49 protein-coding genes (1 of these 49 only partly in view) are annotated in these 57,671 nt (G+C 42.7%); 25 read left to right on the forward strand and 24 right to left on the reverse strand.

The annotated features are described in order from the left end of the window. The first annotated feature begins 64 nt into the window (after positions 1-64). On the forward strand, positions 65-265 hold the full coding sequence (locus FRX45_RS19955; RefSeq protein ID WP_152270247.1) for a hypothetical protein: 201 nt from the start codon (positions 65-67) through the stop codon (positions 263-265). Between the two features lie 349 nt (positions 266-614). Here FRX45_RS19955 and FRX45_RS19960 read toward each other — a convergent pair whose 3' ends face one another. From FRX45_RS19960 to FRX45_RS20005, 10 genes are all read right to left on the reverse strand, one after another. Further along, positions 615-1,616 carry a polysaccharide deacetylase family protein gene (locus FRX45_RS19960; protein ID WP_226805478.1) on the reverse strand — a complete coding sequence of 334 codons (1,002 nt, stop codon included), beginning with the start codon at positions 1,614-1,616 and terminating at the stop codon, positions 615-617. A 135-nt stretch (positions 1,617-1,751) separates the two neighbouring features. Next, the gene (locus FRX45_RS19965) at positions 1,752-2,408 is read right to left on the reverse strand and encodes a YdeI/OmpD-associated family protein (RefSeq protein WP_226805479.1); all 657 of its coding nucleotides are present in this window, start codon (positions 2,406-2,408) and stop codon (positions 1,752-1,754) included. A gap of 82 nt (positions 2,409-2,490) precedes the next feature. Further along, the gene (locus tag FRX45_RS19970) at positions 2,491-3,252 is read right to left on the reverse strand and encodes a slipin family protein (RefSeq protein WP_152270248.1); all 762 of its coding nucleotides are present in this window, start codon (positions 3,250-3,252) and stop codon (positions 2,491-2,493) included. Positions 3,253-3,270: 18 nt separating this feature from the next. Beyond that, positions 3,271-4,551, reverse strand: a complete 1,281-nt coding sequence (locus tag FRX45_RS19975) for an NfeD family protein (protein ID WP_152270249.1) — start codon at positions 4,549-4,551, stop codon at positions 3,271-3,273. Between the two features lie 524 nt (positions 4,552-5,075). After that, complete coding sequence (locus tag FRX45_RS19980) at positions 5,076-7,007, reverse strand: M1 family metallopeptidase (protein ID WP_152270250.1); 1,932 nt, start codon at positions 7,005-7,007, stop codon at positions 5,076-5,078. Between the two features lie 154 nt (positions 7,008-7,161). Next, the gene (locus FRX45_RS19985; protein WP_152270251.1) at positions 7,162-7,611 is read right to left on the reverse strand and encodes a PepSY-like domain-containing protein; all 450 of its coding nucleotides are present in this window, start codon (positions 7,609-7,611) and stop codon (positions 7,162-7,164) included. A gap of 225 nt (positions 7,612-7,836) precedes the next feature. After that, on the reverse strand, positions 7,837-8,502 hold the full coding sequence (rsmI, locus tag FRX45_RS19990; protein WP_152270252.1) for a 16S rRNA (cytidine(1402)-2'-O)-methyltransferase: 666 nt from the start codon (positions 8,500-8,502) through the stop codon (positions 7,837-7,839). Positions 8,503-8,512: 10 nt separating this feature from the next. Then, complete coding sequence (purS, locus tag FRX45_RS19995; RefSeq protein WP_152270253.1) at positions 8,513-8,767, reverse strand: phosphoribosylformylglycinamidine synthase subunit PurS; 255 nt, start codon at positions 8,765-8,767, stop codon at positions 8,513-8,515. Then, the gene (locus FRX45_RS20000) at positions 8,764-9,531 is read right to left on the reverse strand and encodes a CDP-alcohol phosphatidyltransferase family protein (RefSeq protein WP_152270254.1); all 768 of its coding nucleotides are present in this window, start codon (positions 9,529-9,531) and stop codon (positions 8,764-8,766) included. The genes purS and FRX45_RS20000 overlap by 4 nt, the downstream gene beginning before the upstream one ends. A gap of 46 nt (positions 9,532-9,577) precedes the next feature. Beyond that, the gene (locus FRX45_RS20005) at positions 9,578-10,867 is read right to left on the reverse strand and encodes an aminopeptidase P N-terminal domain-containing protein (protein WP_152270255.1); all 1,290 of its coding nucleotides are present in this window, start codon (positions 10,865-10,867) and stop codon (positions 9,578-9,580) included. Between the two features lie 343 nt (positions 10,868-11,210). On the opposite strand from FRX45_RS20005, the gene pckA reads away from it, so the two are divergent. The 3 genes from pckA (at position 11,211) to FRX45_RS20020 (ending at position 14,703) form a co-directional block, all read left to right on the forward strand. Further along, complete coding sequence (gene pckA, locus FRX45_RS20010; RefSeq protein WP_152270256.1) at positions 11,211-12,818, forward strand: phosphoenolpyruvate carboxykinase (ATP); 1,608 nt, start codon at positions 11,211-11,213, stop codon at positions 12,816-12,818. 592 nt (positions 12,819-13,410) lie between these two features. Next, entirely contained in the window at positions 13,411-13,785 is a 375-nt protein-coding gene (locus tag FRX45_RS20015) for a CoA-binding protein (protein WP_152270257.1), read from the forward strand. 444 nt (positions 13,786-14,229) lie between these two features. Continuing rightward, a complete protein-coding gene (locus tag FRX45_RS20020; protein WP_152270258.1) occupies positions 14,230-14,703 on the forward strand; it encodes a ribonuclease H-like YkuK family protein in 474 nt (157 codons plus the stop codon). A gap of 257 nt (positions 14,704-14,960) precedes the next feature. Here FRX45_RS20020 and yihA read toward each other — a convergent pair whose 3' ends face one another. Beyond that, on the reverse strand, positions 14,961-15,596 hold the full coding sequence (yihA, locus tag FRX45_RS20025; protein WP_152270259.1) for a ribosome biogenesis GTP-binding protein YihA/YsxC: 636 nt from the start codon (positions 15,594-15,596) through the stop codon (positions 14,961-14,963). A gap of 275 nt (positions 15,597-15,871) precedes the next feature. On the opposite strand from yihA, the gene FRX45_RS20030 reads away from it, so the two are divergent. The 3 genes from FRX45_RS20030 to glk all read left to right on the forward strand — a co-directional run bounded on the left by FRX45_RS20030 (position 15,872) and on the right by glk (position 19,781). Beyond that, positions 15,872-17,104, forward strand: a complete 1,233-nt coding sequence (locus FRX45_RS20030; protein ID WP_152270260.1) for an isocitrate dehydrogenase (NADP(+)) — start codon at positions 15,872-15,874, stop codon at positions 17,102-17,104. A 340-nt stretch (positions 17,105-17,444) separates the two neighbouring features. Beyond that, the gene (locus FRX45_RS20035; protein ID WP_152270261.1) at positions 17,445-18,701 is read left to right on the forward strand and encodes an aminotransferase class I/II-fold pyridoxal phosphate-dependent enzyme; all 1,257 of its coding nucleotides are present in this window, start codon (positions 17,445-17,447) and stop codon (positions 18,699-18,701) included. Positions 18,702-18,770: 69 nt separating this feature from the next. Continuing rightward, the gene (gene glk / locus FRX45_RS20040) at positions 18,771-19,781 is read left to right on the forward strand and encodes a glucokinase (RefSeq protein WP_152270262.1); all 1,011 of its coding nucleotides are present in this window, start codon (positions 18,771-18,773) and stop codon (positions 19,779-19,781) included. Positions 19,782-19,825: 44 nt separating this feature from the next. Here glk and FRX45_RS20045 read toward each other — a convergent pair whose 3' ends face one another. From FRX45_RS20045 to FRX45_RS20065, 5 genes are all read right to left on the reverse strand, one after another. Continuing rightward, positions 19,826-20,683, reverse strand: coding sequence for a universal stress protein (locus FRX45_RS20045; protein ID WP_152270263.1), 858 nt, complete (start codon positions 20,681-20,683; stop codon positions 19,826-19,828). A 122-nt stretch (positions 20,684-20,805) separates the two neighbouring features. Then, positions 20,806-21,309, reverse strand: coding sequence for a hypothetical protein (locus tag FRX45_RS20050; RefSeq protein WP_152270264.1), 504 nt, complete (start codon positions 21,307-21,309; stop codon positions 20,806-20,808). Between the two features lie 386 nt (positions 21,310-21,695). Next, the gene (locus tag FRX45_RS20055; protein WP_152270265.1) at positions 21,696-22,700 is read right to left on the reverse strand and encodes an MlaD family protein; all 1,005 of its coding nucleotides are present in this window, start codon (positions 22,698-22,700) and stop codon (positions 21,696-21,698) included. Positions 22,701-22,705: 5 nt separating this feature from the next. After that, positions 22,706-23,482: an ABC transporter ATP-binding protein gene (locus tag FRX45_RS20060; RefSeq protein WP_152270266.1), complete on the reverse strand. Its 777-nt coding sequence runs from the start codon at positions 23,480-23,482 to the stop codon at positions 22,706-22,708. Between the two features lie 5 nt (positions 23,483-23,487). Then, positions 23,488-24,258 (reverse strand): MlaE family ABC transporter permease, encoded by a 771-nt coding sequence (locus FRX45_RS20065; protein ID WP_152270267.1) that lies wholly within the window; start codon positions 24,256-24,258, stop codon positions 23,488-23,490. Between the two features lie 153 nt (positions 24,259-24,411). Here FRX45_RS20065 and FRX45_RS20070 point away from each other — a divergent pair, with 153 nt between their 5' ends. Beyond that, positions 24,412-25,641: a phospholipase D-like domain-containing protein gene (locus FRX45_RS20070; protein WP_226805480.1), complete on the forward strand. Its 1,230-nt coding sequence runs from the start codon at positions 24,412-24,414 to the stop codon at positions 25,639-25,641. Between the two features lie 127 nt (positions 25,642-25,768). Here FRX45_RS20070 and FRX45_RS20075 read toward each other — a convergent pair whose 3' ends face one another. From FRX45_RS20075 to FRX45_RS20095, 5 genes are all read right to left on the reverse strand, one after another. Beyond that, on the reverse strand, positions 25,769-26,779 hold the full coding sequence (locus FRX45_RS20075; protein WP_152270268.1) for a metal-dependent hydrolase: 1,011 nt from the start codon (positions 26,777-26,779) through the stop codon (positions 25,769-25,771). Positions 26,780-26,844: 65 nt separating this feature from the next. Beyond that, positions 26,845-27,096, reverse strand: a complete 252-nt coding sequence (locus FRX45_RS23900; RefSeq protein ID WP_394350042.1) for a YgaP family membrane protein — start codon at positions 27,094-27,096, stop codon at positions 26,845-26,847. Between the two features lie 74 nt (positions 27,097-27,170). After that, the gene (locus FRX45_RS20085; protein ID WP_152270269.1) at positions 27,171-28,010 is read right to left on the reverse strand and encodes a universal stress protein; all 840 of its coding nucleotides are present in this window, start codon (positions 28,008-28,010) and stop codon (positions 27,171-27,173) included. A gap of 92 nt (positions 28,011-28,102) precedes the next feature. After that, a complete protein-coding gene (locus FRX45_RS20090; protein ID WP_152270270.1) occupies positions 28,103-29,182 on the reverse strand; it encodes a baeRF3 domain-containing protein in 1,080 nt (359 codons plus the stop codon). A gap of 77 nt (positions 29,183-29,259) precedes the next feature. Then, the gene (locus tag FRX45_RS20095; protein WP_152270271.1) at positions 29,260-29,967 is read right to left on the reverse strand and encodes a FadR/GntR family transcriptional regulator; all 708 of its coding nucleotides are present in this window, start codon (positions 29,965-29,967) and stop codon (positions 29,260-29,262) included. Positions 29,968-30,225: 258 nt separating this feature from the next. Here FRX45_RS20095 and FRX45_RS20100 point away from each other — a divergent pair, with 258 nt between their 5' ends. The 15 genes from FRX45_RS20100 (at position 30,226) to FRX45_RS20170 (ending at position 54,139) form a co-directional block, all read left to right on the forward strand. Continuing rightward, positions 30,226-33,624: a SusC/RagA family TonB-linked outer membrane protein gene (locus FRX45_RS20100; RefSeq protein WP_152270272.1), complete on the forward strand. Its 3,399-nt coding sequence runs from the start codon at positions 30,226-30,228 to the stop codon at positions 33,622-33,624. A 23-nt stretch (positions 33,625-33,647) separates the two neighbouring features. Further along, positions 33,648-35,213, forward strand: coding sequence for a RagB/SusD family nutrient uptake outer membrane protein (locus FRX45_RS20105; RefSeq protein ID WP_152270273.1), 1,566 nt, complete (start codon positions 33,648-33,650; stop codon positions 35,211-35,213). Positions 35,214-35,350: 137 nt separating this feature from the next. Beyond that, complete coding sequence (locus tag FRX45_RS20110) at positions 35,351-36,298, forward strand: dihydrodipicolinate synthase family protein (protein WP_152270274.1); 948 nt, start codon at positions 35,351-35,353, stop codon at positions 36,296-36,298. 41 nt (positions 36,299-36,339) lie between these two features. Beyond that, on the forward strand, positions 36,340-37,494 hold the full coding sequence (locus tag FRX45_RS20115; RefSeq protein ID WP_152270275.1) for a kelch repeat-containing protein: 1,155 nt from the start codon (positions 36,340-36,342) through the stop codon (positions 37,492-37,494). 268 nt (positions 37,495-37,762) lie between these two features. Next, positions 37,763-39,013, forward strand: a complete 1,251-nt coding sequence (locus FRX45_RS20120) for an MFS transporter (RefSeq protein WP_152270276.1) — start codon at positions 37,763-37,765, stop codon at positions 39,011-39,013. Between the two features lie 109 nt (positions 39,014-39,122). Continuing rightward, on the forward strand, positions 39,123-40,367 hold the full coding sequence (locus FRX45_RS20125; protein WP_152270277.1) for an AGE family epimerase/isomerase: 1,245 nt from the start codon (positions 39,123-39,125) through the stop codon (positions 40,365-40,367). A 49-nt stretch (positions 40,368-40,416) separates the two neighbouring features. Continuing rightward, on the forward strand, positions 40,417-41,583 hold the full coding sequence (locus FRX45_RS20130) for a sialidase family protein (RefSeq protein WP_152270278.1): 1,167 nt from the start codon (positions 40,417-40,419) through the stop codon (positions 41,581-41,583). Between the two features lie 55 nt (positions 41,584-41,638). Beyond that, on the forward strand, positions 41,639-42,928 hold the full coding sequence (locus FRX45_RS20135; protein ID WP_152270279.1) for a DUF3472 domain-containing protein: 1,290 nt from the start codon (positions 41,639-41,641) through the stop codon (positions 42,926-42,928). Between the two features lie 301 nt (positions 42,929-43,229). Beyond that, complete coding sequence (locus FRX45_RS20140) at positions 43,230-43,673, forward strand: sulfatase-like hydrolase/transferase (protein WP_226805481.1); 444 nt, start codon at positions 43,230-43,232, stop codon at positions 43,671-43,673. 46 nt (positions 43,674-43,719) lie between these two features. Then, a complete protein-coding gene (locus FRX45_RS20145) occupies positions 43,720-45,081 on the forward strand; it encodes a Gfo/Idh/MocA family protein (RefSeq protein ID WP_152270280.1) in 1,362 nt (453 codons plus the stop codon). Between the two features lie 415 nt (positions 45,082-45,496). Beyond that, the gene (locus tag FRX45_RS20150) at positions 45,497-46,012 is read left to right on the forward strand and encodes an RNA polymerase sigma factor (protein ID WP_193311788.1); all 516 of its coding nucleotides are present in this window, start codon (positions 45,497-45,499) and stop codon (positions 46,010-46,012) included. 60 nt (positions 46,013-46,072) lie between these two features. Then, positions 46,073-47,155: a FecR family protein gene (locus tag FRX45_RS20155; protein WP_152270282.1), complete on the forward strand. Its 1,083-nt coding sequence runs from the start codon at positions 46,073-46,075 to the stop codon at positions 47,153-47,155. Positions 47,156-47,262: 107 nt separating this feature from the next. Continuing rightward, complete coding sequence (locus FRX45_RS20160) at positions 47,263-50,583, forward strand: TonB-dependent receptor (protein WP_152270283.1); 3,321 nt, start codon at positions 47,263-47,265, stop codon at positions 50,581-50,583. A gap of 24 nt (positions 50,584-50,607) precedes the next feature. Then, positions 50,608-52,107 (forward strand): RagB/SusD family nutrient uptake outer membrane protein, encoded by a 1,500-nt coding sequence (locus FRX45_RS20165; RefSeq protein ID WP_152270284.1) that lies wholly within the window; start codon positions 50,608-50,610, stop codon positions 52,105-52,107. Between the two features lie 169 nt (positions 52,108-52,276). Beyond that, a complete protein-coding gene (locus FRX45_RS20170) occupies positions 52,277-54,139 on the forward strand; it encodes a right-handed parallel beta-helix repeat-containing protein (RefSeq protein ID WP_152270285.1) in 1,863 nt (620 codons plus the stop codon). A 36-nt stretch (positions 54,140-54,175) separates the two neighbouring features. Here FRX45_RS20170 and FRX45_RS20175 read toward each other — a convergent pair whose 3' ends face one another. Continuing rightward, entirely contained in the window at positions 54,176-54,397 is a 222-nt protein-coding gene (locus FRX45_RS20175) for a hypervirulence associated TUDOR domain-containing protein (RefSeq protein ID WP_152270286.1), read from the reverse strand. Between the two features lie 275 nt (positions 54,398-54,672). Between FRX45_RS20175 and FRX45_RS20180 the strand changes: the two genes are divergently transcribed. After that, positions 54,673-55,923: an NAD(P)/FAD-dependent oxidoreductase gene (locus FRX45_RS20180; RefSeq protein WP_152270287.1), complete on the forward strand. Its 1,251-nt coding sequence runs from the start codon at positions 54,673-54,675 to the stop codon at positions 55,921-55,923. Positions 55,924-55,925: 2 nt separating this feature from the next. Here FRX45_RS20180 and FRX45_RS20185 read toward each other — a convergent pair whose 3' ends face one another. After that, positions 55,926-56,846 (reverse strand): PIG-L deacetylase family protein, encoded by a 921-nt coding sequence (locus FRX45_RS20185; RefSeq protein WP_152270288.1) that lies wholly within the window; start codon positions 56,844-56,846, stop codon positions 55,926-55,928. A gap of 143 nt (positions 56,847-56,989) precedes the next feature. On the opposite strand from FRX45_RS20185, the gene FRX45_RS20190 reads away from it, so the two are divergent. Beyond that, the gene (locus tag FRX45_RS20190; RefSeq protein ID WP_152270289.1) at positions 56,990-57,439 is read left to right on the forward strand and encodes a hypothetical protein; all 450 of its coding nucleotides are present in this window, start codon (positions 56,990-56,992) and stop codon (positions 57,437-57,439) included. 41 nt (positions 57,440-57,480) lie between these two features. Here the strand turns inward: FRX45_RS20190 and FRX45_RS20195 are convergent, their stop codons facing one another. Beyond that, positions 57,481-57,671: the 3' end of a cytochrome d ubiquinol oxidase subunit II gene (locus tag FRX45_RS20195; RefSeq protein WP_152270290.1), read on the reverse strand. Its footprint extends 847 nt past the window's final position; only the last 191 of its 1,038 coding nucleotides appear in the window; the start codon falls outside the window, past its right edge — the gene reads right to left on this strand; its stop codon occupies positions 57,481-57,483.

Consider the following 57,671-nt stretch of genomic DNA (forward strand, 5'->3'; position numbering starts at 1 on the left):
AAAAAATTGGAGCGAATCCTTCTTACCGATATTTTCGCTACCGGTTTACCCCCTACCCCACCCCATGAGATTTGTATTATACAGATATAAAGAAACTTCTAAAGGAAGAGCAGTGCAATATGTAAAGGAAGTAAAAAGCAGAAAACTCTTCTTTTCAACACTGGTTTATGATGCAAAACGGTTCCCGTTTATTAAAGCAATCGCACTTTCTTTACGATACAGGGTATCATGGATACATGAAAAACACCTTCGTGGCAATCTGTAGAGGTATCAGCAGTCAGGCATCAGCTATCAGGTGAATAGCTACTAACGATAGAACTCTTCTTTGACCTCTCCCTTTTCACTTCTATTTTTAGTTTGTAGTTTATGGTTGCATTTCGCCTGGGGTTTGAAATTTATCCGCCACGGCGGACAGGCTTGCCTGCCGCAGGCAGGTTTGATTTTTGTGATTTGGTCTTGATGCTTTGCAATCAGAGCCGTCAGGTATCAGGTGAGTTACTACTGACACTAGAATAAATCCTCCTTCTTTTTCACCTCTCACTTCTCACCTTTCTCTTCTCCCTCGGATTTGATTCTTTGTATTTTTTGGGTTCTTGCTTTTTGGTTCTTGCATTTTATTTCACATTGTTTCTCCGCTCAATCATTTCCCTCCAGGTAGTAAGAATAATGCCTTCTTTTTCAATAAATTTTTTCAATGCCGGATCCATCATGGCTAAGTAATCACCCCTGCGGGTTGGTCCCGAATCGGATATATGCTGAAATGTTTCAGAAGTATTGGTGCAATGCATAATGATCATGGTAATGCCCGGTTGAAGTGATTTCAGCACTTCAGTATATTTTTGTGTTTTATAAGACTGTAATTTTTTATCATCCGCATATATATCGGGTGAGGGTTTCCAGCTATAGCTGTCGTTGTAAAGGTCATCCAATACAGGTAACCCCGCATTCCATAAAGTTTTACCCGTTTCGCGGGCCATTTTCATATCGGCTGAAGTATTTTTTAATTCCTGTGCAATTAAAGTATTGTGCCCGCCCGGAAACATTACCGGAATTTTATACTCTATACCTACTTTAATATAGCGTTCAATAAAAGCCGGCGTGGCAAACAAAGTTCCCATATGCGAATCAAGATGAGTAGGTTCAAAACCCATTGTTCGCGCTCTTTCAACCTGCGCTCTTATTTCAGTTTCCACTTCATCTGCACTGGCATGCTTCACCACATCGGCCACACCACGCCACATGGCTCCTTCAGTGTCTACCAGCCCCGGTGTTTTTGGCTTTCCGCTCAAAGGTCCCCAGCGGTAATCCTTCCATTCGGAAGTTAAGGTAAGATGCAGGCCCGCATCTAACCCCGGATGTTCTTTCATATAATGCACAAAGCCGGGTACCCAGGGACAGGGCATCATAACACTGCAGGAGTTAGCAACGCCTTTTGTCATGGCCTCAATGCCGCCGATGTTTGAATCGTACGACATACCCATATCATCAATATGCAGGATGATGATTTTAGCGCCTTTCGGGTATCCTAATTTTTCGGCATAAGTAGCTTCAGTCTGTGCCGTTAACATCTGCACCTGAAATGCCAGCATCAAAAGAGAGACTATAAATTTCATCATTATTTTTTTTGTTATGAAAGATACGCAACTGAGAGATAAGAAATAATCAGGTATACTCATGGGCCGTATTCCAATTTCCGTTGGCTTATACAATGAGCACCTCATATCTGAAACCTGAGACCTGCAACCTGAACCTTACTTCCTCAAATACTTCCAGTTCCTTATTTTACCTTCTTCCACCCATTCCAGCATATCGGATATCCGTTTGTTTCGTGTGGGTTCGGTTTTGGCTCCGGTTATCCATTCAATATATTCCTTTTTCCGGCCGGGACTGAATGCTTCGAAATTACTCCATGCCTTTTTATTTTTCTTAAGGGCCTTTATCATATAGTCGGGGGCCTCAATGGCTTTTACCGCTGCAGCAGGCTTTGTCCTTGAAGGCAGTTTCACCCCTTCCTTATTAAGTTTTGCTGCTTCTTTAATATAAGACATCAATATTTTATCCGAAGGCAGATCACTTATACTTTCAATCCGTCCCAAATGCCCCATTGCTGTGCGTTCCTGTAATGCAAATAATTTGTGGGGGTCTTTCATTACCGATGCTTTCCAAAAACCAAAAGCGCAATGTTTTTTAAAAGACGCCATGCTGCATAGTATTGAACCATTGTATTCAAAATGCGGAAAACTCCATTTCACCGTTTCCTGCACACCGGGGCACGCAATATGTACAAGTTCACGCAAATGATTTAAAATGGGTTGTGCAAACCTTTCAGCGTTCATTATATATGCATCAATTCGTTTGTCGGTAAGCGGCATATTCAATGATTTAAAATTGACAATATTTTTCCGCATACATAGGTAGCTGGTTAATAGCGCAGCTATTGATTTGTTGCATCACTAAAGAAAAAACTAAACCAGCAAGAGCGTTGAAGGTCTATTTCTTATCCAAAAAAGGTTTCAGTATATCAATGGGTATTGGAAAAATAGTGGTTGAATTGTTTTCTGTGGCAATTTCACGCAGGGTTTGAAGATAGCGCAGTGTTAAAGCGCTTGGCTCATTTGACAATATTTTTGCGGCATCGGCCAGCCGTTGTGAAGCCTGGAACTCACCTTCAGCAGCAATTACCTTACTTCTCCGTTCTCTCTCAGCCTCCGCCTGTTTGGCCATAGCCCTTTGCATTTCCTGGGGAAGGTCTATTTGTTTTACTTCCACATTCGATACTTTAACGCCCCAGGGCTCCGTATGCATATCAATGATCTGCTGGAGTTTTATATTTATTTTTTCGCGCTGCGAAAGCAGATCATCCAGTTCCGACTGTCCCAGAACACTCCGCAGTGTAGTTTGCGAAAACTGCGAGGTAGCCATCAGGTAATTTTCAACAGCCACTATAGCCTTTTGCGGCTCTACCACCCGGCAATACACTACCGCGCTTACTTTAACCGAAACATTATCCTGTGTAATAATATCCTGTGTAGGCACATCCATCACCACCACACGGAGACTCACCTTTACCATTTTATCTATAATAGGAATGAGTATAATCAATCCCGGACCCTTTACACCATCGCCGCCAATTAAACGGCCAAGCCTGAAAATAACACCTCTTTCATATTCGCGTAATATACGGATGGAATTGGCGAGAATGATGATCGCGAAAAACACAATCACAATAAGTGCCACGGGAATCTGTTGCATAGACTTTATTTTTAAGGATTAAGTATTCATCTTTTCAACATATAATTTCAGATCCTTCATTTCTTTCACTCTAACTTTTTCATCTTTTTGAATGTCTCCGCCAACAGATACGGCATTCCAGATTTCACCCTCCACCATTACAAGACCAAGCGGATTGAGCAAACCCATTGCTACACCGGTAATACCCGGTAATCCTTCCCGGCCGGTAACTACTTTCCGCCGCTGTGCCTTTAATCCAACGCCAATAACAAACAGGAAAAATAAAGCTGTAACAACAGTAGCCGAAAAAATAACAACACGGGAAATTTTTGCCAGCTCAAGTCCCGAACTGGTCCGGATCAGCATCATTGACCCCAGTAACAGGGATACAATACCGCCGATGGCCAATATGCCATGACTGACTATTTTTATCTCCAGGATAAATAGAACAATTCCGAAAACAATAAGGGCCAATCCTGCGTAGTTAACCGGCAAAGAATGCATAGAATAAAAAGCAAGTATAAGACTGATCACCCCCACTATGCCCGGCAGCATAGCACCCGGGTTATACAGTTCAAACATTATTCCATACATACCCAGCAGCAGCAAAATGTAAGCGATGCTCGGATCGCTGATGATATTCAGTATCTTTTCCCAAACGCTCATGCTGTATGTTTGTACTACAGCATTTTTAGTTTGCAATACATGCACTCCGAATGGAAGCTGGACTACTTTTCCATCTATCTGGCTGAGTAAATCCTTTTCAGTAAGAGCAACAATATCAATAACATTTTTCTGCAGGGCTTCTGTTTCGGTTATAGAAACACTGTTTCTTACCGCATCTTCAGCCCAGTCGAGATTCCGGTTGCGCTTACCGGCAATGCTGCGTATAAAAGCTGCTGCATCATTGGTTGCTTTACTGTTCATTGTACTATCCATTCCACCCTGCATGGCTACAGGATGCGCCGCACCAATATTGGTAGCAGGCGCCATTGCGGCAATATTCGCGGCCATGGTTATAAAAACACCCGCCGAACCAGCATGGGCGCCACCGGGAGACACATACACGATTACTGCCACCGGCGATACCAGCAAATCGCTAACAATACTCCTCGTTGACATTAATAACCCACCTGGGGTATTGAGGTGAATGATCAGGCATTCGGCATTTTCTTTACCCGCCTTTTCAATAGCATTGTGAATAAAATCCGCAGATGCGGGATTAATGGTGCCGTCAATTTGTATGGATACAACTTTTTGTGCATGAAGCAGACCGGGAAAAAGAAGAAAAAAGAAATAATATGGCAATAACCGCTTCATATAAGAAAGCTTACATGTTCGAAAGAGGCTGAATAAAGTAGCTGATGTAATTTACTGAATTCCTACGAGAAAGCAGTAACAGAGTGCATAGGCATTGAAGATGCGATCTGACCTTCCTTGCATCGGGTGCCGACCGCATCAAAAACAAAGACTGGTAGTCAGCAATCGGCTTAGAGCCGTACATGTCTTAAATCAGGAGGAAAACATCAAACCCAATAAAACCTGTCCGATGTGGCGGATTCACATAGTAAATCCGAAGACTGATCCCGCACGTGCGTGACGAAATTTGAAGGAATACAGCCGGAAAGAACCAAAATACAAATGACAAAAAACAAAACTAAAGGGCAGGCAGGCCTGTCCGCCGGGGCGGATAAAAATCAAAATTCAAATCCGAATCGAGATGCAATCCCAAACCCGCCTGCCGGACGGGCAGGTCTTAAATTTCAAATTTCAAATTCCCTTTTCTTTAAACCTATGAGGCTTTCCTATCCTGCAATTCCCATCCCGCAAACCTCATGGGTCATCTACCACTTCAATTCCAGCTTGTTGTTGCTCCGGTTAATATCTGCCATGCGCCAGCTAGGGTCAATTTCAACAGCCTGTACATTCATCAGTGATTGCTCCACTTCAAACACATAAGTAGGATGTGTCCATTTCCAGGGTTCATCCACAATCCTGGGAATATTGTCTTCTGCAGGTTTTTCTCCAAACATACTGAACTGCGGAATATATATGGTTGCTTTAGTGCCGTTTTTATACTGCAGTAACACATCTATCGGCATAGGCATCTGCCCCACCATCCGCAGACGTATTTTTGTTTTGCCACCCTGCTCCCACAAACTGTCAATACTATAATCAATCGTTTTGGTGGTGTTCACCCAATATTCTTTGTACCAGTCCAATTGTATGCCACTCACCTTTTCGGCTACACGAATAAAATCGTTTGCGTTGGGATGTTTGAATTTCCACTGGTTATAATACTCCAGCAAAGTTTTATCTCTTAATGAATCGCTGATGATATATCCCAACTGTGCAAGAAATACCCCTCCTTTTGAATAAGCGGCACGGGCATAGGCAAAATTGGTATTGAAATGGTCGGCATGCGTGGTTAACGGCTCTTCAAGACCACTTTTTACCAGGTTAAAGTAACCGGCATAAGTGTCGGCATGATGCAATGGAAGGGCAACGCCTGCATTACTGTCAGAAGGTCCTGTAGAAAGATCATTCCCCTTTACCGCTTTACTTTTTTGCTGCTTATAATAAGCAGATACCAAATCTTCGGCATAAGTAACAAACCCTTCATCCATCCACGCATACAGCGATTCATTGGTTCCCAGCATCATCTGGTACCAGCTATGCATCCATTCGTGAAAGGCAGTGCCCAGTCCCGGCCCGCTTACTAAGGTTGCCATCGGGTATTCCATGCCCCCATCACCCCCATGTATAAACGAATATTGCTTATACGGATATACTCCAAAATGCTTTTCAATGAAAGGCAATACGGTTACCGCCGCATCGGCTACTTCATTCCAGGCATTGTCATTAGCTGTATTGCCGGGTTTATTTTTATATAGAACATGAATCGTGGGGCCACCGGGAATGTTTCTCGTAATGTGCTTAAACTGTGGGTCGGCTGCCCAAACAAAATCGTGCACATTGGGCGCCGTAAACCGCCAGGTAAGCGTGTTTCCTGAAGGGCGTGTTACTTTTGCTCCTTTTGATTCGTAACCGTAACCAATCTGGTTTACGTTTTGCAGGTAACCGGTTCCTCCTATAATATAATTTTTATCGAGTGTAATGTTCACTTCATAATCGCCCCATACACCATAAAATTCCCGTGCCACATAAGGCGTGGGATGCCAGCCTTCATAATCGTACTCACATAGTTTGGGATACCATTGGCTCATGGAATATCTTACCCCGGTATTGGGATTGTCGCGCCCGGAACGCCTGATCTGCAGCGGCACCTGGGCTTCAAATTCCATATCAAATACCACTCTGGATTTAGGCAGTATAGGTTTGCTTAACTGAACTTCCAGAATGGTTTCATACACTTTATATTCCTGCGTTACGCCATTCATTTTAAGGGAAAGGATTTTCTGATACCCAATTTCATCCGGTTTTAGTTGCTGGATACGGTTTGTTACCCGCGCATCCCAATCCTTAATAACCTGGTTGTTTCTTCCCTGGAATTCAATATTACCCAGTTCACGGCTGCGGGCATCCATCATACTGTTGGGCTGAAATGCATTCCAGTATAGATGGTAGAATACTTTATATAAAGTGTCGGGCGAATTATTCCAGTATTCAAGCTTTTGCTTTCCAGTAAACCGGTTGGTTTGCACATTCATATCAATATCCATCACATACTTTACTTTTTGCTGCCAACGGCCGGGTTGGGAAAAAGCAATGGTATATCCACATAAAAAAAGTGCAGCGAGTAATATCCTGGTCATTCCGGAATCCTATTTTATTATTTCAATATCTCAAAGATAATAAGACCGGCCATAAATAAGTCCCATTATAAAAGTTAAAAGGTGAAGGCAAAGAGGATACCCTCTCACCTTTCACCTCTTACTATCTTACCGTCTTACTATCTTACTTCTTACCCTATAATGTAAGATTATCTTTCAGCAATTTCCCTTTATCATTAAAAAGCAGGTTCTTCTGCTGTATATCTGATTTGGCTACATGCACCCTGTATTGCGTAACATCACCGGGCAGCTCAATTTCGTAAACCGACTTTACTTCCCATTCCGAATATTTACTCTTTTCAAATCCATCGTTTACTTTACGGGGCAAATCGCTTATCTCCAATTCTTTTTCGGTGCTTTGCCACTCTCCCTTTTTATTAAATTTTGCTTCATACTTATCTCCTTTTCTTTCAAAGCTGGCTACAAATGCGGTGAGATTATCCTTCCATTCCACATTTTTAGCATCATCGTATTTTTCCGAAAAAGCATTTGTCACTTCTGCCGGAATTTTTCTGATCTGCGCATTAACGATTTGTGTGAAACTTACAGCACTTAACAGTACTGTTACAAAAAACATCTTTTTCATGATTTTACTTTTTTAATATAGATGCAATTTCATGCCATGAAGCCCAATAAGCACATTGCTACTGGTAAAAAAAACTTAAATATAAGTTTGGGAGTTTAGAGTTTATCGTTTGTCGTTTATGCGAAGTTCAAAATAAATCGCCACTCTAATTCCTACATACCCAAGTTTTCACATTTCCACATTTCTAATTATCCTTCACTATTCACTATTCACCATTCACACCATTCACCCCTTACCACTTACCACCACCACGATCTCCCCTTTAACGGTTTTGGCTTTGAAGTAATCGCAAACTTCGCGCAAACTGCCTCTTTTATTTTCTTCAAATATTTTGGTGAGCTCGCGGCTTACACAGCATTGCCTGTCTTCTCCCAAATAAACAATACATTCCTCCAGTGTTTTAACAAGACGCATGGGCGATTCGTAAAAAACAATGGTGCGTTCTTCTTCGGCCAGTTTTTTAAACAAGGTTTGTCTTCCTTTCTTTAAAGGCAAAAATCCTTCAAAACAAAACCGGTTAACCGGCAAGCCGCTGTTCACCAATGCCGGAACAAATGCCGTAGCTCCGGGCAGGCATTCCACCCTGATATTATTTTTTACACATTCCCGCACCAATAAAAATGCAGGATCGGAAATACCGGGAGTACCCGCATCTGTAAGCATGGCCATCGTTTTGCCCGCCAGTAACTGCTCCACCAAATGCTGTACTATTTTATGTTCATTGTGCTGGTGGTGCGGGGTAACGGGCTTTTGTATTTCGTAATGCCTTAGCAATACCGATGACGTGCGGGTATCTTCTGCCAATATAAGATCAACCTCTTTTAAAATGGCTACCGCCCTGAAGCTGATATCGGCAAGATTACCTATGGGGGATGGAACAATATAAAGCATAGCTGCTCCTTTAGACGGCAGGAGCTACCGTTATCTCAAAATGCTCCATCACCTGGTTGGCTAATAATTTTTGTGAAGCTTCTTCCGCTATTTTTTGGGCTGCTTCAGCCGAGCCGGCTTCAATTTGCAGGGTGATATGCTTTCCTATGCGTACATCTTCAACGCCCCTAAGTCCCAGATTGCTTAAACCGCTCATTACCGCCTTCCCCTGGGGATCAAGCAATTCTTTCAGCGGCATAATATTGATATGAACAGCGTAGATCATGATGCTATTTTATTTTTGAGCGGCAAAGATAACAGAATGTAAGCGATAAAAATAAGCGGAACCGCTGCCCATTTAAATAATACAACCAGTATTACCGCGACAATAATCAGTATCCATTTGGAACTGTTGTGCTTAAAGGAATAATCTTTAAACTTTAAGCTCATGATAGGAATATTTGACACCATCAGCCAGCTTAGTACCAATACCACGACATACCATATCCATTTGTTCAAAAAAATATCTGTAACCGCCGCAACGGAACTATGCCAGAAGATCAGTGGAAAGGAAGCAACGAGCAAACCCACAGCCGGCGTGGGCACACCCTTAAAATGATAGGTTTGTGCTTCATCTAAATTAAATTTAGCGAGGCGCCATGCTGCGGCACAGGGCAGCAGCAAAGCCGGCAGCAGCCAGGCAACAGAAGCATCTAATCCGTCTGCCCCGCGGGCTACCGACAAACGTAAAAACTGGTAAATGATCAGCCCGGGCGCCACTCCAAAGCTCACCACATCTGCCAGGGAATCCAACTGCTTGCCCATGGCAGAGGAGGCATTCATTAAACGGGCCAGGAATCCATCAAAAAAATCCACTACGGCAGCTAAAGCAATAAACAGGGAGGCCATAAAAATTTGTTCCGGCATGTTCATCATTTGAACGCCGTCGGCAGTAGTTACTAAACCAATGCCGCTTTGCAGTATTACAATAATAGCCAGGCAACCAAAAAACAGGTTGAGCAATGTAAAAATATTAGGGATTTGCTTCATCAATTGTGCAGTTTGTGGTGGATTTGGAAAGTAAATCAGCTTGTCTTTATTTTTTCATCAACGCTTCAATTTCGTCTGCAGTGATGGGAATTTTCTTCATGAGATCCTTATTGCCGTTTTTGGTGACCCAGAAATTATTCTCAATGCGTACGCCCATTTGCTCTTCTTCAATATAAATACCCGGTTCAATGGTAAATACCATCCCCGCCTGTACAGGTTCGGTTCGCGTACCCAAATCATGCACATCCACACCCAGGTGATGTGAAATGCCGTGATACAAATATTTCCGGTAGGCCCTGTTTTCCCTGTCTTCATTTTTTACATCCGCTTTTTTCAGCAAACCAATTTTTACAAATTGCTTCGTCGCTTCCCCGCCTACTTTTTCGGTATAATCAACCATCGTAATGCCCGGCTTTAAAATTGACGCCGCGTAATGATGCAAATGCAGGCAGGCATTATACACTTCTTTCTGCCGTTTGGTAAATTTCCCGTTTACTGGAACTGTGCGGGTAAGATCAGCGCAATAACCTCCATATTCAGCGCCGAAATCCATTAATATCAGTTCGCCATCTTTGCATTCATTATTATTCGACACATAGTGCAGGGTTCTTGCCCTGTCACCGCTGGCGATTATAGAGCCATAAGCGGGACCCGTTGCCCGGTTTCTTAAAAACTCATGAAAAATTTCGGCTTCAATTTCATACTCCATCACCCCCGGCCGGATAAAGGATAATAAACGCCTGAATGTTTTCTCCGTTATATCCATCGCCTGCTGCATCACTTCAACTTCAAGCACTGTTTTAATACCCCTCAGTTCTTTCAATATCCTGGCGCTGCGCCTGTATTCGTGCAGGGGGTAACGGCGACGCATTTGTCTTGCATAGCGGTAATCCCTTACAGGTACATGATTTGCCTTCCTGTCGTTTTCATTGCTGTTGAGATAAATGATATCACACAAATGGATCCAGGGTTGTAACAAACCATCTAATGTGTCTAACCAAACGATCGTTGAAATGCCCGATATGGATTCGGCTTCTTTGGCCCGCAGGCGGTGCCCGTCCCATTTTTCCTTTAGCTCATTGGGACGCACCAGCACCAGCACTTCCCTGTATTTTTTATCGGGGTTACCCGGAAAAAGGATCAGCATCGAATCTTCCTGTTCAATGCCCGTAAGCCAGTACAAATCAGAATTTTGCTTGAAAGGATACAGCGCATCGCCATTTGAGGGTAATTCATCATTGCTGTTGAATATGGCTATGGCGTTTTTCTCCATGCGTGCAGTAAATCTTTTGCGGTTCTGAATAAATATTTCTGGATTCAATGGCAAATACTTCATGACAGAATGCTTTATCCGGTTGAATAATAATGCAATATCTGCATAAAATGCGGGGTTGCAAAACCGTGGATACATTTACATCACCAGCCAACTTCCTTCTTCAAATAGTAACTATTCTTTTTAGCCCGGCCCTAAAGCACTATTCAACAGCCGTTGCGTCGCACAGCGTATACGTTCAATTCTCTTTGCAACAAATTTATCTTCGCAAATAATAGGTTATTTGATTCAAACAATTGAAAAAGTACGCGCACTTCCGGTTGATTAAAAAGCAATCCGTAAAAAACTAACGATCGTTAGGTAAATTCAAATTTGATCTTTAGCTTTGCCTTCTCAAACCGTTTTTATGGCAGTACCTGTATTTTTATTTTCTCCCCGGGAATTGATACGTTATGGCTTAAAAGTATCAGATACAATGCATTACCAGGCCAGCCCCAAAGACCTGGTAAATGCTACGCTTCAATCGGGCGAAGGGATGCTCAGCGATACCGGCGCCCTGGTGATCAAAACGGGAAAATTTACGGGGCGAAGCCCTAAGGACAGGTTTATTGTTAAAGATGATATTACCAAAGACACTGTAAACTGGAACGATATTAACCTGCCGCTTGAAGCGCATTATTTTGATATTATTTTCAGCCATGTTACCGGTTATCTTAACAGGCAGCCTGAACTTTGGGTGCGGGATTGTTATGCCTGCGCAGATATGGATTACCGTTTAAACATCCGTATTGTAAATGAAAAGCCATGGATCAATCTTTTTGCCGCTAACATGTTTCTGCAGCCAACAGAAGAAGAATTGGAAGACTTCAGTCCCCACTGGCATATTTTTTCGGCGCCCGGCTTGCAACTGCCTTACAAAGCATGTGGCATACGGCAGGAGAACGCAGTAGTGATCAGCTTTAAGCATAAAATGATATTGATTGCGGGAACTGCCTACACCGGTGAAATTAAAAAAGCTGTTTTTTCCGTACTCAACTACCTGCTCCCTACAGAAAAAAAAGTATTGGGTATGCATTGCGCGGCTAATATCGGAGCAAAAGACGATACCGCGCTTTTCTTTGGCTTAAGCGGAACAGGTAAAACCACGCTCAGCACATCGCCGGAACGTAAATTAATCGGAGATGATGAACATGGATGGAGCGATGAGGGTATTTTTAACTTTGAAGGCGGTTGCTACGCTAAATGCATAGGCCTTGAAGAAGACAAAGAACCGGATATTTACAAGGCCATCCGGTATGGCGCTTTGGCAGAGAATGTTGGCTTCATTGAGGGTAGCAACCGGATTGATTTTTTTGATAAAAGCATCACAGAAAATACAAGAGTATCCTATCCTTTGCATTTTATTTCCAATATTGCAGAGCCTTCAAAAGCTGCTGCGCCGGATAATGTATTCTTTTTAACCTGTGATGCCTATGGTGTGCTTCCGCCTGTTTCTAAGCTTACGCCTGAACAGGCAATGTATCATTTCATCAGCGGTTATACCGCTAAAATAGCGGGAACAGAAGCCGGCATTACAGAACCGAAAGTGGTTTTCAGCGCCTGCTTCGGGGCGCCATTCCTTCCGCTTCACCCCGCAGTATACACGAAAATGCTGGGCGAAAAATTACAAAAACATGAGGCCAATGTTTGGCTGATCAATACCGGGTGGACAGGTGGTGCATATGGAGCGGGGAAACGTATCCCTTTACGGCATACCCGTGCTATGATTCATGCTGCTTTACACGGTGAATTAAATGACGCAGTATACAGCACTGACAAATTTTTTGGACTGGCTGTACCGCAAAGCTGCCCGGGCGTGCCTTACAGCATTATTAACCCCGAAAATACCTGGAACGATAAAAATGCATATGTGCAAACTGCTAAAAAATTAGCATGGCAGTTTATCAAAAATTTTGAACAATACGGTAATAAAGTTCCTGCGGAAATAATGAATGGAGGACCGGTATTGCTTTAATAATAGCCGTTGCTTAAAAACAGTGTGTGGTGCGGTTGCTTCCCTGATAAGAAGGCTGCCTGTTAAACGGGCGGCTTTTTTATTTCTATGTTCGATATCAAACCAAAGACTAATCATACCATTCAAAAAGGTACTTTTCATAGTACGTCACCTCAAATCTTTTTAGAAACCCTATGTACTCTTCCCCGAATGTTTTCTTTTTGTGGTGTTCCTGCTAATTTTCCGGTACCAGCCCTGATGAAGCTTTTGTGATACCGCAACTTCAGCCCCACTTCATCGCTGCTTTCTCATTTTCCAGTAGTCCGCACTATAGCTATTTTACCTGGGTATTGAGATTGCATTTGGCTTCGAATTTGAAATTTGGCGTTTGAATTCGCCACGGCAGACAGGTTTTATCCGCCACGGCGGACAGGTTTGGTTCTTGCTTTTTGGTTCTTGGTGCTTCTTTTCGGATTTCGGCTTCGGATTTAATTTTATCTGTCGTTGGCAGAATGTGAATAAGGCTTTTCCGCACCCCAATATTAATTAGCCCAAAACACCAGCCGTTTGAAGTATGCGCTTATGGCTTACCTTTGCCTTTCACTTTTGTATTATGCAGGCAACAGAGAAAAAGAAAACGCTTATTCTGGGGGCATCGCCTAACCCTCAGCGATACAGCTATCTTGCTATTGATCGCCTCCGTAATGCCGGACATGAAGTAGTAGCCATTGGCAGGAAAAATGCAGTGGTGAAAGATGTTCAGATTGATACGGAACAAAAACCTTATACAGATGTGCACACCGTAACACTCTATCTCAATCCTTTGCATCAAAAAGAATATTACAACTATATTTTATCACTTCAGCCCAAACGCATCATCTTTAATCCCGGTGCAGAAAATGACGAATTGTACCGCATAGCAACTGATCATGCCATTAAAGCCCAGGAAGCATGCACATTGGTTTTACTCAGTACAGGGCAGTATTAGTGTTAAGTTAAGTGCGAAACGGCAGACGGGAAACGTGAGCATCTGACGTCTGTCGCCGGCAGGCTTCTCTTCTCAAGTACAAGAGGCAAAATATTGTTTACACAACACTATCTTTTATTAGAAAGTGGATAAAATCACCCGTTTAGGGGGTTTTCTTTTTTGAAAACTTTATGTAATTTAAATAATCCATACGGCTTCGGTTTTATTTTCACTGAAGCGCTTTAATCCGTACCCCTTATTTACATTTTTTTCCTTCTCAGTACAAAACAGATCTGCCTGATTTTAACCAGCTATAACCGTCCGGAACATTGCCCGGAGTTTATTGATCCTTTTGCCAGGAAAGTCATGAAAGATTCAGCAGCGCTTTGCATGGTAACGGAATAATATTCTAACGATGATGCATAGGTTAAAAAAAAAACGTACATTGGGGAAACCTGTTCAAGTATGCTATGGAGAAGATTTAACGGAGAACACATTCATCTCCCCATTAAGGAAGAAGTTAAAGAAGCCATCATCCGCGAAACAAAAAAAGGCTTTCACCTTAAGGTTTGTATTGGTACAGACTCGCAGGTAAAAGGCGCTGAAACCGAGTTTGCAACAGTAATTGTATTTCTTCGCGAAGGACACGGCGGCTTTATGTTCATTCACAATGAAAAAACAACCAAGCAGTATTCCATTAAAGAAAGGATGCTGGTGGAAGTAGCCAAAAGCATTGAGATCGCTTATGAACTATGCGATTTGTTTACCGCGTTTGATGTTGACATGGAAGTGCATGCCGACATAAACACCAATCCTCATTTTAAAAGTAATGAAGCCCTGCGCGAAGCAATGGGTTATATACTGGGGATGGGGTTTGCTTTTAAAGCCAAGCCGGAAGCTTTTGCCAGCAGCAGTTGCGCTAATAAGGTAGTGAATTAGAAGTGAAAAGTTTGTCGTTTCACGATTATCATTTATCGTTTCACGAAGTGAGAGGTGAGTGGTGAGAGAATGTGAATAGTGAGTGGTGAATAGTGAATAGCTTTTCGTTAGTATGCTTTGGCTGAAGGCTGAAAGTTGACAGCGCAAGAAGTGAGAAATGCTCCCTAACCCGCAACTTGCTCCTTGAAACTTGTAACCTGAAACCTGTAACCTGTACCCTGTAACCTGAAACCTGAAACCTGAAACACGAAGCCAGTTCACAGAGCACCTGCTGCAAATTCCCCGTTCCATTTTTCTATCGCAGCCAGTATTTTATCCTTCCCCGATTTTTTTATGGTGCTGCTGGTAAAATGCGCAGGTAAAAATTGCCAGGTGGTACGCATTGTGTTCAAAAAATATTTGATGTTTTTGCTTACCTCCTGTTGTGTTGTTTTATCGGTTTTGGTAAACACAATACAGAAAGGCACTTCCCATTCGCCCAAACGGTTTACAAATTCCAGGTCGGGTTTTTGCGGTGCATGGCGGCTGTCAACCAACACAAACACATTTACCAGGTTCTCTCTTTTACACAAATAATCCTCAATCATTTTGCTCCAGCTCTTTCGCTGCTGCTGCGACACTTTGGCAAAACCATATCCCGGCAGATCTACAATATACCATTGTGTTTTTTGTTTATTTTCCGAAGCGCTCTCTATGGCGAAATGATTGATCAGTTGCGTTTTACCGGGCGTACCCGATGTTTTTGCCAGCTTTTGATTATTGCAAAGCATATTGATCAGGGAAGATTTGCCCACATTGCTCCTGCCTATAAAAGCATATTCCGGACGATCGGCTTTGGGGCATTGTAAATAATCCGGGCTGCTGATCACATATGTTGCAGAAGTAATAATCATAAGGTGCAAGATACAATGAGAAAAGAGAATGAGTTACAAGTTGCAAGTTCCAGGTTTCAAGGGCAACCCTGTAACCTGTACCCTGCCCCCCGCAACCTGTAACCTGCAACCCCGCACCCTGCAACTTGCAACTTGTACCCTGCACCCCTGCGCCCTGCGCCCTGCAATTTGTACCCTGTAACCATTTCCCAACTTTCAGGGTTAATATTTAAAAATCAGGATTCAGGATGTACATTTGCCGTCAAATTAATTACTTTAACCTTAAAAAATCTGGCATGGCAGAAAAAATTAAAGTGGCTAATCCGGTAGTTGAACTGGATGGAGATGAAATGACAAGGATCATATGGAAATTCATTAAAGACAAGCTGATCCTGCCTTATCTTGATATTGACATTAAATACTACGACCTGGGTATTGAGTACCGCGACCAGACCAATGACCAGGTAACTATAGACGCAGCCAATGCCATTAAACAATACGGCGTTGGTATTAAATGCGCCACCATTACGCCCGATGAAGCAAGGGTAAAGGAATTTAGCCTGAAGCAAATGTGGAAAAGCCCTAATGGCACCATCCGCAATATTTTAGATGGTACAGTGTTCCGCGAACCCATCGTAATGAAAAATGTTCCCAGGCTGGTAACCAACTGGACGGCGCCCATTATTGTGGGACGTCATGCTTTTGGCGATCAGTACAAGGCAACTGATACCGTAATCAAAGGAAAGGGTAAATTAACCATGACCTATACACCCGAAGATGGCGGTGCTCCTGAAGTTTTCGAGGTATTTGATTTCAAAGGCGGCGGTGTGGCCTTAAGCATGTACAATACCGATGAAAGCATAAAAGGTTTTGCCAGGAGCTGTTTTAATATGGCGCTGAGCAAAAAATGGCCTTTGTATCTTTCCACCAAGAATACCATTCTAAAAAAATACGACGGAAGATTTAAAGATATCTTCCAGGATATTTACGAACAGGAATTTAAAACACGGTTTGAAGCCGCAGGTATCGTATACGAACACCGTCTTATTGATGACATGGTAGCCAGCGCATTGAAATGGCATGGCAATTTTGTATGGGCATGTAAAAATTATGACGGAGATGTGCAAAGCGATTCTGTTGCGCAGGGATTCGGATCTTTAGGATTAATGACTTCCGTGCTGGTTACACCCGATGGTAAAACGCTGGAAGCAGAGGCTGCACACGGAACTGTTACCCGCCACTACCGCGACCACCAGGCAGGAAAGCCCACATCCACCAATCCTATCGCTTCTATTTTTGCATGGACCAGGGGATTGGCATTTCGCGGAAAGTTAGACAATAACCAGGCGCTTATTGATTTTAGCAATGCCCTGGAAACCGTATGCATTGAAACGGTAGAAAGCGGTAAAATGACAAAGGATCTTGCAGTATGCATACATGGCAATAAAGTAAAACTTGGCGAACATTATCTCAATACTGAGGATTTTCTTGAAGCCATCAATAACAACCTTTCGGCGAAGCTGAAATAAAAGGCTTTTAGTAAAGTAAGATAAACACAACTGTTTTAATATACCGGTAAACCAACACCAGGTTGGTTCATAATAAAAGTGCGCCGTATCTAACCCGGCACACTTTTGCATATCAAATACGGAATGCATCATCCCGTTTTATGTTGCGATCAGGAAAGTTCCATAGCTTTTTCAGGCAAAGGATTTCTTCCCGTTTTTATTTTTACTGCTTAAGAATAGCGCAAAAATCTTACCTTCGCAGCATTCCGCCTTGCCGCCAGCACTCCATGCTACCTGACCTGTGAGAATTATTATCTTTGCACCGCTTTTATTATTGGTATTGTTTTAATTACATCATTGTATGGCAGATATTTTTGAAAGACTGACAAATAATTATGGGCCTTTAGGCCAGCATCGTGAACGGGCACATGGCTATTTTGCCTTCCCCAAATTAGAAGGAGAAATTGGCAGCCACATGAAATTCCGTGGAAAGGATATGATCGTATGGAGCCTGAACAATTATCTTGGGCTTGCCAATCACCCGCAGGTACGCAAAACGGATGCTGAAGCTGCTGCACAGTTTGGACTGGCGCTGCCAATGGGCGCCCGTATGATGAGTGGCAATACAAATTATCATGAACAATTAGAAAGCGAGCTGGCGGAATTTGTGCAAAAGGAAGATGCTGTTTTACTGAACTATGGCTACCAGGGTATGGTGAGTATTATAGATGTATTGTGCAGCCGCCACGATGTGATTGTATATGATGCGGAAAGCCACGCCTGCATTATTGACGGAGTGCGGTTACACGCAGGACAAAGATTTGTTTACAAGCATAATAATTTAACGGATTTTGAAAAACAATTGCAGCGCGCTGAAGCATTAATAAAAAAACAAAACGCGGGAGGTATACTGGTTATTACGGAAGGCGTGTTTGGCATGGCCGGCGACCAGGGAAAATTAAAAGAAATTGTTGCGCTAAAGCATAAATATTCATTCAGGCTACTGGTAGATGATGCACATGGATTTGGCACATTAGGCAAAACCGGCGCCGGAGCAGGAGAAGAACAGGACGTGCAGGATAAAATTGATCTTTACTTTTCTACTTTCGCAAAATCAATGGCCTCCATTGGAGCTTTTGTTGCAGGCGATAAACCCATCATTGATTATATCCGCTATAATATCCGCAGCCAGATCTTTGCCAAAAGTTTGCCTATGCCTTTGGTTCTGGGCAATCTTAAACGTCTTGAATTATTACGCTTACATCCCGAATTAAAAGAACAGCTCTGGAAAAACGCTCTTTCCCTTCAAAAAGGATTAAAGGAAAAGGGTTTTGATATTGGAAATACAGATTCTGTTGTTACACCTGTATATATGAAAGGCGGTGTGGAAGAAGCCACCGCAATGGTAATGGACCTCAGGGAAAATTATGGCATTTTTTGCTCTATTGTAGTATACCCTGTTATTCCCAAAGGACATATTATTTACCGGCTCATTCCTACTGCCACGCATACGCAGGACGATATTGAGCAAACACTGAACGCATTTGAGGAGACAAAGAAAAAATTAGATCTCGGTTTCTATAAAGTAGCTGAAATTCCTGCTATGGCCGATGTTTGAGGAAAAAGATTGTAACAGGAACTGATGGTTTACTCAGCAACATTTTTCTTTTCAATTTTTTAATATAGCATGTTATTACCATTTCACCAGGCTAAAGTGACCGGCAACGGAAGTATTGTATTTGCGGGCGATATTGGCGCTACCAAAACCAACCTGGCCATGTATAAGGTGGAAAACGGAAAATACCATTTGTTGCACCAGGCTAAGCTGGTATCAAAAGATTATAATAATATAACGGAATTAACAGGGCAATTTACTAAAAATATTCCTCAGCCTGATGCTATCTGTTTTGGTGTTGCCGGGCCGGTATTGAACGGGCATGCAACACTATCCAACTTACAATGGGAGATAGACATAAAGGAAATTACGGCGCAGTATAAAACTGCAAACGTTCATCTTATCAATGACCTTAAGGCAACAGCTTACGGTTTGGCAGTGCTTGATGAAAAAGACACATCGGTTGTTCATGAAGGAAACATGACGATTGGAGGCAATGCCGCCATTATTGCGCCCGGCACAGGCCTTGGCGAAGCCGGGCTATACTGGGATGGCGAATATTACCATCCTTTTGCAACAGAAGGCGGTCATGCCGATTTTGCCGCCAGAAGCAGCTTTGATTTTGAATTGTATACTTATCTGCAGCAACAATTTGAACATGTAAGCTGGGAAAGATTGGTATGCGGGCCCGGCATTGTAAACATTTACCGGTTTTTGCGCGATGAGAAAAAAATGGAAGAACCCGGCTGGCTGACAGAAAAAATGGCAAATGCGGACCAAGCGGCTACAATCAGTGAAAATGCTGATCAATGCCCAATTTGTAAAGAAACCATGCGCTGTTTCATACAATACCTGGCTCATGAATCTGCTAACCTGGTTTTAAAATTAAATGCTACCGGCGGGCTTTTTATAGGTGGCGGCATAGCGCCGCAAATCATCCATCTTTTTGAGAAAGAGGCATTTTATTCATCATTCCGGCAGAGTGGAAGATTGAATTTTTTATTAGAGAAGGTTCCGGTAAAAATTATATTGAACAGAAAAACAGCATTGCTTGGCGCCGCTTATTATGCTGCAACACAATAAACCAGCCGGGGTTTGTTCTTTCCACTAAACATTTGAAGTTAGCCTTAGCTGTTTATTTTGGTTGCCGGAATCACCAATAATGGAATTGTGGTATGATACGACATCCTCCGGGTTACACTCGGATGAAATATCCTGTCCCAAATACTTCGTTGATAGGTAATCATTGCCAGTATATCTATATCATTGCTGTTAATGTAATCCTGCAATGTATCCTCAAACTCGCGCCCCGATAAATGCGTTGCAGCGAGCAATTGCGTATTAAGGTGCTTTTTAAGTTTTCTTTCATATTCAGCCATATTCATACCATGTTCTAAAAATTCAGCAGCATCGGCAGTGTCTTCATCGGTAAATACAACAACATCCAGGGCAGCCTTAAAAACCTCCAGCAGGCTGGTTATTTGCAGTAACACATCCTTATCTTCTTCGAAATGACTGGTTGCGAATAAAAGTTTTTCAGGAACTTTCCAGTTATACTCATAGGGTACAACCATTAAAGGCACTTTGGTTTTGCCTGTGAGCCCGGCGGTTCTGCTGCCCCATATCCTGTCCTGCAGACCGTTTATTCCAAAAGTGCCCATTACCACAAGATCAATTTCCAGTTCTTCGCACATTTGCAAAATATTTTCTTCTATGGTGCCGTCCCGGAGAAAAGTATGTATAACTACAGACTCTGTTTCCGCAATGCTTGTTTTAATCTGGTTTAAATTTTTATCCGCTTCTTCTGAAATGGCATTAAGCTCATTCCGCACCAGGTCTAACCGGTCACTATAAAAACGATCTGTTATATCCACAACATGAAGCAGGTTAATTTCAACCGGGTAAAGCTTAGCTGTTTGTACAACAAAATTCAACGCGTTTACCGCGCAGGAGGAAAAATCGGTTGGTACCAGTATTTTCTTCATTTTAGTGTATGTGATTTTTAGTAAAGGAGTATTTGAACAGGTTTACTATTTACAATAATACTTATTATAAAAGAACACAGGCACAAATAGGCTGCATTATTCATTTATGAAGTTTTATGTGATTATGCACTTAGGTTCACTGGTATATCATTAATGAATGGACCATTCAAATTTTGTGAAACCGGCGGTGCAGACATCTCCGTATGCCTTATTTTACCTCCCAGGTAGCTGGTTCTTGCTGTTAAAACAAAAGCAACAATGGCAATAATCAATATCCCTATTGAAATTGCAGATGTCATTTTTTTATCTTTCACCTCCGCATAAAATCCGAACAATGCTACAATTCCCACGCCCGCGATGAGATAAATGGCGGTTTCGCCCGCTTCTTCGTGATCATGAATTACTGTTTTGGATATCCCTTCTATTTTTTCTGCAACATCTTCCGCTGCCTCCCCGGTATTAAATGTAATAAGCCCGCCTGCAGCCGCAGCGATAAACAAAAAGTAAGCTACCATCTTTATTTGTTTCCTCCGGGAAATAATGCCCCACAGAAGTACTATAATGCCAAACAATAATCCAAATACAGGAATATGGTTAGTGAGAAGATGCATATAAGCCTGGTTCATTTTTTATATGATTTAAGTGAAGTAATAAATATAATAAATAGGACGTGCGTGCTCACCGGTTAGGTTTTGCATCCTTTATCAAACACGCTAAAAATACCTCCTCCCGCAACGGTAGCGGAACAACAATTTAAAAAAAGCGCTGCCACACACTTAAAGCAGCGCTTTTACAAACCGAAATCAAACCAACTGCTTGTTTTGCCCTGATCTGCTTTTTTACGGTAAAAGCATATTGAAACACCGCATCAAATATAACCCGCAAAAAAGCCTTTAACAAAGACTTTAATCAACACAAAAGATGAGAAAAATCAATACCGCACTCAGGATATACTTCATCGTTTTACTTGAATGCTGTTAAGGCCCGTTAATGAAAGACAGTAGAAAAATGACTATTGTTTTTTTGATTTTTGCAACGTTTCTTTTGCCTGCTTTTTTTCAAGCTTTCTGAAATAACCGCGAACCAAAAAACTATGCTTCATTCCTTCCATCACCTCATTAAAATTTTGAGTGCTTTTCTGAATGTTATCCAGGCTGATGTTAAGGGAGTGAACCATGGCAGTGTCTTTGAGTAAGGCATGAACGGTTCCCTTTCCATTATTAATATCGTTTTTAAGTCCATAGGTAACCGCAGAGAGTTCTTTTGCAAGCGTATCTGCTTCACCAGCCACCAATTTGATCCGGAGTATAGCCAGGTTAAGATTTTCTGCAAAGGAAGTGTCGGTAATAATTGCCCCCAATGACCCCTTCCCGCTTTTTACATCAGCCACCAGTCCGTTTAATTCATTTACCATTGTATTAGCTTTAGCGGTAGCCGATCTTACATTTGCCAGCGATGCGCTTAAATTCCGGGGAAGGGTACTGTCGCCTAACAACTCCCACAATGCAGTACTGCTGTTTATCCGCAACATTATGCTTTTCAGTTCGGCAGTAATAACAGACAGGTCGTTATTTGAACCCGAAAGCGTGTTCACCATTTCATCTACAGAAACGGAGGTTTGAGTTTGCAGGATATCACCCTCCTCAATCAGGGCAGCCGGCTCCTCTACCGGAGTAATGTTAATCACTTTATTTCCCATCAGCCCATCCGTAGCAATGGTTACCAGTGCATTTTTACGGATGAATTTTTTCATGTTGTTTTCAATCAGCAATACCACTTCAATACGGGCATCATCTAATATATTTATATTCTTTACCGTGCCTACTTGTATACCGGCATACCTTACATTATTTCCGGGGGTTAAACCCTGCACATTTCTAAAATGAACTTTAACTTCAAAGGTAGAACCAAACATATTTTTGTTTTTCCCTATCATGTATAAAAGGATGATAAGGAAAGCCAATGCGGCCAATACAAATACGCCAAGCTTAATATTTGAAAATGCTTTTTTGCTCATAACAATTATTCAAAAAATGCCTTTATGAGGGGATCGTTCGTTTTTATCAGCTCATCGTATTTCCCTTCCGCATAGTTTCTTCCCTCTATCAGCATAATCACCCTGTCTGCCACCATGCGAACACAGTTCATATCATGGGATATAATTAATGAAGCTGCCTGATATTTCTGCTGCACATCTTTAATCAGTTCAATGATCTCTTTGCTTGTAATAGGATCCAGCCCGGTAGTGGGTTCATCGTAGAGGATAATGGATGGCTTTAGTATTAAAGTTCTTGCCAAAGCTACTCTTTTGCGCATTCCTCCTGACAATTCCGCGGGTGTCATGTTTATTGTGTATGCAAGCCCAACATCTTCAAGTGCATCCTTCACCAACTGATCCACTTCTGCCTGTGTTAAACGAATAGAATGGCGCCGCAATGGGAACTCCAGGTTCTGTCTCACCGTCAGGGAATCGTAAAGGGCATTGCTTTGAAAAAGAAAGCCGATTTTCATCCTGATTTGATCCAGTTCATCATCACTCAATTCTGGAATGCTTTCACCGAGTACCTCAATGGAGCCGCTATCGGGCTTCAGCAGGCCAATAATACATTTGATCAATACCGATTTGCCTGATCCAGACTTTCCCAATACTACCACATTTTCGCCGCTATGCAAACTAAAGCTAAAATCAATGAGTACTTTATGATTGCCAAACGATTTGTACAAATTACGAACCATCAGCACTTGCTCACCCTGCTTTAAAGTTCGGGCCGATTCTTCTTTGTTTTTCGTTATTCCCATAGTATTTAATTCAGTCCCAGTACATCGGTTACCTGCACCGCAATAAGATCAATAATAAATATAAGAATAGATGACAGCACGACTGCCGAGTTAGCGGACCGCCCAACTCCCTCCGTTCCTTTTTGTGAATTGTATCCTTTAAAGCAACCTACAATGCCTACGGCAAACCCGAAAAAAAAGGATTTAACAAAAGCGGGTAATACATCGCCAAAAGAAAGGTTTCTGAACACTTTTGTCCAGAAAAGATCAAAACTGGTTACACCGCTCATATTCACACCCAGATAGGTTCCATACAATGCAACGGCATCGCCTAACAGCACCAGCAGGGGGAGGGTAAAAGTAGCAGCCAATACCCGGGTAACCACCAGGTATTTAAAGGGATTGGTACCCGATACTTCCATAGCGTCTATTTGCTCGGTTACTTTCATGGAACCCAGTTCCGCGCCAATGCTGCTGCCAATTTTCCCTGCAAAAATCAGCGCTGTAATAACCGGTCCAATTTCACGAACAATAGCGATGCCCACCATAGCAGGCAACTGCGATTCAACCCCGTAATCTACAAGGAAAGGCCGTATTTGCATGGTGAGCACCAACCCCATAATAAAAGCGGTGAGCATAACCAATGGCAAAGATTTATAGCCAATGATAAAGCATTGCCGTAGAAATTCCGTTATCTCGTACCGGGGTTTGAACCACTGCGAAAACAACCTGCCGGTAAAACGGGATATATCTCCTGCTTCTTCAAAAAATTGCTTCCAGAACTGAGTACGCAACATACCTTAAAAATACTTAAATATTCCGGCCTTTACGTTTACGGGTAACTGCTTATTGCATACAACATCAAAATTCGCATCTTTTCCGGGTAAAAGATGATAGTTCCGGAACAAGCGCAAAGAATACATTGCTATATTTACAAAAAAGCCTGCATCTTGAAAACCCGGACTGTTAACAACAACAGCAAAAAAATACCAGGGAAACTGTCTGGTTCCCGCAAAAACCGGGATGCCTCTTATACTACGCACAATAAGGTAAAATTTATTCGTGGTGGTGCGCCGTATTTTAGCCAGATGCTTAAAATGATTGACAGCGCAAAACATTCCATTCACCTGCAGACCTATATTTTTGACGATGATGACACCGGCAAACTAATCGGCGAAGCATTGAAAAATGCAGCGGGCAGAGGCGTTAACGTATATGTGCTGCCCGATGGTTATGCCTCCAATGTAATTTCCAAATCATTTATTAATGAGCTTAAGGCAGCGGGCGTGCATTTTCGCTTTTTTGAACCTGTTATAAGAAGTAAATATTTTTATTTTGGCCGGCGCCTGCACCATAAAATCATACTAACAGATGCGCAATACGCTATGGTGGGGGGAATAAATATTACCGAGCGGTATAATGACAGGCCAGGCTATAAGGCATGGCTCGACTTTGCCGTATTTGTTGAAGGAGAGATCGCAAAAGAATTGTGTGTGCTGTGCTGGAAAACATGGAAAGGATTTCCCGCAAAAACAGGATCAACGCCATGTGAGGGCCAACCATTACCGGCTGCACTATTGAGCGATGCATCTACGATGGTGCGCATGCGCATTAACGACTGGGTACGCAATAAAAAACAGATATCCCGCAGTTATTCTGAAATGCTGCAAAATGCGCAGTCTCATGTGGTTATTTTGTGCAGCTATTTTTTACCCGGAAAAACGTTCAGGAAAAACCTTATGCGGGCCGCTAAAAGGGGTGTACATATAAAAATCATTCTTGCAGGCTTATCGGATATAAAAACGGCAAAATATGCCGAAAGGTATATTTATGACTGGCTGTTGCGAAACAATGTAGAGATTTATGAATACCAGGGCAATGTTTTGCATGGCAAAGTAGCAGTTTGCGATACAACGTGGCTGACCATAGGCTCCTATAACATTAATAATATCAGCGCACACGCCAGCATAGAATTAAATCTTGATATACGCGATGCGGGCTTTTCAGCAGAAGTTGAAGCTGTATTTGAAGATATTATTAAAAAAGAATGCATTCATGTAACCCAGGAAATGCTCATTCAAAAACGCACCTTACTCAAGCGCTTCATGTGGTGGTCTTCGTACCAAATTGTTAAAGGGCTTATCTATCTTTTTACATTCTATTTCAGGCAAAAAAATTAAAGCAGGGCACAGGTTGCAGGGAAAATTCGGGTTACAGGTTTCAAGTTACAGGTGTTTCAGGTTACAAGAACAATTGCATTTCACAATCAACAGATCAATTACTCAACCAATCGCCTACTCCCCTTCATCAGTTTCCGGCTATTCTTTTTATAAAAGATCTTGCTACCGTTTTATTCCAGCCGGCAAATCGTCCGCGCTGCACTACAAGCGTATTGTCTTCGGGGTGATTAAGTATATAATGAAATACAAACCTTCCCCTGGGATTCTGCCAGCCGGTGATCTGTCCAAATCTCAGGTCATTAAATACCAGCGTATCACCCCATTGCTCTGCGGTATAAAATTGCTGTGAAAAACGAATAAGGTGCTGCACTTCCTCATGATCGGCTACGGAATGCAATAAGGAATCATTCCTGGGAAAATATTGGAAGTTGATTTGTTTTTTAATATCTAATATAGAACGGAAGCCAACATGGTAACCACTATCGTTACCGGCCACCACATACCATAGCAAATTATTAAAAGGCGTAGGTGTAGAAAAATACCTGGTATAAGGAATCTGTTCCTGCTGCAAAATTTCTTTTACATCACTGTTGATCTTTATCTTATTAATTGTACACCAGCCAAGATAAAGAAAAGGAATAAATACCCCGAACCTCCACCAAAATCTCCGCCGTGGATGATAGCTGTGTAAAATGAATAACATTACAATAGCAATGCCTGCCCAAATCGAGAAAAAGGGATCGGCAACATAAATAGCATTAAACGAAATTCGAAGATGGCTGAAAGGCTCAAACCAGCCTACGCCATAATTGTTAAACCCATCCAGCAGCAAATGCAGAAAAACTTCCGTGGAAAAAAAAATAAGCCATTTACTGAAACGGATATTGTGCGGACGGTGGATCCGTTCCGCCACAAGCGCCAGCACCGGTGAAATGAGCAAAGCAAATAATATGGAATGTGTAAAACCCCTGTGTGCAAGTAAATTCTCATCTGTACTTAACCAAAAGGCGCCTAAAAAATCTATATCGGGGGCACTTTGGGCAAGCGCTCCCCATAGCATCGCCTTTTTTCCAAACCCTCTTCCAAAAAAAGCTTCGCCCACACAGGCGCCCAGTGCTATATGTGTAATAGAATCCATTTCAGGTTATGCCGACAAAAAAATTGTACGCTTTGAATATGCTATCCCTGCAAATGTATAGTATATCAGGTAGTTTTTTTGGAGCAGGTACTGATACCGAACAGTTTATATAAGGGGCAGAAACTGATAAAACTTGTAACAGCTAAAATACAGGCGATCACTAAAAACACTACCGCCCATGTATTGTTTGCAATGTTATTATAATAAAGTGCTGCGAAAATAAGGGCGAAGACGGCTCGTATCAACCTGTCCGTATTATTCATGTTTTTTTTCATAAACCTGTTTTCATTAGAATTCATTACTCGTAAATTAAACATTATATCCGCATGGATGAGCAACCAATTATCCTCACTTCAACAAAAAAAAGGCATCAACAGACACTGATATGCTTTTAATTATGTGCAATAAACACAGGAATTTTTAACTCTTTCATCAATACATCGGCCATGCTTGCTCTAAACCACCGCGACGCCATGCCCCGGCGGTAAGCTCCCAATACCACCAATGGCAGCCCTTTGGAGGTTTTCAGAAAATTAATGATTTCCGTTTCGGGAAGTCCCTTTAATACTTTATAATCGGCTTTTGGAAAGTGTCTTTTCATAAATTCCTTCATCAGTTTATTATCCGGTACATGCATGCTTTGACTCACTGGCTTTACCGATAATACTTCGGTAGGATGTTTTTTTAACGCCGGGAGCATATAACTGAACATTTTAATGGCATAAACGGAAGACGGTTCACCGTCATATAGCAAAACCAGTTTGTTAAAGGGCTTATAATGAGGCGGTACTACAATCACAGGACATTGCGCTTCCGACAATATATCCCGGATAAACCGTGTAGGAATTTTTTCTTCATAATGGGTAAATGTTTCATTACCGGAAATAATTATCATATCCGCATAAATACTTTCGTGCAGCAGCCCCTGGGTAGCAATATCTTTATTGCGGTGCACCGAAAAGCGGAGCCCGGCCTTCTGGCATGCCGCTTCAAAATCAGCTGCAGCCTCATCTCTCGTCCGGACATCTACTTCAATAAATTTCTTTTGCTTCGCATCAGAAATGCCTCCTTCTTCACTTATAAGATCATACACTTTATAACTGTGGTACAGGGGATCATCCAAAAAAACACCAACCAGGTGAGCGCTGTTTTCTTTGGCAATTTGAATTGCATAGTCTCTTGTACCAGCAGAAAATTTTAATCCATCAAAAGCCGCAATTATTTTTTTCATTTGGATCGTATTTACATTAGTGTGATGCATGTTACCCAATATATCGGAACAGATATTACTTATCATGATTGCGAAATCATATATAATCGTGTTTATCCTTTTACAAGTGCGATCTGTTGACCACCCAGCATATCATCATCCACCATTTCAACATCACCCCCGTTTTCCAGCACTTTTTCTATAATATCATCAATCACATGCTTAATGCACGAAAATTTAGCAAAGCGATTTTCAATCGGCTGTTCAATGCCTTCCATTTCACATGCCAAAGGATCACTGATGATTTTTTTTTCCACTATCAACAGCCGGGGCCTATGCAGGGCAGCGCTCTGCTGCACGGCCCGTAGGCCGCTCTCCAATTTTCCCCCGGCTGCAGCACTTTCGAGCTGATGATACAAATACCGGGTCTTTATTTTATTCCACTCAGCGATATACGGCTTCACCACATCAAAAAGACCGGATTCAGTGGCTTCTTCATTATTGCCGGCTATATATTCCACAATGCTATGATTGTGCTTTGTTACCTCCTTAAAATGTGCCGATACTTCTTTATTGCCCAATGCAATTACCGGCACGGGCATAGACTGCAACAGAATGCCAAGCCCTTCATCCGTATGCTGCAAAAAATTTTTAAACAAAAGATCATTGCTGCCCGAACCCACATCTGCCTGCACAGCTTCTGTTTTAAAGGAAGACATGCCTGCTGCACTATTGAATTTTATTTTTACAAGCCCCGAACTTCCTCCTTCATATACGCCACTCCGGGTTTCACCCAACAGCAACACAAAATAATGAGGCATTTCTTTTTTTGCATGAAGGATATCCCGGATCATGAAGGAATCATCAACAGTGATGGTTTCATTTACAGGCATATTTAAATAAATTACTTTTTCAAATACCGGCGATACATAAATGGCAATACTTTTTTTAAATGTGCTGAAATTGAGGTTTTTTATAACCGTTCTTAATCTCATCAATACCAACTCTGCCAAATCTTCGTCATAACCGGTTCCCATCTCCCATTCTGCCTTCTTCACTGCTTTCTGAAGCCGCATCATCAAATCTTCCTTGCGCCGGATAACAGGCTCAAACGGCATAATAATAGATACTGCAGGCCAATGTCTTTTTTTTTCGGGTGCAGAACGCAGAGATGAAGAAATGCTGATATTCATAACAATGATTTGCATCAAACTTATCCAATTGTTTCTGCTAAAGCAATGATGCTGATCAGTGTACGAGATGATCTTACTCAATCAAAGATGCGGGCAAAATGATTTTCAAGATGATTGCGCATGGCATTGCGGAATAATTCGGGCGAGCCTTTTTCAAGAATATCCACCAGTCCTTTGTGCGAAACAAATGTTTTGAGATGCAATTGCTTTTTCAACAGACCGCTTTTATGAACATAATCAAAAACCGGCAGCAACATTTTCTGGAATTTCTTCATGGTTTCATTGCCGGTAATTTCATACAATTTGCCGTGAAATGCGATCTCATGTTGTATATTAAATAAATGGTGATCGGTTACCCGCGGCTCCTTACTTACAATTTTTTTCAATTCCCTGATATCTTCGGCGCTGATACGCTGAAAAATAAAATCCGCCATACCAATTTCAAGCACCAGCCTTATTTCAAATATCCCCTTCAGCGTTTCCTGGTCCAGCACATGAGGATTCATACTTTTACTCATAATACCAAACAGGTCGGGACTGGTAATAACCGCTCCTTTTTTCTTTTTGGATTCAATTAATCCCATCATCCGCAAACGCAACAAAGCCTCCCGTATAACTGTGCGGCTAACACCCAATGTTTCCGCCAGTTCAAGTTCCTTTGGTATGGAATCGCCAACTTTCAGTTTTCTTTGCTGTAACAATTCCACAAGATTGGCTTCTACCCTGTCTACCAAAGTACTGGTATCTACCGATTTAAAACTTTCTTTTATTGTGGCTTCACTCATAATATATGCAACTTAATATTGAAACAAATGTATCTGAATTTTTTATGCCGCATATTGGAGACATTTCGAAAGGTTATGTTCCCGCTAAAAATTGCATGAAAGTATATTGTTAATTGTACTACATCGCATAAAATTTTTTTATCGGGCATAAACAATGTCAAAAAAAATCTCTAAAAATTTTGGTTGTTTGGAAAAAGGGAGTACTTTTATTATGTCATACATAATACAAATCTACAAATTTTTTAAACAACTTGCTGTATGAGAATTGCGCATTTGAAATCAGGTTTATTATTCGTGTGTTTGTTCTTTGCTGCTTTAGGACAGGCACAGAATAAAAAAATTTCCGGTAAGGTTACAGGGGAAGATGGAAAACCGCTATCCGGGATAAGTATAACGGTGAAGGGTAAAAACATTGGAGCCTCCACCAACACGGATGGCAATTTTACAATGGACGTGGCCGAAGGCGATATCCTGGTCATTAGTTCAGTAGGCTTTAACAGCACTGCGTTTACCGTTGGCACAGCGGCTACTTTCACCATCATTTTAAAAGCCGCCGAATCAAAACTGGATGAAGTTGTAGTAGTGGGTTATGGTACCATTAAGCGGTCTAAGCTTACTTCTTCCGTATCCAAGCTCGACAATAAAGTTTTGGAAACAGGGCTCCGTTCCAACCCTGCACAGGCTTTGGCAGGAACCATTCCGGGCTTAAGGGTTTCAACAGGCACGGGCCGTCCGGGTTCTTTGCCTTCAATCATTTTAAGGGGAGGAACCAATTTTGATGGCTCCGGCAGCCCTTTAATATTAATGGATGGACAGGTGCGTGGTTCTTTAAGTGATATCAATCCTGAAGATATTGCGAGCATGGAAGTGCTGAAAGATGCTTCCGCCACAGCTATTTACGGCGCCCGCGCCAGCAATGGTGTAATCCTCATCACGTCTAAAAGAGGAAGAGCCGGACAATCTTCCATAACCATAGATGCTAAAAGAGGAACCAGCTATTTGAATATTCCCTATAACTTCCTGAGCGCAGAAGATTATATTAAATGGAGCCGCATGGGTGTGGCGCAGGCTATCATTAACGGAACATTCGGTACTGTTTCTTCCAATACAGCCCTGTCGGGCGTTGGTCCCAGGGCAACCGGTAATTTATATAAAGACCCCGTATCAGGAGCCATCCTGGATGGCAACTACGACAACAGGGCTATTTGGAGTGTAATGCGCTTAAATGATATAAACCGTGAACTGCTTGGCCAGCCCGGCTGGAAAACCATGAAAGACGGAGTGCCTACCAATGCGGATGGCAACTACGATCCGAACGGAACTTATGCCGATCTTATTTATAAGGATTTTAATTATGGCGATTATGGCTTGTATAAAAAGGCTACAGTACAGGAATACAATATAGGCATGAGTGGCGGCAACGACCGGGGTGGCTATTTTGCCAATCTCGGTTATTATGATGAAGGGGGCTTGTCGCTTAAAACATTTTACAGGCGCTTAACCTTTACGCTCAACGGCGATTATAAAATAAAAGATTGGCTGAAGTCTGAAAGCAACCTGCAGTTCAACAAGGCCAACTGGAGGGACCAGTCTTTGCAAAATGGCGAAGGAAATTACTGGGGCCGTATGCTTTCCGCTCCTCCAACCATGCGCGGCACCAATGCCAGCGGAGAATTTATTCTGGGACGTGATGCCAGCGATGGCAACCCCCTTGTTAATATAGATAAATACAAAAGAAACAATCAAACGGATAAATTCACTTTGGGACAATCCTTCCGGGTGGATATCCTGGAAGACCTCTATATAAAGCTGGGCGCTATCTGGATGTATGATGAGGGCTTTGCGGAATCTTTTAACCAGGACTTCCGTACGGGCCTGCTGAGTTTAACCGATCCCAACCGGGGATGGAACAGAACAAGGTTCAGCGATGCTTCTTTTGACAGAACCATCCGGCAAACCTATAATGCCATAGCCAATTACAATACAACTTTCCTGGGCAAAAACAACGTAGAAGCCATGGCGGGATTTGAGTATTATGATGCCTATTCTAAGGGTGTTTATGCCGCCGGCAGCCAGGCGCCTACAGATGAGTTCCAGGATTTGCAGTACACCTTGAACAATGCAACAACGCAAACCCGCAGCACAGACACTTATCATAACCGCGACCGGATCATGTCGGGCTTTGGACGCCTGCTTTACGATTGGGACGGCAGATACCTTGCATCTTTTACAGTAAGACGTGATGGCGTTTCCCGTTTGAATGGCGACAATCAGTATGGAACATTCCCTGCCGCTTCAGTAGGCTGGATGGTACATAAGGAAAATTTTATGGCATCCACGGGGAGTTGGCTATCCTACTTAAAACTCAGGGCCAGTTGGGGTAAGAACGGGAATATTGGTATAGGAACCAGCAACGCGGTTGGGCTTTATGAAGTGCAGGGTTCCTATGGCTCGCAAACTCCCTACAACGGTAATATTGGTTTTTTACAAACCAGCCTCGCCAATCCTGCATTGCGCTGGGAAAAAACAAATACCACGGAAGTGGGCGCCGATATGGGATTTTTTAATAACAGGTTAAATGTTTCTGCAGCATACTACAACAGGATCACAGATGATAAGCTGGCATTTGTAAGTCTGCCCACTTCCTCAGGCATATCAAGCATCAGAACCAATAACGGAAGCATGCGCAACCGTGGTTTTGAACTTGACCTGGGTTATAAAATTATCCGGCAAAAAGATTTAACATGGCAGGTAAACGGCAATGCGGCCTGGAATAAAAACATTATCCTGAAACTTCCTTTTAATGGCAATGACAAAAACAGGCAGGGTGGTGAACAAATTTATGATCCGCAAACAGGGCTACTCACCTGGGTCGGCGGTTTACAGGAAGGACAGGAATGGGGTGAAATTTTTGGTTTTGTAACTGAAGGAATTATCAGAACCCAAAAAGACCTGGAGGGTTATAATAAATTTGATGAAGCAGCTAAAGCAGCCTATTCGAATGGTGGAGCCGGAAGAGGTGTAGCCAGTCAGCAATTGATAGACCAATATGGATTAAATGCAGGTGGCTTGAAATATATACCTACACGACCGGGCGATGTAATGTGGAAGGATATTGATAAGAATGATACCATTGATTACAGGGACAGGGTTTCGCTGGGACGTACACTTCCACGCTGGACAGGCGGGTTTAATACTACCGTTTCCTGGAAAGGGTTTAGCCTTTTTGCACGCCTGGATTTTGCATTTGGCCATATCCAGCAGGATTTTATGCAATTGTGGTCGCTGGCAAGCGCCCAGGGAGAATTCAATGCAACCGATATTGTAAAACAAACCTGGACGCCGGATAACCCTAACGCAAAATATCCCAGATATTCATGGGCGGATCAGTTGAACACAAAAAATTTTGACAGGCCCAGCAGCATGTTCTATGTGAATTCGGGCTACCTGGCATTCAGGGAAGTTTCATTGAGTTATTCATTGCCTGCTTCCCTGCTGCAAAAAGCGAAGATCAGCGGACTGAGGTTAACTGTTACCGGGCAAAACCTGGGATATTTAACCAATGAGTTGTTGAATTTACCGGAACGTACCGGTTTTCAGAACAGCGCCTATACCATACCAACACAGTTGATTTTTGGAGCTAACCTAACCTTTTAATCTATCAATTAACGCATTATATCATGAAGAAGTTTAAGTACATACTTTATGTGGCGATAATAGCTATAACGGCTACTTCCTGCCGCAAAACATTAGAGCTTGCCCCGGAAGATTATTATGGCGATGGAAACTTCTGGCAGAATGAAGCCCAGGTTACCAATTTTATGGTGGGGCTGCACAAGCAGTTCCGCGATAACCAGTTTATGTTTTTACGCCTCGGCGAAATGAGGGGCGGTGGCTTCAGTAATGAAGACCGTCAGAACACTTCACTGAGCGAATTAACGATCATTAACCAGGCTATTGAAGAAACCTCCGCCGGCGTTGGCAGTTGGGCCGGTTTTTACGGACCAATCCTTCAATTGAATCTTTTCATCCAAAAAGTGGAAGCAACAGATTTTCTGGCTGCCGGCAAAAAAGATTATTTACTGGGACAAGCTTATGCCATGCGGGCTTATTACTATTTTCATTTGCTTCGCACTTATGGTGGCGTTCCCATACGGCTGGAGCCGGAAGTGTCGAATGGAAATACCGATGCGGTTGCGCTGCGTAAAGCGAGAGCATCCGAAGCCGAAGTTTTAGATGCCATAAAAGCAGATGTAAATAAATCGCTCAGCTTGTTTGGCACAGCCGGTGCACCTGCAGATAAAAGCCAGTGGAATCCTCTGGCGGCTTTGATGCTGAAAGGAGAAGTATGGCTGTGGTCTGCAAAAGTGTATAATACCCCAGCGGATCTGGCAGAAGCAAAATCGGCATTGAATGCTATAACCGGCACCTCATTGCTTACCAATTTTGCTGATGTATTTAAAAGCAAGAATAACAACGAGATTATTTTTGCCATTCGCTATCGCGATGGTGAAGCAGAAATGGGTACAGCTTATTCTTATTTCCAGTACTCTACTTTTAATTTTGATAACCTGCACGTAAAAGATTCAACAACGCTTGGACCAACGCTTGTTGATCCTTTGAATATAGCCAGCGCACCTGCACAGATCATCCAGCGCTACGCTTATACTTTCGCGTTATTTCAATCTTATGACGTTGTCGATAAGCGCAGAAATGCCACTTTCTACGACTACTATAAAACCAGCGCTTCAGGCGGAGATGTGGTGGTTACCGTTCGTAATACTGCACTGGTTAAGTTCCCCGGAGAAATGAACGCAGCAAACAGGCGGGTGTTTACGGATGACTGGCCGGTTTACCGTGAAGCAGACAGACTGCTGATGCTGGCAGAAATTGAGAATGCGGAAGGCGGCGATCCATCGTTATACGTTCAGCAGATCCGCGACCGTGCTTTTGGCGCCGGCGCTGATCCTGCACCTTTTGTGAACGGATCACAGGATGCCAACGAACTGGCCATATTCGCAGAACGCAGCAAAGAGTTTGTGTACGAAGGAAAACGCTGGTATGATATACGCAGGATGAAGTACGGAGGAGAGCCATTGGTTTTTATCAGCCCCAATCATCCTTATGGCGTACTGGATAAAGGCCTGCAGGGTTATAAAATACTGTGGCCAATAGAAGCTGCAATCTGGACAAACGATCCACTGGTAGATCAAACACCGGGTTATACTACTTCTAAATCAAAATAAGATACATGATTTGCGGATTTAACTAACTTCGATCCGCTGAATATTTATTGTTCCTGTAGCTGTCTTAATTTATAACCGGGAATATTCCTGTTCCCGGTTTTTAAGAAATCATATTTTAAATTTTCAAATAAAAGAACATGAGATCAGAACATTTGAAAGGATTAATTGCAGCGCCCTTTACACCCATGCATAAAGACGGTTCTTTGAATACCTCCCTCATACCGCAGTATTATGAAATGCTGAAAGCGAACGGTGTTACCGGCGCTTTTATTTGCGGTTCTACAGGGGAAGGCGTTTCTATGACCATGGAAGAAAAAAAAGCAGCAGCCGAAGCATGGAGCGCTGCCACTAAAGGAGATAAGGATTTTAAAGTGATGCTGTTCCTGGGAGGAACAAGTATTGCTGACTGTAAGGAACTGGCCCTGTATGCAAAACAAATTGGATTATACGCCATATCTTTTACAGCGCCCTTTTATTTTAAACCTGCCAATGCTGCAATGCTGGCAAAAGCCTGCGCAGAAGTGGCAGAAGCAGTGCCCGGTATGCCTTTTTATTATTATCATATACCTGTACTTACCGGGGTAAATATTGCCATGTACGATTTGCTGCAGGAGGTGGATGGTAAGATACCCAACTTTGCAGGTATCAAATACACGCACGAAGACTTCATGGATTTTCTTTCGTGTATGCGTTTTCAAAACGGGAAGTATGATATGCTGTGGGGACGCGATGAAAATATGCTTTCGGCGCTGGTGCTGGGTACCAAAGGTGCGGTAGGAAGCACATTCAACTATGCGGCGCCGTTATATTATGAGCTGATTGACGCGTTCAATAACAACGAACTGGAAAAGGCGCAGGCCCTGCAGCAACAATCCATTGACATGATCCGCCTGCTGGGTAAATACGGCGGCATAGCTACCGGAAAGGCCTACATGAAGTTGACCGGGATGGATTGCGGCGAATTCAGACTGCCGGTAAAAAACATGTCGGCCGAACAATTCGGGTTATTTAAAAAAGATGTGGAGCAACTGAATTTCAGCAGCTTTTCATCCCGCCTGCCTGCAGAACAGCCTGCCGCACGTTAGTCAGCGAAGGCAATTCAACGGCAACAAAAGTGTAAACAATAATGCCCCGGTCAACAATTTTTCTTCTCGCTGTTATTATGCTTACTCATCTTCATTCCTGCACGGAAAAGCGGCAGGATATCTCCATACAATGGTCGCTCTCCGGCACGCTTCCTGCCCTGTCGGGACAAACCGCCGCATTGGGCTTTGCGGGGCCGGTTAGTGGTGTTCACCACGAGGTATTGCTGGTAGCCGGAGGCGCTAATTTTCCCGATGGAATGCCCTGGGCAGGCGGAAAGAAAAAATATTACGCCGAAGGTTTTGTGATGAAAAGAACACAGAAGGATTCACTATCGTTACATAAAACATTTTCTTTGCCTTATGCCCTGGCCTACGCGGCCTGTATCTCCACCCCCACCGGAATTGTATGCGCCGGCGGTGAAAATGAGAAAGGCGTTAGTTCAAAAACAATGCTACTGCAATGGGATGATCATAACGATAGTGTGATCATCAAAAAATTACCTGACCTGCCCCTCCCACTCAGCAATGCGGGTATTACGGTGCACGATAATACAGTATATGTTGCAGGCGGAGAAAACACCGACAGTACTTCAAGCGGTTTTTATAGCCTGGATATTACAGATGCCGCCGCCCAATGGAATACTTTAGCCAACCTGCCACAAGCGGTCTCTCACGCCGTGGTGGTTGCACAATATAATGCCGGTAGCCCTTCTGTATATGTATTGGGTGGCAGAAAGAAAAACAGCAATGGCATCAGCGATATCTATGCATCCGCTTATACATTTGATCTTAAAAAAAAGGAATGGAAGGAAATTAAATCATTACCCTACAGCCTGTGTGCCGGAACGGGTATCGCTGTACGTAAAAATGAAATATTACTGTTCGGCGGAGATAAGGGTGAAATTTTTCACAAAACAGAATTATCAATAGCCGCCATCAATGCTGCTACCGATACAGCAGAAAAACAGGACCTGATCCGGCAAAAAAATCAATTGCAATCTGCACACCCGGGGTTTAGTAAGGAAGTATTGGTATATAATACCTCAACGAACAATTGGACAAGTACCGCTCCGCTCCCTTTTGAAGCACCTGTTACCACCACCGCCATTTTATGGGATAACGATGTGGTAATACCCAATGGAGAAATAAGAGCCGGGGTACGCACACCTGAAATATGGATGGGGAGAATACAGTAGGTTTCAGGTTACGGGTTACAAGTTGCAGGGTACAAGTTGCAGGGTACAGGTTACAGGTTTCAGGCTACACGGGGTACCAGGAACAGCTAAATGTTTGAGCGCAGGAATAAAAAAACGATGTATACCTATGTGCCGCTATGTTCCTATGATTCTATGTGATAAAAAATAAAGAACGGAGCACGAAGTATACTGCACTCAGCAAGGTTTTTCTTTGCGTGCTTTGTGAATGCTTTGTGCGTTTTGCGGTAAAAAAATGTATAACATGCAAATGAAATATTCAAAAAACTATCCCTGGCTTGTGGTTGGACTCTTATGGGTGGTTGCGCTGCTCAATTATATGGACAGGCAGATGCTCAGCACCATGCAACCCTCGATGATGATTGATATCGGTGAATTAAGAGAGGCAAGGGATTTTGGAAGGCTGATGGCTATCTTCCTCTGGATATATGGTTTCATGAGCCCGGTGGCAGGAATGATAGCCGACCGGATCAACCGTAAATGGCTGATCGTGATAAGTCTTTTTGTCTGGAGCGGAGTAACGTATATGATGGGTTATTGCGAAAATTTTAATCAGTTGTACTGGCTCAGGGCAATTATGGGCGTAAGCGAAGCATTGTATATCCCTGCAGGACTTTCACTGATTGCCGACTATCATACTTCAAAAACGAGGTCACTGGCAATTGGCATTCATATGACCGGTTTATACATGGGGCAGGCATTGGGCGGCTTTGGCGCTACCATTGCATCCAACTATTCCTGGCAATCCGCTTTTCATTATTTTGGGATCATTGGAATAGTGTATTCATTTATTTTAATTCTTTTTTTACATGAGAAAAAATCACCGGAGCCAACACATGCAACGCATAACATCACAAAAGAAAAAGCTTCTTTGTTTAAAGGGCTAGGGTTGCTTTTTTCCAATATTGCCTTTTGGATCATTCTCTTCTATTTCGCGGTGCCCAGTCTTCCGGGATGGGGCGTTAAAAACTGGCTGCCTACTTTGTTCGCCAAAAACCTGAGCATTGACATGTCTTTGGCCGGACCGCTTTCAACGATCACTATAGCCGCCTCTTCCTTCCTCGGTGTAATCTTCGGGGGAATACTATCTGACCGCTGGGTGCAAAAAAATATCAGGGGCAGAATTTATACCAGCGCCATAGGATTGGCTTTAACGATCCCTTCCTTATTATTGGTCGGATATGGTCATTCCATGTTTCATGTAATTGGCGCCGCTTTTTGCTTTGGCTTTGGCTTTGGTATGTTCGATGCCAACAATATGCCTATTCTTTGCCAGTTCGTTTCGTCTAAATACAGGGCAACGGCGTATGGGCTAATGAACATGACGGGAGTATTTGCCGGCGCATTGGTAACAGACTGGCTGGGAAAATCAACTGATGCGGGAAACCTGGGGAAAAGCTTTGCCATGCTTTCGGCTATTGTTCTGGTGGCGCTGATTATCCAGGTGTCTTTTCTGCGGCCAAAAGCAAATGATTTTGATGAACTTTCAAAAAACAAATGATTTTTCTATATTTTGATTTATACGCCACGAATGCACGAATTCGTACAGTTTTAGCGAAAACCCTATTAAAAATTTGTGCATTCGTGGCATAAAACACGATAAGATTTCTATGCATTATACGCTAAACGATTTAAAGGATCTTAAAGAATTTTACAGTAATCAACTGCTCAATGATACCGTACCGTTTTGGTTCCCCCGTTCCTTTGATAAGGAGCATGGTGGTTTTTTACTGATGCGAAATGCGGATGGCAGTTTAATTGATGATGATAAAGCAGTGTGGATACAGGGAAGAGCAACCTGGCTGCTTTCTACTTTATACAATACAGCCGGAAAAAAACAGGAATGGTTAGAAGGTGCAAAATTGGGCTATGATTTTTTGAATGCACATTGTTTTGATACTGATGCCTGCCCGAACCAAATGGGGCGGACCAGCCCGAACCAACCGGGGCGGGGGCAAATGTTTTTTCATGTAACCCGCGATGGCCGGCCGATTCGTAAAAGGAGATATTTTTTTTCTGAAACTTTTTATGTAATTGCAGCTGCAGCCTATGCACAAGCGAGCGGAAGTGAAGAAGCAGCCCAAAGAGCTAGGGAAGTATTTGGAGATTGCATTGCGTATGCCAGTGGTGAAAAGGAGCTGGAGCCAAAGTTTACGGACATCCGCCCATCCAAAGGTATTGGTGTGCCCATGATCATGATGAATACCGCGCAACAGTTGAGAGAAACGATTGGTGACGATCGTTGTGATGAATTGATTTCAAAATGGATTGAAGAAATAGAAAGAGATTTTATAAAAGATGATATCAGGTGTGTGATGGAACAGGTAGCGCCCGATGGCAGCGTCATTGATCATATTGACGGCAGAACACTCAACCCCGGTCATGCCATTGAAGGCGCCTGGTTTATTTTGCACGAAGCAAAACACCGCAACAACGATCCGCATTTGATTGAGAGGGGTTGTAAAATGCTTGATTACATGTGGGAACGTGGATGGGATGCTACATATGGCGGCATACTTTACTTCCGTGATGTATACCACAAACCCGTTCAGGAATACTGGCAGGATATGAAATTCTGGTGGCCGCATAATGAAACCATTATTGCTACTTTGCTGGCTTACCTGTTAACAGGCAATGAAAAATATGCCGGATGGCATAAGCTCGTGCATGATTATGCCTATCAGCACTTTCATGATAAAGAAAATGGAGAATGGTTTGGTTATCTGCATCGTGATGGAAGCATTGCGCAAACCGCCAAAGGAAATTTATTCAAAGGTCCGTTTCACCTGCCCAGACAGGAGTGGTATTGCGCAAAACTGCTGGAAGACCATTTGGCAATTAATGACCAGAAATAAAAGTAAATTCGGAATTATTACCTGCATCAACTTTTAAATTGAACGTGTTATGAAAAAAACAGCAGCAACAACTATCGCATTATTTGTTTTTATTACCACAGCATTGGCCCAGGTCAAAGACATTCCTGTTTTTGTATCAGGTACGGAAGGACATAAAAGCTACCGCATTCCTGCTATCATTGGATTACCCAACGGCAGTTTACTGGCCTTTTGTGAAGGCCGTGTGCATGGTTCAGACGATTTTGGTGATATCAATATTGTTGTAAAACGCAGCAGCGATAAAGGAAAAACATGGAGCGCATTGCAAACTGTTGTTGATGCGGATACCCTGCAGGCAGGTAATCCCGCGCCAGTGGTAGACCTCACCGATCCTGCCTATCCGCAGGGAAGAATTTTTTTATTTTACAACACAGGCAATAATCATGAGGGAGAAGTAAGAAAGGGAAAGGGACTGAGGGAAGTTTGGTATAAAACGTCAACCGACAATGGAATTACATGGAATGAACCAGTGAATATTACTACACAAACACATCGCCCCAAACAACCACAGGTAAATACAGCATACAATTTTCCGGAAGACTGGCGCAGCTATGCCAATACTCCCGGTCATGCCATGCAATTTGGTACAGGCAAATACAAAGGCCGCATTTTTATAGCAGCCAACCATTCTGCCGGTGACCCGCAACCGCAGTTTGCCGATTACCAGGCCCATGGTTTTTATACAGACGATCATGGCAAAACCTTTCACCTGAGCGAAACCGTTAACCTCCCGGGAAGCAATGAATCTATGGCAACGGAACTTTCGGGCAGCAAGCTGATGATGAACAGCCGCAACCAGAAAGGAGATATCCGGGAAAGAATCGTTACCATAAGCAGCGATGGTGGTTCCACCTGGGATACTACCTATTTTGATAACAATCTTCCTGATCCTGTTAACCAGGGAAGCATACTAACTATTGGAAAGAAAAGAGGAAAAGCGATCATAGCTTTCTGCAATGCTGCTGATACTAAACACAGGGATAATTTAACGCTGCGTATCAGCTATAATGAAGGGCAAACATGGGAAAAGAATTTTGTAATTGCTAAAAGTGAAAATGATTCAAGGGATTATGCCGCTTATTCCGATATTGTAAACGTAACGAAGAAAGAAATAGGAATACTCTATGAGAAAGAGGGTTATTCAAAAATTGTTTTTACCGTAGTGAAATGGAGATGAAAATGCACAAAGGATTGTGCCCTTATAAGTCAGCATCTCATTTAAAAAAACAAATATGTGGACAGGAAAAACATTTTCATTTATTGGAATCGTAATTTTTGTTGCGCTGCTGTGTTACCAAACAGGGAATACCAGCCCGCTGCCGCCGCGGTCATTTCCCGAAACAACTATTGCCATACCACTTGCAGGAAATGGATACATTACTCAAATGGCATTGGGAGGTTCTGCCGAAATTACCAAAAACGGGTTGAGCAAGTGGGCTGACATGAGCAGTGTGATCAGCATTTTTTTCAGGACGGGGAAAACAGGTGTGCTGCATATAGGCTTCAAAGCCAAAGCAATTTCAGGCAACAGTACCGTAAAAATTTCCGTTAACGAAACAGATTTTAGTGTGAACCTTGCCGGTAGTGAAAATAAAAGCTGGTTTGCAGGAACAGTAGCCATTTCAAAACCGGGCTATATAAAAGTTGATTTGCAGGGTATAAGTAAAACCGGAACCTGCTTTGCCGATGTTTCTGATCTGCTCATTGGAGGTTCCGCAACAACCGGCGACATTGTTTTTGCCAATGATCCTGAAAATTTTTACTGGTCAAGAAGAGGACCCTCCTGCCATTTGAATTATACGATCCCCCATGGCGATAAGGAATATTTTTACAGCGAGTTAACCGTTCCCGAAGGCGAAGATAAAATGAGCAGTTATTTTATGGCGAATGGTTTTGGAGAAGGGTATATGGGTATACAGGTAAACTCCCCAACAGAAAGAAGGGTTCTTTTTTCTGTTTGGGATGCTGATTCAGGCAAAACAACACTTGTGAGGAAAGGAGAACATGTGATTGCTCAGGGCTTTGGTGGTGAAGGTACAGGCGGACAAAGTTACCTGGTCTTTAACTGGAAGGCAGGCACTACCTATAGATTTTTAACCCACGGAAAACCAGACGGTGCGGGCAATACCATTTACACATCCTGGTTTTTTGCACCGGAGGCCGGCAACTGGAAATTGATAGCCTCCTGGAAAAGACCCAACACCCATACTTACCTTACCCGGTTTCATGGTTTTCTTGAAAATTTTAATCCCGATGAAGGTTACCAGGAAAGAAAAGCTTACTGGAGCAATCAATGGGTACGGTTAGCAGACGGAACCTGGACGGAAGTAACAGCATTTACATTTACCGTTGACGCCACAGGCAAAAATAAACAGCGCCGGGATTATGCAGGCGGAGTAGAAAATGGAAAATTCTTTTTGCGAATGGACGGGTTCTTTAATGAAAATGTTTCACCCGGCACCGGTTTTTCCAAACCCGCTACCGGCCAAAAACCCGTCATTGACCTGGAGGCTTTGCCATAATGCCGGCATCGTTGTTAAGCGTGAAACGGCAGACGAGAAACGTGAGAATTTGGAATCTGTTACATGTATAAACGAGATAAAATATAGTTTACATAGCATGGGTTCAAAAAATGCAGCCTGTTTAAAAACGGAAACCATTAACATACCAATGCCATCTTGCGCAACCGTTTGCATGTATATCCGATAGTTTATTATCCTAATTTCATAAACAGATAGCATTTCAGCAATCAGCCTGTTTCATCATTTGAAAAAAACAATACCATATTATTTATTTGCCGGGGCCTTTCTAATTGCATCATTAATGTTCCAGTCTACATTCGTATCGGCCCAATCCAAAAGCAAAAAAGCTGCCAACCAAAAGCTTCCCAACATCATTTACATTTATGCGGATGATTTAGGCTATGGTGAGCTGGGCTGTTACGGGCGGCAAAAAATAAAGCAATCGGGGCTGGATGAAAATACGATCATTATGTTTTCCAGTGATAACGGCCCTACATTTAACGGCGGCGTGAATGCGGCTTTTTTCAATAGTGCGGGTGGTTTACGCGGATTAAAAATGGATTTGTATGAAGGCGGTATCCGGGAGCCATTCATTGCCAGGTGGCCGGTCATACCGATGGCATTTCGCTGCTTCCTGAATTATTGTCCAATAGTAAGGCGCAAACCAAAAGAAACTATATTTACTTTGAATACCCCGAAAAAGGCGGACAGGTGGCCATCCGCATGGGCAACTGGAAAGGAATAATATCATTAATATAATTCATCGTAAAAATCACTACAAAAACAAATATATGAACAGGAAAGAATTTGTAAGGAACGCTGGACTGGCGGCCGCCTCGTTTACCGTATTACCAGCCGCTACTTTATTTGCAGGAAAAAGAAGCGCCGATCCAAAAATAAAAATGGCGATCATTGGCGTAGGATTACGGGGACAGAACCATCTTGACCTGCTGTTGAGAAGAGCGGATGTTGATATAACCGCCATTTGTGATGTAGATGATCGCTCTTTGAAATCAGCAAAAGAGTTGGTCTCAAAGAGCGGGAAAAAAATGCCCGTTGTGTATACCGGTGATGACTACGCCTGGAAAAAAATGTTAGACACCGAAAAAGTGGATGGAATAGTAATTGCAACGCCGTGGGAATGGCACAAACCTATGATCATTGGCGCATTGGAAGCCGGGGTTAAATATGTGGGTACGGAAGTAGTGCTGGGCATTACGCTCCAGGATCACTGGGATGTGGTAAAAGCCGCCGAAAAATACAACGCGCATGTGATGATGCTGGAAAATGTTTGCTACCGAAGGGATGTGATGGCAGTATTGAATATGGTGCGCCAGGGCTTGCTGGGCGAGCTCATTCACCTGCAGGGCGGATACCAGCACGATTTGCGTGAGGTAAAATTCAACGATGGCGTTCATCCTTACGGGCATGGTGTTGAATTTGGTGAAAAAGCTTTTTCCGAAGCCCGCTGGAGAACGGAACACGCAGTTCATCGTAACGGCGACCTGTACCCTACACACGGCATTGGCCCCATAGCACACTATATCAACATCAACAGAGGCAATCGCTTCATTACCTTAAATTCTTTCTCTGCCAAGTCAAGGGGCCTGCATAATTATATTGTAAAGAAAGGAGGAGAAAATCACCCCAATGCAAAAGTTAAATTCAAATTAGGCGATGTTGTTACTACCCATATCGGTTGTGCCAATGGAGAAACCATTCTGCTGCAGTTAGACACCAACTTACCCAGACCCTATTCTCTCGGCTTCAGGGTACAGGGCACACAGGGCTTATGGATGGATGTAAACAATGGCATGTACATAGAAGATAAATCGGCTAAGCCTCATGCATGGGATGATGCCAAAACATGGTTAGATAAATATGATCATCCTCTATGGGCCAGGTGGAGCAAAGAATCGGCAGGCGCGGGACACGGCGGAATGGATTTTTTTGTGATCCATGCCTTAGTAGAATCCATCAAACGAAAGACCCCTACGCCTATGGATGTGTATGATGCAGCGGCCTGGAGCGCTATCACGCCACTAAGTGAAAGTTCTATTGAATTGGGAAATCAAACTGTAGAATTTCCTGATTTTACAGGCGGTCAATGGATGTACAGGAAACCAACATTTGCCTTAAACGATGCCTATTAAATAAATGGATCCGGATCTGCCGCGAAGAATATTTCCCGGCAAATCCGGATATTACTTCCTGCTTCATTACTGCCCCGGTACATGCCTACCCGCAACGGAAACGCTCCGTTTTGAACAAGCTTGTGCAGGCGCAAAATAAGCCCTGAATATTTTCTTTTGAAAACAAACCATCTTGCACCCTTATGCAAGCGGTTGCCATTAAATTATTTGCGGTAAAGTCATAAACCATTATTATTATCTTTAATTTTGCCAAGAGAATTAATGCCGTTTTTTAAGGATAGTGGTGCCACCCACCGCTTTACTAAAGAGATGGGTTATAAGATTTTTAATTTATTAGCTGCTTGTGATTGTTGTTTCCACTACATATCAACATATACAAAACTGGTATGAGTCTTTTCGCATTCATTTTATGAATATGGGACTCAAATTGGGTTATAAAGAAGATGAAATAAACGATTTTATCAATCAATTTTACTTAGACCTGCTTGAAAAGAACGTCAATTCCAGTTCCATTATCAATCCGCGTGCATATTTATCTGTAGCTTTCAAAAGAAAACTGATTGATCATTACCGGAAGAACAATAAAAGCCAGTTTATTAATGCCGAGGATATCATTAATGAAATGGAAATTCCATCCATACAGGAAACGCTGGAACAGGTACAGACCAATACGGAACTTATTGATAAAGTAAGAGAAGCTTATCAAAAACTTCCGGCCCGCTGCCAAAAGGTGATTGATCTGAAGTTTTATAAAGGACTCAGCACAGAACAAATTGCCGCGCAAACAGGTCTGTCCAAAAGAACCGTTTATAATAACATGTTCGAAGGCGTTAAATTACTCCGCGCCGAGTTGAACAAAGTATCTCCCTCTATACATTTAGCCTCATTGCTGAGCTTATTGCCCTTTGTGATTTCAGGCAGTATGCTTTAATTTTTTTTAAAAAGTTGGTAAATTTTAAAATGCGCCCCGTCTATCTTTAAAAAGATACTCATGCCCGTTAATCTTTCGGTAGAAGCGCTTGTTATTAATGATTCTTTTTACAACTACTGTTTTCACAAAAATGAAGCGGATACCCGCTATTGGGAGGAATATATATTTAACCACCCTCATGAAATTGAAAAGATAATGGAAGCGAGGCGATTGGTCCTGGGGTTAAGTGTTGTTGTAAATGAGGAACAGGACGGGAATAATGAAACAGCACCCGCAACTGTGAAGCCTCTCTTGCCAGGCAAAAACATCTTTAAACAATTAGGCTATTTTGCTGCCGCTGCAGCGGCTATTACCGCTATTGTATGGGGTATTGCTTTTTGGAAGAAACAGGATACATTGAAAAACACAATGGCAAGTGAAGTATACAACAACAAAAAGTCCGCCCCCGCTCTTGTATTTACTTCTGCTAAAGGAGAAAGGAAACTCGTAACACTGCCGGACGGCACCCTGCTGCATCTGAATTCTGGCTCTACTTTACAGATTGACGGGCAGTTTGCCAAAACTAACCGGTACGTGTTCCTAAGCGGAGAGGCTTTGTTTGATGTTAGGCACAATGAATCGCTCCCTTTTATTGTACATGTGGATAGCTACGATGTTAAAGTATTGGGTACATTATTTAATGTTAAAGCTTATGCGGGCGATATTACCAATGAGGTTTCGCTGCTGCGTGGTAAAGTGGAAGTGCTTAACAGGAACAACTCAAAAACAACCGTACTCTCTCCCAATCATAAACTACTTATTCGTTATGCAGGCGCGGCGGCAAAAGAACCCGCTCAAATGTTGCACGCAGTGGCCAATGAAACAAAAGTCCTGCCTTTGTCGTATAATAAAGACAGTCTTGTAATTGAAACAGCATGGTCGCAAAACAGGTTAGAGATCGTTAATGAGAAATTTGGAGAGATAAAAGAAAGATTAGAAAGATGGTATAACGTGGAAATAGACTTTGAAGATGCTGAAGTGGGCGGCTATAGCTTTACTGCCACTTTTGAAGATGAAAACATTGACCAGGTATTAAAAGCCCTGCAATACACTTATCATTTCACTTATAAAACAAACGGGGAACAAATAACGATTTCTAAATAAAAAGGAGAAACGGGTACCAGCCATTTCTCCTGCATTACAAAACGGAACCGGAAAGCATAAAAACAATCCGGCTACCTATTTTATAACAAATAAACCAAAACAAAAGTATGAAAAAAACTGCCTGTTTCATTCCACCCCTGCAGAAGGGATGGCTCAAAACGATTCTGCTTATGAAGCTCTCTGTTTTAGTGATTTTGCTCACGGCTTTGCATGTTTCTGCCAAAACTTTTTCACAGGAAAAAATTTCTGTTGATTTCAAGAACACAAAGCTTAGCCATGCCCTGAAAATAATTGAAAGAAAATCAGACTACCGCTTCGCTTTCAGCAACCTCATATTATCGGAAAACATGACGGTTACCCTAAAAGCAAAAGACCTTCCAATAGAAGATATCTTATCACAAATGTTCACCAAAACGGGCCTAACCTATAGCCTGATCAACAATAAGCTGATCGCCATTAAGGGAGACGAACCCGCCCAGGGCATTATAACCGTACAGGGAAAGGTTACCGATAATGAAGGCAATCCTTTGCTGAATGTAAGCATATCTGCAGGCACCGGTATTGGAACCACAACCAATGAGTCGGGAGAATACAGCATTACTGTAGACGAAAACGCAACATTGGTGTTCAGCTATGTAGGTTTTATAAATCAAACAATACAGGTTAATAAACGCACGGTAATTAACGTGGTTCTATTACCCAATACATCCCAACTCACCGATGTGGTAGTAGTAGGCTATGGTACGCAAAGCAGGCGTAAACTAACCAGTGCAGTAGCAACTGTTTCCGGTGAAGAATTAAATAAACGGGTAGCTACCAATCCGGCAGCATTACTACAGGGGCAATTGCCCGGCTTACAGGTAATACAGGGTTCCGGCGAACCGGGAAATGAAGGAGTGAGCCTCCGGATCAGGGGGGTATCTACTTTTAGCGGAGCGGGTAATGATCCATTGATAATTGTTGATGGGTTACCGGGAAGCTTAACGGTATTGAACCCGAATGATATTGAATCCATCAGCCTGCTGAAAGATGCGGCTTCAGCGGCAATCTATGGTTCAAGAGGTGCAAACGGTGTAATTGTAATAAAAACAAAAAAAGGAAAGAGCGGGGGATTCTCTCTCCAGTACAATTATAACCTGGGAATATCCAATCCTACGAGCATTCCAAAAACCATACACAATTCGGCGGAATATATGGAGCTGTCAAATGAAGCCAATACTAATTCCGGCCGGCAGTCCATTTACACCCAGGCGCAGATTGATTTATATAAAAATGCTACGGACAGGGTTAAATATCCAAACCATAACTGGCTGGATGATTTATTTCAACCGGCGCATACCCAAAATCACTATTTAAATCTTAGCGGCGGTAAAGACAATACTAACTATAACCTGGGTATTGGCTATACCCATCAGCCTGGTACAATGATTGGATTTAGCTACAAGAAATACACGATGGATCTTGGCTTATCATCCAAAGTACACAAAAGAGTAACTATTGGCACCAATGTGCAGATGCGGTACGGTAACAGGCTTAATCCCCCGCAGGGAGCCGGAGACATGTTTTTATCTACCCTGGCGCAATCGCCATTGTATCCGCCACAATCCGCCGATGGCAAATGGATAAAAAAAGCATACTCTAACGAGTCAGGAAATAAAAATACGGTAGCCATTGTTGGGGAAGATGTAAGAACAAGAACGGATGATTATTATTTACAAGGCAACCTTTCCCTGGACATTGAAATTTTAAAATCATTGAAATGGGAAACAAAGGCCGGAGCGAATTACGGAACCAGTAAATACAATGATTTCAGACCGGTAGTGCAAACCTACTATTACAATGATATGACTTCTGCCGGGCTGTTAGATGTAGGTACACCCGGACTTACTGTTGGCAGAAGCGATAATATTTACACGGTATATTACAGCCAGCTAAACTTTAGAAAATCGCTCGGTGATCATACCGTTTCTGCAATTGGAGGATTTCAGCAGGAGCATAATGAAGGCAGCAATATTGATGCATGGAGGGCCCAGTTTACTACCAATCTTTTGCGGGAATTAGATGCAGGACCCTCGGCAGGCATGACAAATAGAGGCTCTTCTTCTCAATGGGCAATACGTTCTTTCTATGGTACAGCCAACTATGATTTCCAGGACAAATACCTGTTTGGAACCAGTATGCGTTATGATGGCACTTCACGATTGCCTAAAGATACCCGGTGGGGCCTATTCTATTCCTTTTCCGGTGCATGGCGCATTTCAAACGAATCCTTTCTGCAAAGCGCATCGTGGCTGGATGATTTAAAGATCAGGGGATCATGGGGACAACTCGGTAACCAGAATATCGGTACTTATCCATACCAGCCAACGTTAAGCAACAGGGATTATGCATTCGGCGGCTCTGTAACACCCGGGTATTCGGCAGGAAGCCTGGTAGACCCCGCGCTTACATGGGAAACTACCCGTGTATTTGATATAGGCATTGACCTGGCCGCACTAAAAAACAAATTTTCCTTTACCGCAGACTGGTTTAATAAATACACATTTGACATCCTGAGAAGTTCACAGGTTCCCCTATGGTTAGGGCTAAACCCTCCTGTTATTAATAACGGCGCTGTAAGAAATAAAGGATTTGAGTTTTCCGCGCAATACCGCGATAAAATCGGGAACGCATTCTCCTACTATGCAGGAGCCAACTTTCAAACCTATAAAAATATACTGGAACAATATGGCAAAACTGAAATTGGCGGCAGAACCATACGGGAAGAAGGACACCCATTAGATGCATATTATATGTATGTATGGGATGGCATTTTTCAAAGCCAGGATGAGATTGATAAATCTCCCGCACAACCGGTTACACCCAGCCCCGGCGATTTGAAAATTAAAGATGTTAATGGAGATGGAAAAGTAGATGATAAAGACCGTACCTATGTGGGTGGAAAATATCCCGCTTACCAGTATACCATAAACCTGGGCGCGGAATGGAAGGGCTTTGATTTTAATGCCCAATTATACGGATCGCAGGGACAGAAAATATACGTAACCGGATGGGGCGCGGAACCATTTCGCCAGGGCTCTGTGCCAACTACTGACTGGAGAAACAGGTGGACGCCCACTAACCCTTCTACCACCATGCCAAAAATATATTCGGCAGACGGATACGCGCCTGTTCAAAACTACAGCTCTACCTATTTCCTGAAAGACGCTTCATTTATGCGTTTAAAGAATATCCAGTTGGGTTATACGCTTCCTGCCAATATAATAAGCAAAGCAGGTGCAAAATTACTGAGGGTTTATTTTGCGGCGGATAATGTGCTTACCGTAAGTAAATTCCCGGGAATTGACCCTGAACGGACAAGCGATGGCAACTACGTAACCTACCCGCAATTACGAACATTTACTTTTGGAGCAACTGTTCAATTCTAACTTTTAAATTTAAACTACATTGATATGAAAAAATATCAAAGAAACATATTCTTTACAGGCATTGCAACCCTTATGCTGTTTGCATCCTGCACCAAGGGTCTTCTTGATGTATCTCCCCCCGATCGTTTATCTACTACTATTTTCTGGAAATCAGAAGCCGATGCCGACCTTGCATTAACCGGCCTGTATAATTTTTTATACGCAGGTGGCGGTAACTGGGCCAACTCTCAATATGAAGTAATGGGCTGGGATACATATACAGATGATGTTTTTGGCAAGCATAATTATGGCGGCGGCTATGATGCCACAAGCTCCGGCATTACGCCCAATACAGGCGCTTACGTGCGGAGCTATTATGAAAACAATTTTAAAGCCATTGCCGCTATTAATTCCTTTTTGGCTAATGTAGATAAAGTACTTACCGGCGATAAACTGACAAAGTACAAGGGAGAAGCTTATTTTCTGAGAGCCTTTAATTATTTCTGGTTGGCGCAATTGTATGGAAACGTACCAATTGTTAAAGACGACCCCTTTAAAGCCGATTTTAAAACACCGATGGCTAAGTCTGCCAGGGCCGATGTATTAGCCTTTGTAAACCAGGACCTGGATGCAGCCATTGCAGCTTTGCCGGATGATGCATACGGTTCTGGACATGCTGTTAAAACTACGGCGCAGGGATACAAAGTAAGGGCCTTGCTTTTTGAAAAAAAATATCCGGAAGCTGCCGCATTGGCTAAGCAGATTATTGATGGCAACCAGTATTCACTGAACCCTGATTATGCAGCGAACTTTTATAAAGCAGGGCAAAACGTCAGCCAGGAGATCATGTTCTCTGTAAAGTTTCAACTCCCCAACATTGAACATGCAGATGCCGCATTAAATGTAACCATGCAAACCTGGGGTGGGTACCAGGGAACGCAGAACCTGATTGATGAATATGAAACCGGCGATCCAAGAAAGTCAATGACCTGGTTTTTTCCGGGTGACGGACCTGATAAAGGATGGCCTTTTAGCAATCCTGCCGTAGCTACTCCCGGAGGCGGACAGGACTGGATTGTGGGTTTTTATTTACCTAAAAAATGGCTTACTGCGGGGCTAAAAAATCCCGATTATGGTGTAAAAGGAGATAACGACTTTGTGTTGTTGCGCTATGCCGACATTAAGCTCATGTATGCAGAAGCACAAAACGAAGCCGTAGGCCCCGACGCTTCTGTTTATACACAGATAAACGAAGTTAGAGACAGACCGGGTGTTAACATGCCCGCATTGCCTGCCGGTCTTACAAAAGAGCAGATGAGAGCCGCTATCAGGCATGAAAGAAGAGTGGAGTTTCCACTGGAAGGGCTGCGCTATTTTGATTTGAGAAGGTGGGGCATCGCTACACAAACATTAAGCGGATTTGCGCCAAACCCATTGGCGCCAAACATTCAAATAAAATATGAGAACAAGTATGAGTTTTGGCCGATACCCCAAACGGAAATTGACCGCAATCAGCCCGTCCTTGAACAAAATCCTGATTACTAAACGATTTCTTATACATGCAGTTGGTTTTTGAACAGCATTGCCCCTATTTTTATAGGGGCAATTTTTTGATTGCTCGTTTTTCAGAGGGATGAAATGCTTTTGACACAAAATGTGTGAAGCAAACAGAAGTGTTCAGCATATTTTTTAAAGGAAATAAAAAAAATTCGTAATGAGCGTTTTCAACCGGGCGAAAAGGGCGGGTATTCAAGCCTCTACATTATTGATGATATTCCTTTTTTTCGACTGCTGTATAAAAGAAACATTTGCAAAAAATGGGATTGCCTCAGATACTGGAAGTGTAGTTGCGCTTACTGACTTTGGCATAAAGTCAAATAGTTTTGAAAACGCTAGCGCCGGCGTTAAAAAAGCCCTCCGGTTTTGCAAAGAAAATTCAGCGGATACCTTATTGCTGCCGGGCGGTCGCATTGATTTATGGCCGGAATACGCTTTTAAACAGGAACTCTATATTTCCAATTGCACTGAAAACGATTCGGTTTCTAAAATAAAAAATATCGGATTTTTGTTAGATGGTTTTAAAAACCTGGTTATTGAGGGAAACAATACGCTGGTGGTGCTTCATGGCAAAATGGTTTCATTCGCCATCCTCAACAGTGAACATATCCAGCTAAAAAATATGCGGTTCGATTATGAACGGCCGACCATGTCGGAATTAAGCATTTTGAAAGTTTCCTCCCGCTCTGTTGAAACAGTCATTCATCCCGACTCAAAATATTGTATTGATAATGGCCGGATCGGTTTTTATGGTGAAGGATGGAAGAGCAAATCTTATCACACTATACTTTTCGAGCCCGGTAAAAACCTGATGAAGTATAGTTCATTTAAGCCATTTAATGAAAGCAGGGCAGTTCAAACCAGTCCTTTGCATGTAACCTTTCAGGGCGAGTTTTCAAAAAACAATTTTCATCCCGGCGATATTTTAACCATTCGCGATCCTTACCGCGATAATGCAGGAGCCTTTATCAGTCTCAGTAAAAACATTCGTATTGAAAATGTGAAGATGCATTATATGCACGGTCTTGGGATCGTTTCCCAATTTTCAGAAAATATTTCGCTGGTGAAAGTAGCAGTAGCGCCCCGCGAAAATTCAGGACGCATCATTAGCGCTTTTGCGGATTGCTTTCATTTTTCGGGGTGTAAGGGAAGCATCCTGATTGATAGCTGCTTTACCTCCGGCTCACACGATGATCCAATTAATGTGCATGGCACCCACCTGAAGATCACATCCATAGCTTCCGGCAATAAATTAACCGTTCGGTTCATGCACCACCAGACTTACGGTTTCGAAGCTTTTTTCGCCAACGACAGCATCGCTTTTGTAAATCCCCAAACCTTGATGTTAATTGGTTACGCCAAACTTAAAAACGCAAAGATGGTGAACAAACGCGAAATGGAACTTGAATTGGAAGAGGCTCTTCCTAAAAACATAAGCGCCGGAGACTGTATCGAAAATATCACCTGGACCCCGGAAGTAACCATCCGCAACTCCCGTTTCGAAAGAACCAATACCCGTGGCATTCTTGTTACCACCCGCCGAAAAGTTTTGATTGAGAACAATACATTTTACAGAACAGGCATGCATGCTATTCTTATCGCCGATGATGCCTTAAGCTGGTACGAGTCGGGGCCCGTGAGGGACGTAACCATCCGCAATAATATTTTTGAAGCCTGTGGCTATAATTCCGCTCCGGGAAATTATATTATTTCCATCGCCCCCGAAAATCATGAACTGGTGACTGGTTATTTCGTTCATAAAAATATAAGCATTGAAAACAACATCTTTAAAGTATATGATTACCCGATATTATCAGCCCGCAGCACAGAGGGACTTGTTTTTAAAGGCAATACTATCATTCAAACAGATTTGCTTAAAGCTGGCCCCAAAAGACCGGCATTTAACCTAACCGCCTGCAAAGATGTAATGATTGAAAAAAATGATTTCAGAACAAATGAAAAACCCATCATCAAGCTGGTAAGCATGAGCGGTAAAGATGTAAAAACGGATATAAAGTAGCCTTACCGTTATGGAGTTAAATGATAAATCAAATATTCACCTCCCCTTTTTCACCTTCCGCAACGCCGAGCCTTTATGCGCCGCAATATGGTCGGTTTTATCACTTTTTATTTCATACTGCGGGTCTTCTTTTGTGGCATGATGTGTATATCCCTTATAGGTAAAATCAGCGGTATGCACTTTAATGATGGTACCCGACACATGACCTGCTTCTGAATTCCAGCTAACATGATCGCCTTTTGAAAATGCTTTTCCCATACGCATTGTTTTTGCTACCGCAAATTTAATCAGAATGGATAATATTCAGCTAAGCCTTAAGCTTTCAGTTTTCAGACTTGAGCTTTCAGCTCAATCGTACTAACAATGATCTGATAACTTTTCCCTTTCAACCGTTCAACGTTTCAATGTTTCACCTTTCACCCTTCACCTCTCACGTTCTTCACCTCTCACCTTTCACTTTTTGAAATACGCCCCGTATTAATGAACTTCGGGAGGCGAATTTAATTTATTAAAAAGGGTTAATACTATTTTAAATGAAGCATGTGGTTGTTATCGGCGGTGGCATCATTGGCTTAAGTTCCGCCTATTACCTGCAACAGTTGGGTTATACCGTAACGGTAATAGATAAAGATGATTTTTCAAATAATTGTTCTTACGGTAATGCCGGCTATGTTTGTCCGAGTCATTTTATTCCATTGGCCACCCCCGGTATTGTTTGGAAAGGTTTTAAGTGGATGTTCAATAACCAAAGCCCGTTTTATGTACAACCATCCCTCAACCGGTCGCTGGTTGACTGGGGATTGAAATTTGCCCGGAGTGCAAATGCACGGCATGTAGCGGATTCAGCTATCCCTTTACGTGATATAGCTTTACTGAGCCAGAAAGAATATGAAAGCTGGGCAGCCATACCCGGATTTGATTTTGCTTATGAGCATAGAGGGCTGCTGGAAATATTTCAAACCCAACCTGTGGCGGAGCATGCTCACCACACTGTTGAACAGGCCAGAGCACTTGGACTGGAAGCCTCGTTACTGGATGCAGCGGAATTGAGGCAGTTGGAACCGCATACAAAGATCAATGCGCTCGGCGCTATATTATTTAAGTGCGATGCACATTTATACCCCAACAAATTAATGCAGGGATTGCTTTCACTTTTACAACAAAATGGAGTGAGGCTTGTAAGCAGCGCCCCGGTAACCGGCTTTGAAAAGAACGGAACTATGATAAAAAAAGTGATAACGCCCCGTGAAGATTTTGATGCAGGTGCAGTGGTAATAGCTACCGGCGCATGGAGCCGTGAAATAGCCGCAATGGCCAATACAAGAATTCCGCTGATGCCCGGTCGCGGCTATTCGGTAACCTTAGAAAACTCACCTTATCGCGTAAATCACCCGGCCGTATTGGCCGAAGGAAGAGTAGCCATTACACCTATGGATGGCAATAAGATCCGCTTTGGGGGAACGATGGAAGTTGTATCTACGTCCACACCTCCACGTTACCAGAGAGTGCAGGGCATTTTGAATGCCGTTAAAAGATTTTACCCCGAATTTGACGTTCCGATGCCCGCGCAGGATAAACTGTGGTTCGGTTACCGCCCCTGCTCGGCCGATGGACTGCCTTATATAGGTAAAATAAAAAGCTACAGCAATGTTGTGGTAGCCACCGGCCATGCTATGCTGGGATTAAGTCTTGGTGCCGGAACCGGGAAATTAGTGAGCGAAATAGTGAATGACGAAAAGAGCAGCATTGATCTGAAGCCTTTTAACGTGGAAAGATTTGGGTGATGCTATTGTTTTTTCAGCATCGGGAACAGCCTTCTTATTTCTCCTTCAGAAGGCTGAGATCCGTATTCGCAAACCTCAAAAGCTTCGGCATGTTTTACTTCGGAAGCTTTTTGCCTTCCGTAAAACTTTTCGAGGGACTCCCTCAGTTCAGGAGTAACAGGAAGGGCAGCACGCAGCCCCAGCCATTTTTTTCTTTCATCGGCGCCTTTGGGAACTTCACCGGCATAACCGCCTATCCAGGGAAGCCATTCATAAAACTGCGACTGGTGCGCATCCATTGCAGCAATTTTTTTATCGTATACATCTGTAATATCAACGGCAATATCGGGGCGGAAAGGATTGGGTTTTTTAAAGAAATCACGGAAATATAAGAATACGGGATTTTTCTTTAGGGGTGCTATATCGGGAAGAATATTGGGAACCCCTACCATATAGGCCGCATCCTGCACGAGTATACCGGTATAGCGGTGATCCGGATGATAATCATTGGGCCGCGGTGCGATAACAATATCGGCTTCCCACTCCCGGATTTTGCGTATGATCTGGAGTCGTACTGCAAGACTGGGTTCTAAAGTCCCATCGTGGTTATCCAGGACATCGTAGGTAATGCCTAATCTTTTCCCTGCTTCCTTTGCTTCGGCGGCTCTTCTTTTTGCGAGAGCATTTCCCCCTTCAACCTGGTGCCCGGCATCGCCGTTCGTTACGGATAAAAATTTAACCGCATGTCCCATAGATGCGAAAAGCGCTGCTGTTCCACCTCCATCAATATCACAATCATCGGGATGAGCGCCTATCATAATGATACGGATTTCTTTTTCTGAGTGCTGCGCATTAACCGCGGTAGAAGCCATAAGCAAAAACAAAATAAAAAATGACCGGAGTTTTATTTTACTGTAAGATTGTTGAACATGCAGGTTGAACATACATAATTTGATTTCCGGGTTACTTATCTTCAAATATAATAAAATTAACATTTCTCTTCTATTTGTTAACATCCCCTAAACAACCTCCTCCTAAAATTAATATGGCAAGAAGATTGCACTACTAAAGAAATATCCATAGTAAGATGAAAGAAAAAATATATACATCTGCTATTAAAACGGTGCTGAAGGTTGATCAGGAGATCGAAACGGTGAAAGACACCATTGGTGAGCTATTGGATAAGGGGAAGGATTATCCGGAATCATATTACAAGAATATATCATCAAATTCATTTCTTTTCGGCTGGATAAAATCTTTTTGCATTGTGATCATTTCCGTAAAGCTCATTCCGGAGTCGGAAGACAGTACTATAATCAATATAGAAGCTACAAAACCGGAAAACGGCGCCGCTACCAAAGACAATGTGCAGGATGCATTTTATGATTTTCTGGGGTTGATGAAAAAAACATTTACCCGCGAAGCATCACCTGCGCTGGTATGGAAAAACAACAATGATCATGGCGGCATATGGACCTTCCTGTTTTTAATATTGCTTGCAGCCTTTTTGATATGGTTTTATTTTTCGGGGAAATAAGCCTGTATCGTTTTATACCATCTTCTCTCCTGCCGTTTACATTACCCGGTATATTTTTCTTTAACAGAATCAGGCGCTTTTGGCTTTTGCTGAAAACTGTAAAGCAGGTAAAACAATGCCGGAAGAATAAATATGCTGCCCGCCAGCAGGGCAATAGCCAGCGCTTCAATGGTTTTATCCTGGCCGCGGTGTTCCAGCAAAGAAAGGTATTTGCCGTTTTTAAGCAGCACAA

The sequence above is a fragment of the Agriterribacter humi genome, assembly GCF_009192765.1.
GTDB classification, from domain to species: Bacteria; Bacteroidota; Bacteroidia; order Chitinophagales; family Chitinophagaceae; genus Agriterribacter; species Agriterribacter humi.

Coding starts and splice junctions, on each gene's coding strand:
- FRX45_RS20005 (WP_152270255.1), bottom strand. CDS start 10,867: ATGAAGTATTTGCCATTGAATCCAGAAATATTTATTCAGAACCGCAAA.
- FRX45_RS20110 (WP_152270274.1), top strand. CDS start 35,351: ATGAGATCAGAACATTTGAAAGGATTAATTGCAGCGCCCTTTACACCC.
- FRX45_RS20160 (WP_152270283.1), top strand. CDS start 47,263: ATGAAAAAAACTGCCTGTTTCATTCCACCCCTGCAGAAGGGATGGCTC.
- FRX45_RS20065 (WP_152270267.1), bottom strand. CDS start 24,258: ATGTTGCGTACTCAGTTCTGGAAGCAATTTTTTGAAGAAGCAGGAGAT.
- FRX45_RS20015 (WP_152270257.1), top strand. CDS start 13,411: ATGCAGGCAACAGAGAAAAAGAAAACGCTTATTCTGGGGGCATCGCCT.
- purS (WP_152270253.1), bottom strand. CDS start 8,767: ATGATCTACGCTGTTCATATCAATATTATGCCGCTGAAAGAATTGCTT.
- rsmI (WP_152270252.1), bottom strand. CDS start 8,502: ATGCTTTATATTGTTCCATCCCCCATAGGTAATCTTGCCGATATCAGC.
- FRX45_RS20045 (WP_152270263.1), bottom strand. CDS start 20,683: ATGAAGAAAATACTGGTACCAACCGATTTTTCCTCCTGCGCGGTAAAC.
- FRX45_RS20095 (WP_152270271.1), bottom strand. CDS start 29,967: ATGAGTGAAGCCACAATAAAAGAAAGTTTTAAATCGGTAGATACCAGT.
- FRX45_RS23900 (WP_394350042.1), bottom strand. CDS start 27,096: ATGTTTAATTTACGAGTAATGAATTCTAATGAAAACAGGTTTATGAAA.
- FRX45_RS19980 (WP_152270250.1), bottom strand. CDS start 7,007: ATGACCAGGATATTACTCGCTGCACTTTTTTTATGTGGATATACCATT.
- FRX45_RS20155 (WP_152270282.1), top strand. CDS start 46,073: ATGCCCGTTAATCTTTCGGTAGAAGCGCTTGTTATTAATGATTCTTTT.
- FRX45_RS20030 (WP_152270260.1), top strand. CDS start 15,872: ATGGCAGAAAAAATTAAAGTGGCTAATCCGGTAGTTGAACTGGATGGA.
- FRX45_RS20020 (WP_152270258.1), top strand. CDS start 14,230: ATGCTATGGAGAAGATTTAACGGAGAACACATTCATCTCCCCATTAAG.
- FRX45_RS20055 (WP_152270265.1), bottom strand. CDS start 22,700: ATGAGCAAAAAAGCATTTTCAAATATTAAGCTTGGCGTATTTGTATTG.
- FRX45_RS20135 (WP_152270279.1), top strand. CDS start 41,639: ATGTGGACAGGAAAAACATTTTCATTTATTGGAATCGTAATTTTTGTT.
- FRX45_RS20185 (WP_152270288.1), bottom strand. CDS start 56,846: ATGTTCAACCTGCATGTTCAACAATCTTACAGTAAAATAAAACTCCGG.
- yihA (WP_152270259.1), bottom strand. CDS start 15,596: ATGATTATTACTTCTGCAACATATGTGATCAGCAGCCCGGATTATTTA.
- FRX45_RS20075 (WP_152270268.1), bottom strand. CDS start 26,779: ATGGATTCTATTACACATATAGCACTGGGCGCCTGTGTGGGCGAAGCT.
- FRX45_RS20165 (WP_152270284.1), top strand. CDS start 50,608: ATGAAAAAATATCAAAGAAACATATTCTTTACAGGCATTGCAACCCTT.
- FRX45_RS20035 (WP_152270261.1), top strand. CDS start 17,445: ATGGCAGATATTTTTGAAAGACTGACAAATAATTATGGGCCTTTAGGC.
- FRX45_RS20090 (WP_152270270.1), bottom strand. CDS start 29,182: ATGAATATCAGCATTTCTTCATCTCTGCGTTCTGCACCCGAAAAAAAA.
- FRX45_RS20125 (WP_152270277.1), top strand. CDS start 39,123: ATGCATTATACGCTAAACGATTTAAAGGATCTTAAAGAATTTTACAGT.
- FRX45_RS20175 (WP_152270286.1), bottom strand. CDS start 54,397: ATGGGAAAAGCATTTTCAAAAGGCGATCATGTTAGCTGGAATTCAGAA.
- FRX45_RS20115 (WP_152270275.1), top strand. CDS start 36,340: ATGCCCCGGTCAACAATTTTTCTTCTCGCTGTTATTATGCTTACTCAT.
- FRX45_RS19965 (WP_226805479.1), bottom strand. CDS start 2,408: ATGCGGAAAAATATTGTCAATTTTAAATCATTGAATATGCCGCTTACC.
- FRX45_RS20190 (WP_152270289.1), top strand. CDS start 56,990: ATGAAAGAAAAAATATATACATCTGCTATTAAAACGGTGCTGAAGGTT.
- FRX45_RS19985 (WP_152270251.1), bottom strand. CDS start 7,611: ATGAAAAAGATGTTTTTTGTAACAGTACTGTTAAGTGCTGTAAGTTTC.
- FRX45_RS20145 (WP_152270280.1), top strand. CDS start 43,720: ATGAACAGGAAAGAATTTGTAAGGAACGCTGGACTGGCGGCCGCCTCG.
- FRX45_RS20150 (WP_193311788.1), top strand. CDS start 45,497: ATGGGACTCAAATTGGGTTATAAAGAAGATGAAATAAACGATTTTATC.
- FRX45_RS20140 (WP_226805481.1), top strand. CDS start 43,230: ATGTTCCAGTCTACATTCGTATCGGCCCAATCCAAAAGCAAAAAAGCT.
- FRX45_RS20000 (WP_152270254.1), bottom strand. CDS start 9,531: ATGAAGCAAATCCCTAATATTTTTACATTGCTCAACCTGTTTTTTGGT.
- FRX45_RS19960 (WP_226805478.1), bottom strand. CDS start 1,616: ATGATGAAATTTATAGTCTCTCTTTTGATGCTGGCATTTCAGGTGCAG.
- FRX45_RS20120 (WP_152270276.1), top strand. CDS start 37,763: ATGAAATATTCAAAAAACTATCCCTGGCTTGTGGTTGGACTCTTATGG.
- pckA (WP_152270256.1), top strand. CDS start 11,211: ATGGCAGTACCTGTATTTTTATTTTCTCCCCGGGAATTGATACGTTAT.
- FRX45_RS20130 (WP_152270278.1), top strand. CDS start 40,417: ATGAAAAAAACAGCAGCAACAACTATCGCATTATTTGTTTTTATTACC.
- FRX45_RS20105 (WP_152270273.1), top strand. CDS start 33,648: ATGAAGAAGTTTAAGTACATACTTTATGTGGCGATAATAGCTATAACG.
- glk (WP_152270262.1), top strand. CDS start 18,771: ATGTTATTACCATTTCACCAGGCTAAAGTGACCGGCAACGGAAGTATT.
- FRX45_RS19970 (WP_152270248.1), bottom strand. CDS start 3,252: ATGCAACAGATTCCCGTGGCACTTATTGTGATTGTGTTTTTCGCGATC.
- FRX45_RS20060 (WP_152270266.1), bottom strand. CDS start 23,482: ATGGGAATAACGAAAAACAAAGAAGAATCGGCCCGAACTTTAAAGCAG.
- FRX45_RS20180 (WP_152270287.1), top strand. CDS start 54,673: ATGAAGCATGTGGTTGTTATCGGCGGTGGCATCATTGGCTTAAGTTCC.
- FRX45_RS20170 (WP_152270285.1), top strand. CDS start 52,277: ATGAGCGTTTTCAACCGGGCGAAAAGGGCGGGTATTCAAGCCTCTACA.
- FRX45_RS20050 (WP_152270264.1), bottom strand. CDS start 21,309: ATGAACCAGGCTTATATGCATCTTCTCACTAACCATATTCCTGTATTT.
- FRX45_RS19975 (WP_152270249.1), bottom strand. CDS start 4,551: ATGAAGCGGTTATTGCCATATTATTTCTTTTTTCTTCTTTTTCCCGGT.
- FRX45_RS19955 (WP_152270247.1), top strand. CDS start 65: ATGAGATTTGTATTATACAGATATAAAGAAACTTCTAAAGGAAGAGCA.
- FRX45_RS20085 (WP_152270269.1), bottom strand. CDS start 28,010: ATGAAAAAAATAATTGCGGCTTTTGATGGATTAAAATTTTCTGCTGGT.
- FRX45_RS20100 (WP_152270272.1), top strand. CDS start 30,226: ATGAGAATTGCGCATTTGAAATCAGGTTTATTATTCGTGTGTTTGTTC.